The organism is Mycobacterium sp. P7213 (assembly GCF_900604305.1).
Classification (GTDB): Bacteria; Actinomycetota; Actinomycetes; order Mycobacteriales; family Mycobacteriaceae; genus Mycobacterium.
Window position 1 is genome coordinate 168,622 of record NZ_UWOA01000001.1, and the last position, 57,671, is coordinate 226,292.

Consider the following 57,671-nt stretch of genomic DNA (forward strand, 5'->3'; position numbering starts at 1 on the left):
GTTGGTGACTGGCCCCCGCATTCCGGCCTGGCGGTCGGCATCGCCATGGCCGCCGATCCACTCTCGGCGGGACTGGCGGTGCTGGCCGGCTCCCTGAGCGTGTGCGCGGCGCTCTACAGTCGCCGCGGCCTCGACGAGGCCGACACGCGCTTCGGCGCGCTGCTGTTGATCTTCCTGGCGGCGATGAACGGCTTCGTGCTGGCATCCGACCTGTTCAACCTGTTCGTGTTCCTCGAGTTGATGGGTGCGGTCGGCTACGCCCTGACCGGCATCAAGATCGAGGATCGCTCGGCGATCCAGGGGGCACTCAACTTCGGGATCATTCAGTCGCTGAGCGCGTGTGTGACCCTGATCGGCATCACCTTGCTCTACGCCCGTGGCGGTCAGTTGGGGATGGCCCAGCTGGGTGCGGCACTGCGCTCGACGTCCGCGGGAGGCCCGCCCGACGCCCTGGTGGTGGCCGCCTTCGTACTGGTGTCGGCGGCACTGCTGGTCAAGGCCGCCATCGTGCCGCTGCACTTCTGGCTGGCCGACGCGCACGCGGTCGCCCCGGCCGGCGTGTGCGTGTTGTTCTCCGGGGTCATGGTCGAGCTGGGCCTCTACGGGCTGTGGCGGGTGTATTGGGAGGTGTTCGCCGGTGTGTTGCCGCCTTCGGTGATCAGCCGGGTCTTCGTGGTGGCGGGTGCGCTGACCGCAGCCGTCGGCGCGGTGATGTGCCTGCTGCAGCGCCACCTCAAGCGGCTGCTGGCCTATTCCACCATCGGCCACATGGGGTTGTCGCTGGTGGCCACCGCGACCTTGAGCGCCCACGGGGTGGCCGGTGCGGCGGTCTACCTGGTCGGCCACGCCGGGGCTAAGTCGGCGCTGTTCCTGATCGTGGGGGTGTTGCTGGACCGTCACCACAGCGTCGACGAATGGGAGTTGGCGGGACGCGGCCGGGGCCAGCCGCTGCTGGCGGCCTGCTTCGGCACCGCGGCCGTCGCCCTGGCGGGCCTGCCTCCGTTCGGCACGGCACTCGGCAAGACCTTCTGCGAGGAGGCCGTCGGCAGCGGGTGGGGATCGGCACTGTTCCTGGGGGTTTCGGCACTGACGGGCGGCGCCGTGCTGCGGGCCGGCATCCGTTGTTTCACCGGTATCGGCGGACGAACCGAGCCGTCCGACGACGTGGCCTCCGGGCGCCGCACCCGCGGCGATGAGGAACCCGACACCTGGCTGCGGCGAACACCGCTGAGCATGTATGTGGCGATCGGTTTGCTGCTGGCCGGCTGCCTGGCTGCCGGCCTGCTGCCCGGGGTCGCGCGCGGAGCGCAGAGCGCCGCGGCACGTTTCGTCGAAGCGGGCGCGGTGGCCGCCGCGTCGGGTCCGGGCTGGTCGGTGGCCGGGGCCGGTATGAGCGCCCTTGGCGCGCTCGCGGCGGCGGGAGTGGCGGCCGCCGGGCTGTACCGCTGGACTCCAGCGGTGCGTCGGGCTGCCACCGCTGTTGCCGCACCAGCGCTCAGTGCGTTGCGCGCCGCACACTCCGGGCACGTCGGGGACTACGTCGCGTGGATGTTCGCCGCGCTGGCAGCGCTGGCCGCCGCTATCGGATTGCCGCTGACCTGATACACGCTGTAAGGCGCGCGGAGCAGTGGCCGGGCCACATTGCGTACCGCGACGCCACCGGCGGTGCGGCCCTTCTCGGTTCCGGCGTGGGCGTGACCGTGCACCGCCAGGTCGGCTCCGGATTCGTCGATGGCCTCGGCCAGCAGACACGAGCCCAGAAAGGGATAGATCTCCGGTGGCTCGCCGTGCAGCGTGTCGGCGACGGGAGAGTAGTGCAGCAGTGCGATCCGATAGTCCGTGCGCAGTGCGCGCAGACCATCACGCAGCTGATCGGAAGCGGTCTGCGTGGCGCCGACGAACGCCTTCATCTCGGGCTCCCCGAAGGCTGTCGCGCATCTGCCGGCGAAGCCGCCACCGAACCCTTTCACTCCGGACACGCCGACCCGCTGCCGTTGCACCTCGATGGTGTGGGTCTGGCCTTCCAGGACGGCGATCCCGGCGTCGCGCAGTGCCGCGGTGATCTCGTTCTGCTGATTCTGGTGGTAGTCGTGGTTGCCGAGCACGCACACCACCGGTACCGGGCAGCCCCGCAGTTCGTCGGCGACCACCTGGCCCTCGGCGGCGGTCCCGTGGCGGGTCAGGTCGCCGGCGACCAGCAGCATGTCGGCACGGGCGTCGATGTCGTGCCAGTGCATGGTGCCGCGCGAGTCCTCACCCAGATGAATGTCACCCACGGCTGCTACCCGAATCACCCGGTCACCTGCTCTGCGGGTTCGAACAGCTGCACCACTTCGATCTCGTTCACCACATTTCGCGCACCCACGATGCGCCGAACAGCCGATTCGATCGTCGCTCGGCGTTGCGGCCCGTTGACCGATCCGGTCAGGCGCACCGAGTCGTCGTTGATCTCGATGCCGATCCCCAGCTCGCCGATCGCGGGGTCTTCGGCGAGCCTCCGCCGTACGACGGCGACCAGATGGGCGGGTGGCTGCGGCCGCTCGATGTGGTCGTCGTCAACGATGGACAGCCCACGCAGCAGGTGGCAGAAGGCCTCGGCGAACGGGGAATTCCGCAGCCGCCGGCGCACTTGCGGCCAATCCACCTGTTCACGCAGGACTCGCGCGACGATGAGAAGCTCGGCGAAATCGCAACGGTGACAGTCCAGCACCGCGAGCTTCTGCACCATCAGTTCGGTGGCGGTGATGACCCGGACGATCACCGACCCGACCTGAATCGGCGGGGCGTTGGAGAGGGTGTCGGCGCTGATCGGGGTCTCGCCGAGGTGATGGATCAGGTCCACCAGCACCTCGCCGTCGAAGACCTTGAGCAGCCAGTCTTCCGGCGGCTGAACCCGTGACATACCGGCCTCGGCGAGCACTATCGCCGCGCGCTCGGCTTCGGACGGTTCGACCAGCAGGTCGATGTCGTGGTGGGAGTGCGGACCGCCACGGGCGTATACCGCCGCGCCGCCGGCCAGGGCGAACGGTACATCGGCGCGATGCAGCGCTCCGACTGCTCGGGTCAGGGTGGCCAGGAACGTGGATTCATCCATGCGCGTCTCGCCCCTCGGCCAAGCCGGCGATCGGCGACTGATCGAGGTGCTCCAGCAGATCCGCGGCGTTGTCGAAAACCGCGGCCGCGCCGGCCGTTTCCAGTTCGTCGCGGGAGACGCCGCCACTGAGCAGACCGATGCTGGGCACTCCCGCGCGCATGCATGCGTGGGCATCCCAAACCGCGTCGCCCACAAAGACGGCGCGCTCCGCCGCTGCACCGACCCGGTCCAGTGCAATCTCGATGATGTCCGGATTCGGTTTCGCGATGTCGACATCGGCCGACGAGGTGACCGCTGCGACAAGGTCGTCGCAGCCAAGCGCTTTGCGCAGCACCGCCAACTCGTCCTCGGGCGCCGAGGTAGCCAGCACCACCGGAAGATCAAGGGCCGCTATGTGTTCCAGCAGCTTCCGGGCGCCCGGTAGCGGCGACAGCAGCGCCGATGACTGTAGGTAGAACTGCGAGTGCAGGTCTTTGAGCCGGCTTCGGAGGTTCTCGGGCGCGTCGTCGGAGAGCAGGCGCACCAGCGCGGACCCGTCCATTCCGATGGCCCGGTGAATGCGCCACGACTCCACCTCGAGGTGTAGCTCGTCGAACGCACGCCGCCAGGCGTGTACGTGCAGATAGTTGGAGTCGACCAGGGTGCCGTCAACGTCGAACAACACAGCCGATTGGGCGCTCACGCTCGTCTCCTCTCGCTCGGGGGTGGTCCTGGCCGTTTGCGGATGACCCGGCTGGGATACCCACCCAGGGACTTCCCGAATACTGACGAGAGGAAAAGCGGTGGCTAACGAGGACCGTGACGGCAAGCAGCGACAACTCGACGATTACCGGGTCGACCGGCAGTCCGGATACCTCACGACCCAGCAGGGGGTGCGCGTCGACCACACCGACGACGCGCTGACTGTCGGTGAGCGCGGGCCGACTCTGCTGGAGGACTTTCACGCCCGGGAGAAGATCACCCACTTCGACCATGAGCGGATTCCCGAGCGGGTGGTGCACGCCCGGGGGTCGGGCGCCTACGGCTACTTCGAGCCCTATGACGACTCGCTCGCGCAGTACACCGCGGCGCGGTTTCTGACCACGCCGGGCATCAAGACGCCGGTGTTCGTGCGGTTCTCCACGGTGGCAGGCTCCCGCGGTTCGGCCGACACCGTGCGCGACGTCCGCGGATTCGCCACCAAGTTCTACACCGAGGCGGGCAACTACGATCTGGTGGGCAACAACTTTCCGGTGTTCTTCATCCAGGACGGCATCAAGTTCCCGGATTTCGTGCATGCGGTGAAACCCGAGCCGGACAACGAGATTCCGCAGGCCCAGTCCGCGCACGACACGCTGTGGGACTTTGTCTCATTGCAGCCCGAGACGCTGCACGCCATTATGTGGCTGATGTCGGACCGCGCCCTGCCGCGCAGCTACCGGATGATGCAGGGCTTCGGCGTGCACACCTTCCGTTTTGTGAATTCAAGCGGCGAGGGCACGTTCGTGAAGTTCCACTGGAAGCCAAAGCTGGGTGTGCATTCGCTGATCTGGGACGAATGCCAGAAGATCGCCGGCAAGGATCCCGACTTCAACCGTCGCGATCTGTGGGACGCCATCGAGGCCGGTCAGTACCCGGAATGGGAACTCGGTGTCCAGTTGGTTGCAGAAGACGACGAGTTCAAGTTCGACTTCGACCTGTTGGACGCCACCAAAATCATTCCCGAAGAACAGGTTCCGGTACGCCCGGTGGGTAGGATGGTGCTCAATCGCAACCCGGAGAACTTCTTCGCCGAAACCGAGCAGGTGGCCTTCTGCACGGCCAACCTGGTACCGGGAATCGACTTCACCAATGACCCGTTGCTGCAGTTCCGCAACTTCTCCTACCTGGACACGCAGCTGATCCGGCTCGGCGGACCGAACTTCGCCCAGCTGCCGGTCAACCGGCCGGTGGCCCCGGTGCACAACAACCAGCACGACGGCTACAGCCAACACGCGATTCCGCGGGGGAAGTCCAGTTACTACAAGAACTCGGTGGGCGGTGGCTGCCCAGCTTTGGCTGACGAGGGCGTGTTCCGGCATTACACCGAGAAGGTGGACGGGGCCAAGATCCGCAAGCGCGCCGCGAGCTTCGAGAACCACTACAGCCAGGCGCGGATGTTCTACCGCAGCATGTCCGCGCCCGAGGCGAAGCACATCGTCGCGGCCTACGCCTTTGAACTGGGGAAATGCGAAAGCGTTGAGATCCGGCAGCGCACCGTCGAACAGCTCAACCTGGTCGACCACGACCTGGCGCGGCAGGTGGCCGCGAAACTGGGCCTGGCCGCACCCGAAGAGCAGCCCGTCGACGAGGTGGTGCTCTCACCGGCGCTCTCGCAGCTGACGGATGCCGGCACCCCCGCAGCCCAGGAGGCGCCCGGCATCGACAGCCGCAAGATCGCGGTACTGGCCGCTGACGGCGTGGACGTGGTGGGCGTCGAACGGTTCGTCGCCGCGATGCGGGAACGCGGCGCGATCGCCGAAGTGCTGGCGCCCATCGCCGGTGGCGAATTGACCGGCGGCTCCGGTGGCCGGTTGAGTGTCGACCGAGCCTTCACCACGATGGCGTCGGTGCTCTACGACGCGGTGGTCGTGCCGTGCGGACCCGACGCGGTGCAAACGCTCTCCGGCGACGGGTATGCGGTGCATTTCGTCACGGAGGCTTACAAGCACCTCAAGGTGATCGGGGCGTTCGGGGCGGGAGTGGACTTGTTGCCCAAGGCGGGCGTGTACGAGCGACCGGCCGAGGACACCGCGGTCGTCGTCGCCTCCGGCGTGGTGACGACGACGGCCGCGGCTGATGACCTCAATGACGAGTTCTTCGACGCGTTCGCCGCTGCACTCGCCGAGCACCGGGTCTGGAACCGCACTGCGGACGCGGTTCCTGCTTAGCTCCCTAGATCACGGCACCAGGTGCAGCGGTCGACCGGACCGCTGCACCTCAGTCAAGGCGTCCGTCAGCGAGTCCACCAGCGGAAGCCGCGAGTGTGGATCGCAGATCCGCAGCAAGGTGGTCAATGCGGGGCTGGGGACCACCTTCAGTTTGGTCTGCGTGCTGGAACACTGCGCGCTGATCGACTGAAGAGCTGAAAACCCGCTGGTTCCAATGAAAGTCAGTTCGGACAGGTCCACCACCAGCCATTCGCAGCACTCGGCGCAGTGCTTGGCATAGTCGGCGAATGGGATGGCATTGGCCGCGTCGATCTCACCGTTCACGGCGACGACGGCTCCGGCGCGGCCCCAATGCACAGTGAATTTGGCGGTGTGATTATGCCAAACCTGGGTGGCTTCCGTTGCGGGAGTGGCGAAAGCGTTCTGAGTAACCTTGCTGATCATCATGTTGTGGCTCCATCAGTCGACGAATCGTGCTGTTGGATCACGTCACTTCCGGGACTGCGTTACGCGGTGACGTTTCACTGCGGCTGTGAGCTCAACCGGAGGAACCAGACATTACCCAGTACCGATTCGATTGGCAAAGAGGTGCTCGACAATTTCTGGAAAATCCCAGTGAAACCTTAATTTTTAGTTCGTCAGTAGCGATGAACGTCCGGCTGACCAGGCCGAGGTCATCACGTCGGCAAGCCGATTTTCCACGGTGTCAAGAGCTCGCATACCGAACACGACATCAGTCTCCAAATGCGGAGTGCGGTCCAACAGGCTGCCGATCACGTCGGTGCGCACCACCTGTTCGTGCACGGCATCGGCCTCGACGTGTTCGGCGTAGAACGCCACGCACGGCTCCGGTGCGCCCATCCGCCGCAGCGCCGCGACCAGGCGGCTCGAGCCGGGAGGGGAGCTGATCTCGGTGGCGGCGAAGTGGCCGGCGGCCGCACCCCGCCAGCGGCGATGCAGCCCGAACAGCGACATCAAGTTCACCACCGCCAGCGACTCGGCGGGGACCACGTCGAGGTAAGCCAGGTAGCCGGCATCCAGCCCGGCAGCGGTGAGCAGATCGGCGAAGAGCTGCTGGTGCACCCGCGCCCCCTGTCCCGCGCCGTACTCGTCGAATTCGACCGCGACGAATGACGCCTTGGCCTGGCCGGTCAGGCGCGGGATGATCCAGGCGTGCGGATCGCCCTCCTTGAGGTGGTAAAGCGATCGGTGGATGAAGTATTCGCGGGCCTGCTCCCAGGTTCCGTGATCGCGCAGATACCACGACGGGCCGGTCCCGCGCACGGGCTCGGTTGCCGCGGCGTCCATTTCGGCAGCGGCCGTCGCTTCCGGCGGAATCACTCCGACCTCGTGACGCACCCGGTCGAGGAACACCTGTTCGAGTTGTCGGCGTAATCCCAACAGGGTGACGTCCCACTCCCAGTCCGGGTCCACGCCGGCGAACCCGCGGTAGTGCAACTCGTAGCAGACGTAGAGCGCCAGTTGCAGGTCGCGGCCATACGGATCGGCTTCGCGGGCCGGGGGGAGGAAACCGTGGGCCGTGTCAGGGGGCTGCCGTAACAGGTCGCACACCGCCTCGGACAACGGCCCGCACGCGGCGGGCAGACGAGGTTCGGTGTGGATTATTGCCGTGGTCACGCTTGCGGGTACCCGCCAGCCCGGCTGCGCCAAACGGCACCGTGCCGTTTCGGTGCTCAGCCGTTGGGTATTCCGGCAGCATGACACGCTTCGGCTACACCCTGATGACCGAGCAGAGCGGGCCCGCAGAGTTGGTCGGCTACGCCGTTGCCGCCGAAGAACGCGGTTTCGACTTCGCCGTGTGCAGCGATCACTTCTCACCGTGGCTGGCGTCGCAGGGCCACGCCCCCAACGCCTGGGCGCTGCTGGGCGCGGTTGCGCACGCCACTCAAGAGATAGGTCTGTACAGCTACGTCACCTGTCCGACTATGCGGTATCACCCGGCGATCGTGGCCCAGCAGGCGGCGACGGTGCAGATCCTGGCTGAAGGCCGGTTCACCCTGGGGCTGGGCAGCGGGGAGAACCTCAACGAGCACATCGTGACCGGAGCCGGTTGGCCGAACGTAGCGCGCAGACAGGCCATGCTCGGAGAAGCCATCAAGATCATCCGTGAGCTGCTGATGGGGGAGACGGTCGACCACCACGGCGAATACTTCCAAGTCGACCAGGCGCGGCTGTGGGACCTACCCGACATCCCGGTCGCCTTAGCCGTCGCGATGTCGGGACCCAAGGGCGTCGACCGATTCGCTGCGGCCGCCGATCACCTGATCGCGGTGCAGCCCGACCGCGACCTGGTCCAGTCCTGGCACGCCGCACGGCAGGCCGCCGGACTGGCCGGCGGGCGAGTCGTCGGGCAGCTACCGGTGTGCTGGGATCCCGACCGGGATAAGGCAATACAGCGCGCTCACCGGCAGTTCCGTTGGTTCGGCGGCGGCTGGTCGGTCAATTCCGAGCTGCCGACACCCGCTGCGTTCGCGGCCGCCACCCGCTATGTTCAGCCGCGTGACGTGGCCGGGGCCATTGCCTGCGGGCCGGAACTGGACGCAATCGTCGACGCCGTCGGTGCCTACCGAGAAGCCGGCTTCACCGACATCGCGCTGATCCAGATCGGTGGGGAGACCCAGGAGGCTTTCCTCAAGGAGGCGGCAGAGCCGCTGCTGGCGGCGCTGCGCGACGCACCATGACGGCGACTGCGAGCGCGCCGGAGCCGGGTGATGCAGGTCGCCGCCATCGGCGCAGCGGCGACTGCGAGCGCGGCGGAGCCGGATGATGCAGGTCGCCGCCATCAGCGCAGCGGCGTCTGCGAGCGCGGCGGGTTTCGGGTTGAAACGCCGAGGGTACAAGGGCTTCATGAGCGAGATCAGCGACACCGACGAGGGAATCGATCAGAGGCGTACGACCCAGCCGCGGGCCGGGTTGGTGTTCAAGGACCGCCGTGAGTTGCCGGGCTTGGGCATGCTGCTGATGGCAGCACTGGCATTGGTGGGTTTCATGAGCGCTGCCGCGCAGCGCGACGCCGGGTGGACACTGGGCTTCGGGATCGCGGTTCTAGCGCTGGCGGTCGGCGGTTTGACCTGGATTTTCGTCGGGCGCAACCGGACCACCCAGGCCGGTCATCACCGGCGTCAGACCTAACGCGCCGGCAGCGAAACGGGACACCGCCTGCGTCCCGGTCGCTGCGGCCTGGCTGTGACCTGGCCGGTGCCGACTGGCGATCTCGCCGGAGGCGGGATCCAGCGTCGCCTCGGCCAACAGTTCGCCCGTCGTCGGCTCGCAGACCGCCCAGAGATAGCGCGAGTCGTCTGCCCAGCCGGAGGCGGCCTTCGCGACGTAGTCCGGGTCGGTCTCGCCGAGATCGGCCAGGTTCGGACGGTCGTCGACGCGGTCATCAGCCCGTGGCATCCGCAGATACCACGGGCCGGCGTTGATCTCGACGGGTTCTATGGGACTGTTACTTGATCTCGCAGAGCACGGTGCCCTGGGTGATCGCAGAGCCGGCCTCAGCAGACAGCCCGGTGATGACACCGTCCTTGTGCGCGGTGACCGGGTTCTCCATCTTCATGGCTTCGAGGACCACGACCAGGTCACCGGCGGCGACCTCCTGGCCTTCCTCGACGGCAACCTTCACCACGGTGCCCTGCATGGGCGCGGTCACGGCGTCGCCGGATGCCGCCGCACCGCCGTGCGCGCCACGCTTGCGGGCCTTGGGCTTCTTGCGGATCGCGCCGCCGGCACCGCCGGCACCGCCGCCGCCCAGGGCCAGATCGCCCGGCAGGGACACCTCCAGCCGGCGACCGCCGACCTCGACGACCACCTTCTGGCGCGGCTGCACGTCGTCCTCGTCGAGAGGCTCACCGCCGGTGAAGGGTTCGATGTTGTTCTCGAACTCGGTCTCAATCCAGCGGGTATGGACGGTGAAGCCGTTCTCGTCGCCGACGAACGCCGGGTCGCGCACCACCACACGGTCGAACGGGATGACCGTGGCCAGCCCCTCCACGTGGAACTCGTCCAGGGCGCGCCGGGCGCGCTCCAAGGCCTCGGTCCGGGTCGCGCCGGTGACGATCAGCTTGGCCAGCATCGAGTCGAACTGACCGCCGATCACCGAACCGGTCTCCACGCCGGAGTCCATCCGGATGCCGGGGCCGGTCGGCGGGTCGAAGCGGGTCACCGGTCCGGGCGCGGGCAGGAAGCCGCGGCCGGCGTCCTCGCCGTTGATGCGGAACTCGATGGAGTGACCGCGCGGCGCCGGGTCTTCGGTGATGTCCAGGGCTTCACCGTTGGCGATCCGGAACTGCTCACGGACCAGGTCGATACCCGAGGTCTCCTCGGTGACCGGGTGTTCCACCTGCAGTCGGGTGTTGACCTCCAGGAAGCTGATCAGACCGTCCTGGCCGACCAGGTACTCCACGGTGCCTGCGCCGTAATAGCCGGCCTCCTTGCAGATCCGCTTGGCGGACTCGTGGATCTCCTTGCGCTGCGCGTCGGTCAGGAACGGCGCCGGGGCCTCCTCGACCAGCTTCTGGAAGCGGCGCTGCAGCGAGCAGTCGCGGGTGCCCGCGACGACGACGTTGCCGTGCTGGTCGGCAATGACCTGGGCCTCGACGTGGCGCGGCTTGTCCAGGTAACGCTCCACGAAGCACTCGCCGCGACCGAAGGCCGCAATCGCCTCACGGGTGGCCGACTCGAACAGTTCGGGAATCTCTTCGAGCGTGCGCGCCACCTTCATGCCGCGACCGCCACCGCCGAACGCGGCCTTGATGGCCACCGGAACACCGTGCTCCTTGGCGAAGGCCACCACCTCGTCGGCGTCCTTGACCGGGTCCGGGGTGCCGGGCACCAGGGGAGCCTTGGCGCGGGCGGCGATGTGGCGCGCGGTGACCTTGTCGCCGAGGTCGCGGATCGACTGCGGGCTCGGCCCGATCCAGATCAGCCCGGCGTCGATCACGGCCTGGGCGAAGTCGGCGTTCTCGGAGAGGAAGCCGTACCCGGGGTGAATCGCGTTGGCGCCCGACTGGGCTGCGGCGTCGAGAATCTTCTCGAACACCAAGTACGACTCGGCCGAGGTCTGCCCACCCAGGGCGAAAGCCTCGTCGGCGAGCCGGACGTGCGGTGCGTCGGCGTCGGGTTCGGCGTACACGGCCACGCTGGCCAATCCGGCATCGCGCGCGGCGCGGATCACCCGGACTGCGATCTCCCCGCGGTTGGCGACGAGCACCTTGGAGATCTTCGAGCTGGCATGGTTCGCCACTGGCCCTCCTGATGGCATGTTTAAGAAATGTCTTTAAGAATCTAGCTTCAGGCAGTGTAAAGCGCGACCGCTGAACCTGTTCCAGTGCCCCTTATGCGGCGCGTAAATGCCGCTTGATGCGGGTCAACATGGCGGACATACCTCGCAGGCGCAACGGGCTGATCAGTGCGGCCAATCCGAGCCGAGACGCGAAATCTTCCGGCACGCCCAAAATGACGTCGGCCGGTTCGCCGTCGAGGCCGGCGGCCCAGATCGATGCGAAGCCGCGCGTCGTCGGCGCCTCGCGGGGCGCGCTGAAATACAGCCGTACCCGCTGCGGGTCGGCGGCATCGACATGCAGGAACAACGGTGACTGGCACTCCGGTACCGGTTCCATGGCTGACTCGGTCAGGTCGTCGGGCAGCTCGGGCAGTTCATCGGCGAATTCGATCAACAGCTTGAGCTTGTCCTGGCCTTCGACGTCGGCGAAGTCGGACACCACCTGCGCCAATCTTTCCGGCAGGCTCATCAGCCGGCTCAGCCCGCCCCGGCCCCTGGGACCGGACCTGGTTCGGGGCCGTCGACGATAGGCACCCGCACGGTGTTGCCCCACTCGGTCCAGGAGCCGTCGTAGTTGCGGACGTCGTCGAGGCCGAGCAGGTGGGTCAGAACGAACCAGGTGTGGCTGGAGCGTTCTCCGATGCGGCAGTAAGCGATCGGCTGGTCCCCGGGCTTCAGAAAGGCGTAGAGCCGTTCCAATTCCTCGCGCTTGCGGAACCGGCCGGCGTCGTCGGCCGCCTTGCTCCATGGCACTGAGACGGCAGTGGGGATGTGACCCCCGCGCAGCACACCCTCCTCCGGGTACTCCGGCATGTGGGTGCGCTCGCCGGTGTACTCCTGCGGCGAGCGCACGTCGATCAGCGGCACGTGGCCGATGCTGGCCAGCACATCGTCCTTGTAGGCCCGGATAGGAGCGTCGTTGCGCTGGACGACGGGGTAGCCGGTGGTGGTCTTCGACGGCACGTCCAGCGTGGTTTCGCGGCCCGAGGACACCCACAGGTCGCGCCCGCCGTCGAGCAGTCGCACGTCTTCGTGACCGAACAGGGTGAACACCCACAGCGCGTAGGCGGCCCACCAGTTGGACTTGTCGCCGTAGATCACCACGGTGTCGTCGCGGGAGATGCCCTTGCGGTTCATCAGGTCGGCGAACTGCTCGCCGGTGATGTAGTCGCGGACCGGGGAATCGTTGAGATCGGTGACCCAGTCGATCTTGACCGCGGTGGGGATGTGGCCGATGTCGTAGAGCAAGACATCCTCGTCGGACTCCACCACGACGAGGCCGGGTGTGCCCAGGTTGCCCGCGAGCCAGTCGGCTGTCACCAACCGTTCCGGGTGAGCGTAGGACTGCAGGGCGGGCGTGGGGTCGGCAGGAACTGGCACGAGGCCGAGCCTACCGGTCGGTAACCGTGGTGCCACTCCTGTGGCCGGAAATCCTCCGGTGTCAGGTGTTCGTGACCTGGCTCAGGTGACCGGGTTGGCCGCCCACAGCGCCGCGACCGAGAGTCCGGCTGTGCGCAGCAGCCGGCGCAGCATGGGCAGGCTGATACCGATGACGCTGGAGGGGTCGCCGTCGACGCCGTCGACGAACCAGCCCCCCAAGCCGTCCAGGGTGAAGCCGCCGGCGACCCGCAGTGGCTCGCCGCTGGCCAGGTAGGCCTCCAGGTCGTCGTCATCCGGTCGGCCGAAGCGCACTGTAGTCACGGCGGTTTCGGTGATCTGATGAGTGATCTCGTTGTCGCGCAACCGGATCAGACTGTGGCCGGTGTGCAGCTGCCCGGAACTTCCGGCCATCTCGCGCCAGCGGATCCGGGCCGCATCGAGCGTCGGGGGCTTGCCGCACAGCTTGCCGTCGATGTAGAGCATCGAATCGCAGCCGATCACAACGCAATCGGCGCTCACCGGAGGCTGCAGCAGCGAGGCGACATGCTCCGCTTTGGCGGCGGCCAGGGCGCCGGTCACGGCATCCGGGGACGCGGTGGCGGGAAGAGCGGCCATGACGGCGTCCTCGTCGACGCCGGAGACCACCACCAACGGGTCGATCCCGGCGCCGCGCAGGACGGCCAACCGGCCCGTGGAGGCCGAGCCGAGAACCAGTCGCGTCACCGACGGTGCTTTCGGCGCCGGATCTTCGCCGCCGTACGGGGGCTCGGCCTCGTCACCGGCTGGTCACCGGCGCATGTGGGTGCGTTCCAGCAACGTGATCCGCTGCCAGCTGAACAGCGGCAGCCGTAGCTTGTCGACCGGGTGGCCCCACATATTGCGGTCCCGCGGACCGGCTTCGGCACTCGCGCCGCCTGCCGTACCGAGCACCGCGACCAGCGCCGCGATCTCGGCGTCGGTGGGGTTGCCCCGCAACACCTTGATGAGCGGCTCGGCCGCCACCGGAGTCTCCTCGACCGCGGTGGTCGCTTCGTTCTCTTCGCTCACAGCCTCGCTCCGCTCTCTTGGCTCAACGGAGCTGTACTGCTCGCGTCACTCGTGTCATTCGCTGCGCTCACTCCACTCGTTCCGCTCACGGTGCCTTCGCTGCTCGCGTCACTCGTGTCATTCGCTGCGCTCACTCCACTCGTTCCGCTCACAGGGGAATGTTTCCGTGCTTCTTGGGCAGCGGCTGAACGATCTTGCGTTCCAGCAGCCGCAGCGACGTCGCGATGTAGCCGCGGGTGTGCGACGGCGGGATCACCGCATCGACGTAGCCCCGCTCGGCGGCGACGTAGGGGTTCACCAGCGTGTCCTCGTACTCCTGCTGAAGCTGCAGGCGCAGCGCGTCGACATCGTCGCCGCTCTTGGCGGCCTCGTTGAGCTGCTGGCGGTAGACGAACCCGACCGCACCAGAGGCGCCCATCACCGCGATCTGGGCCGTCGGCCAGGCCACGTTGACGTCAGCGCCCATCTCCTTGGACCCCATCACGCAGTACGCGCCGCCGTAGGCCTTGCGGGTGATGACGGTGATCTTGGCGACGGTGGCCTCACCGTAGGCGTAGAGCAGCTTGGCGCCGCGCCGGATGATGCCGTTGTACTCCTGCTCGGTACCGGGCAAAAAGCCGGGCACGTCGACCAGCAGCACGATCGGGATGTTGAAGCAGTCGCAGGTCCGGATGAACCGGGCGGCCTTCTCCGAGGCGTTGATGTCCAGGCAGCCGGCGAACTGGGTCGGCTGGTTGGCCACGATGCCGACGGTGCGGCCCTCGACCCGGCCGAAGCCGACGATGATGTTCTGCGCGTAACCGGCCTGGACCTCCAGGAACTCGTCGTCGTCGAGGATCCGGGTGATGACCTCGTGCATGTCGTAGGGCTGGTTCGGCGAGTCCGGGATCAGCGTGTCCAGCTCGAGGTCCTCGGCGGTCAAGTTGTCCTCGATAGCGCCCTCGGCTGCCGGCACCGGGAAGTGCGGCGGGTCGGCGTAGTTGTTCGGGGGCAGGTAGCTCAACAGGTCGCGGACGTAGTCGAAGGCGTCCTGCTCGCCGGAGGCGACGTAGTGCGCGGTGCCGGACTTGCCCATGTGGGTGTGGGCGCCGCCCAGCTCCTCTTGGGTGACGTCTTCGCCGGTGACGGTCTTGATCACGTCAGGGCCGGTGATGAACATCTGGCTGGTCTGGTCGACCATCACGATGAAGTCGGTCAGCGCGGGGGAGTACACGTGACCGCCGGCCGCCGCGCCCATGATCAGCGAGATCTGTGGGATCACGCCCGAGGCCAGGATGTTGTTGTGGAAGATCTTGCTGTACAGGCCCAGCGAGACCACACCCTCTTGGATGCGGGCGCCGGCGCCGTCGTTGATTCCGATCAGCGGCCGGCCGGTCTTCATGGCCAGCTCCTGGACCTTGACGATCTTCTCGCCGTAGACCTCGCCGAGGCTGCCGCCGAACACGGTGGCGTCCTGGCTGAAGATGCAGACCTCGCGGCCATCGATGGTGCCGTAGCCGGTCACCACGCCGTCGCCGAGCGGGCGCTTGTCGGCCAGGCCGAAGTTGGTGCTGCGGTGCTTGGCCAGCGCGTCGAGCTCGACGAAAGAACCCTCGTCAAGCAGGGCGTAGACCCGTTCGCGAGCGGTCAGCTTGCCTTTGGCATGCACCTTGTCGACCGCGGCCTCACCGACCGGGTGCAGGGTTTCCTCGGTCCGACGCTTGAGGTCGGCGAGCTTGCCCGCTGTGGTGTGGATGTCGACGACATGCTCGGCTTGCGCCTCTACGTGGGCCTCACCGGAGTGCTCAGTAACACTGGTCATAAGAAATGATCTTAAAGTGTGGGCCATCGGATCGCCCGACCGGACCGGTTAGGGAACGTCACCGCCGTCTGAACCGTCGCGAAGCACATTCTCGGGGTGGTGGTAGTTGGTTGGTGCGGGGCTGTCCCCGGGTCAGGCGGCTGCGGTACCGGGCTCAGGTGGGGCGGTGACTTCCTTGACGAACTCGCCGAGGTAGCGGATCGCCCGCCGTCCCTCGGGCAGCACGTCGGCCGCCAACGGGAAGTCGTGAACCTGGCCCTCCCACAGATGCAGATCGCAGCGCACGCCGGCCGCATCCAGTCGCTGCGCCATCGCTTCGGCGTCGGGCAGCAGCAGTTCGTCGGTGCTTGCGTGATGGCAACCGGTGGCAGCACCGACAGGTCGGCATCCATCGGCGACGCCGCGCGGGCACGCAGCAGGTATCGGGTGAACGCCATCAGTGCCTCGCACGGGAACATCGCGCAACGCCGAGCGTTGCGGTGCTGAAGCTTTGCGGTGGGGTCCGCGTCGGTGAAGGGTGAAACCGCGGCAATTCCAGCGGGTTTCATCAGATTCGACTGCGCGGCGGCCAGCGCGGTCATAAAGGCCAGATATCCGCCCGCGGAATCGCCGGCGATCACGATCTGCTCCGGGTCGTAGCCTCGCCGAAGCAGCCAGCGCAGCCCGCTCAGGCCGTCCTCGACGGCGTCAGCGATCCGGTGTGCGGGCAACATTCGGTAGTCGATGTTGAGAACGCTGGCGTCGGCCGCTCGGGACAGCCGGGTTACCAGTGAACGGTGGGTGTTGAGTCCACACGTCAGAAAAGCGCCGCCGTGCAGATAGAGGATGGCCCGTTCTGTCGAGACGCCGGTAGCCTGAACCCGTTCGGCGACACAGTAACCCAGGCGGAAGCGCTGGACGCGCGCTGTTTGCCGGTGCGGTACCAAGCCGGCCAGTCGGTCGACTGAAGTCAGCGGCCACGCCAAGTCCGGCCGGACTGCCCACGCGCGCACCAGGTTCTTCACGACGAACCGGCTGGCGAGTGACACCGCGACTGATTGCGCGCTGTGGCGGCGGTGAACGTGCCTCGTCAATCCCCTGGTGACCATGTCGATCACCTCCTCCGCCTGTCCGAATACCCGTGCGCCGGGCGTTTCAACCGAGTTGGCCGCAGTGCCGGTGAGTAAGCTGGCGAAATGAGTCTTGTGCCACGGCCGCCGCTGGACGTAGCCGCTCTGCGAGCCGGGCTGACCGGGCCGGACGGGCCGTGGCGCGTCGTAGATGTCGTCGACGACACCGGTTCCACCAATGCGGATCTGTTGGCCCGTGCCGCAGCGGGCGAAGATATCGACGGAGCCGTGCTGCTGGCCGAACATCAGATGGCCGGCCGTGGTCGTCACGGCCGACACTGGAGTGCCCCGGCGTACAGCCAGCTCGCGCTGTCGGTGGGTGTGGCCGCGGACACCGTGCCGACATCGGGTTGGGGTTGGCTGACTCTGGCCACCGGGGTCGCGGTCGCCGATGCGATCGCCGAAGTGTCGGGCCTGCAGGTCGGCCTGAAGTGGCCCAATGACGTCATCGCGGGCGACGGCAAGCTGGCCGGCATTCTGGCAGAGGTGGCCGCGCCGAAGCAGCTGATCGTGGTGGGCCTCGGGCTCAACGTGTCCATGACCGCGGAGGAGGCCCCGGATCCCGCGGCGGTCTCGCTGGCGATGCTCGGCGCTGCGGTGGTGGACCGAAACCTCTGGGCCGACAAGGTTCTTCGTCACCTCGCGATTCGGATCGCGGCCTGGCGTGCGGCGGGCGGCGCCGACGATGCACTGGTGTCGGACTATCGGCGGCACAGCTGCACGTTGGGGGCCCAGGTGCGCGCCGACATACCCGGCGACCAACGCGTGGAGGGAGTCGCCGAAGCCATCGATGACACCGGACGCCTGGTGATCAACACCGGAGATGGCACCGTCACGGTGTCGGCCGGCGATGTCACCCGACTTCGGCCCACCGGCTAGGGCCTGGCCGTGGGTTACCCGGAGAGCGTGCTGGCCGACGATGAGCACGTGGTGTTGCACCGGCACCCGCACGTCAAACGACTGATACTGCCGGTGCTGGCGTTATTGCTGGTCACCGCGTGCGCCGCGTTCGCCGCTGGGTTCGTCAACTCACGGCCCTGGGATCCGACTGCCAAGAACGTCGTCTTCGGGGTGATCTGGGCGATCTGGCTGGTGGTATTCGGCTGGCTGACGCTCTGGCCGTTCTTGAGCTGGCTGACCACGCATTTTGTGGTCACTGACCGGCGCGTGATGTTTCGGCACGGGTTGTTGACCCGCAGCGGAATCGACATCGGACTGGCGCGGATCAACAGCGTGGAGTTCGTACATGGCTTCATCGACCGGCTGTTGCGAACCGGCACGCTGATCATCGAGTCGGCGTCGCAGGAACCCCTGGAGTTCTACGACATTCCGCGCGTGGAGCAGGTCCACACGCTGCTGTATCACGAAGTTTTCGACAGACCGTCCGCCGGCGGTTGATGACGGGCCGGACGCCGGAACAGTGTCACCACGCCGGTGTCCGGGCCGCTCTCCAAGGCATCTTCGATCGCCTCGGCGAGCGCGCCGGTCTCGATCGTCGCGTCGAGTGCGGCGTCGGTGCTGCGAGCGAACTCGTCGGGGAAGACCCAGCGGCGGAACGCCCAGAACCGGAATGCCATCTGCAGCAGGTTGCCGATGATGTAGGCCGAGACGAAGTCCGAGAGGTTCTCGATGGTCAACGACACCATGGGTGCTCGCAGCCCGAGCACATAGCTGGAGAACCACAACGGGGCCATGGACAACACCACGCCGACGCCGCTGACCCCGAAGAACAGCAGGGCCTCGTGGTGCCGTTCTCGGCCGCCCCGGTCTTTGAAGCTCCACTCGCGGTTGAGGATGTAGGACGCGATTACCGCGACGATCCCCGAGATGACCTTGGCCGTGACGGGCTTGGGCGACAGAATCGTGAGCTTGAGCGTGTAGAACAGCGCCGAGTCGATGAGAAATGTGGTCGCGCCGACGATGGCGAACTTGATCAGCTCATGATGGCGTTCGGCCAGCGGACGGATCACCCGCGGCAGGCGGGCAATCGTGGCGTCGGTAAAAGACACAAGTCGCCAGTGTACGGACTCGGCCCCAGCCGTGCCTAACGACTGCATAACGACTCAGGGAGCTCATGGCGGCTGCGCCGCACTTGCGATCGCCGCGCGCCGACGTGTCACGATATTGGCCGTGCCGAACCCCCCAACCACAACGCCGCCCGCCGGCGGAGGTAGCCCATCCCCCCCAAACGGGCGGTACCCGCAGGTCGCCATGGTGGGCGGCGGTCAGCTGGCGCGGATGACCCATCAGGCCGCAATCGCACTGGGGCAGCGGCTGCGGGTGCTGGCCGCGGCGGCCGACGAGCCGGCTGCCCAGGTCACCCCGGACGTGGTGATCGGCTCGCACACCGACCTCGATGACCTGCGCCGGGCGGCTGCTGGAGCCACCGTGCTCACCTTCGACCACGAGCACGTCCCGGGCGAGCTGTTAGAGCAACTGATCGCTGAGGGCATCAACGTCGCGCCGCCCCCGGCGGCGCTGTTGCACGCCCAGGACAAACTGGTGATGCGCCGCAAGCTCTCGGCGCTGGGGGCGCCGGTGCCGCGGTTCGCCGCGATCGAGGCCCTTGAGGATCTCGATGCCTTCGCGGCCCTGACCGGTGGCCCGATGGTGGTCAAGGCGGCCCGGGGCGGCTACGACGGGCGCGGGGTGTCCCTCGTTGACGATGTGGCCCAGGCTCGGGCGGTCGTCACCGACTATCTGGCCGCAGGTGTGCCGGTACTGGCCGAGGAGCGGGTCGCGATGCGCCGGGAACTCTCGGCGCTGGTGGCCCGGTCCCCGTATGGGCAGGGCGCGGCGTGGCCGGTGGTCGAGACCGTGCAGGAAGACGGAATCTGCGTGACAGTGATCGCGCCCGCCCCCGACCTGTCGGACGAATCCGCTGCTGCTGCACAACAATTGGCGCTGCGGTTGGCTGATGAGCTGGGCGTGGTCGGGGTGCTGGCTGTCGAGCTCTTCGAAACCACCGGCGGTCAGGTTCTGGTCAACGAGCTGGCGATGCGACCGCACAACTCGGGGCACTGGACCATGGACGGTGCGGCCACCAGCCAGTTCGAACAGCATCTACGTGCGGTGTTGGACTATCCGCTCGGTGCCACCACACCGATTGCGGCGGTGACTGTGATGGCCAATGTCCTGGGCGCCGCGCAGACACCGGCGATGACGATGGACGAGCGGCTACATCACCTGTTCGCGCGCTATCCCGACGCGCGAGTCCACCTCTACGGCAAGGACGAGCGGCCGGGCCGCAAGATCGGCCACATCAACCTCCTCGGTGCGGACGCGAACGACTTGGCGAACCTGCGCGAGCGGGCCGAAAGCGCGGCACACTGGTTGTCGCACGGGGAATGGAGCGATGGATGGGATCCGCATGAGTGAGCACAAGCCCGGTCCCCGGGTCGGCGTCATCATGGGCAGCGACAGCGACTGGTCGGTGATGGAAGACGCGGCCATGGCGCTGGCCGAGTTCGAGATCCCGTTCGAGGTCGGAGTGGTCTCGGCGCACCGCACCCCCCAGCGGATGTTCGACTACGCCCGCGACGCCGCCGGCCGCGGCATCGAGGTGATCATCGCCGGGGCGGGCGGCGCCGCGCACCTGCCCGGGATGGTGGCTTCGGCCACACCGCTGCCGGTGATCGGGGTGCCGGTGCCGCTGGCCCGCCTCGACGGCATGGATTCTTTGCTGTCCATCGTGCAGATGCCGGCTGGCGTGCCCGTGGCCACTGTTTCTATCGGCGGCGCACGCAATGCAGGTTTGCTCGCAGTGCGTATTCTGGGCTCAGCCGATGCCGCGTTGCGGGCTCGTATGGAGGCTTTTCAAGACCAGTTGGCCCAGAGCGTGCTTGCGAAGGACGCGACGCTTCAAGGTAAAGTTACCGGCGAGTAGCTTAGGAGGCTGTGATGGCTGGGTGGGCCGGGAATCCCTCGTTTGATCTGTTCAAGTTGCCCGAGGAGCATGATGAGTTGCGGGCGGCGATTCGGGCGTTGGCGGAGAAGGAGATCGCTCCCCACGCCAAGGACGTCGATGAGCAGGCCCGGTTCCCCGAAGAGGCCTTGGCCGCGCTGAACGCCTCCGGATTCAACGCCGTGCACGTCCCCGAGGCGTACGGCGGGCAGGGTGCCGACTCGGTGGCGGCCTGCATCGTGATCGAAGAGGTAGCCCGGGTCTGCGCCTCGTCGTCGCTGATCCCGGCGGTGAACAAGCTCGGCACCATGGGGCTGATCCTGGCGGGCTCGGAGGAACTCAAGGCCCAGGTGCTTCCTGGCCTGGCCGCCGGCGAGGTGATGGCCTCCTACGCGCTTTCCGAGCGCGAGGCCGGCAGCGACGCCGCGGCGATGCGCACCCGCGCCAAGGCCGACGGCGACGACTGGATCCTCAACGGCTCCAAATGCTGGATCACCAACGGCGGCAAGTCCAGCTGGTACACCGTGATGGCCGTGACCGACCCGGACCTGGACGCCAACGGCATCTCGGCGTTCATGGTCCACATCGACGACGAGGGATTCACCATCGGTCCCAAGGAGCACAAGCTCGGGATCAAGGGCTCGCCGACCACCGAGCTGTACTTCGAGAATTGCCGGATTCCCGGTGACCGGATCATCGGCGAGCCGGGGACCGGGTTCAAGACCGCGTTGCGCACGCTGGACCACACTCGTCCCACGATCGGCGCTCAGGCCGTGGGTATCGCTCAGGGCGCGCTGGACGCGGCCATCGAATACACCAAGGATCGCAAGCAGTTCGGTAAGAACATCAGCACGTTTCAGGGTGTGCAGTTCATGCTGGCCGACATGGCGATGAAGCTGGAGGCCGCGCGGCTGATGGTGTACTCGGCGGCGGCTCGCGCCGAGCGGGGTGAGACGGGCCTGGGCTTCATCTCCGCGGCGTCGAAGTGCTTCGCCTCCGATGTGGCGATGGAGGTCACCACTGATGCCGTGCAGTTGTTCGGTGGGGCGGGCTATACCACCGACTTCCCGGTGGAGCGGATGATGCGCGACGCCAAGATCACCCAGATCTATGAGGGCACCAACCAGATCCAGCGCGTCGTCATGAGCCGACACCTCCTGCGCTGACGTCGCGGTGATGACAAACCGGATCGACATCGTCCGCGCGGCGCGGCATGCGTTCGTCGACACGGTCGACGGGCTCACGGACGCTGAATTCGACCACGGCACCACGCTGTGCGCGCAATGGTCGCCGCGTGACGTGCTGGCTCATCTGATCGGCACCTCCGAGATCGGCAGATACCTGCGTGCCCCGTGGCGGTTGCACAAGATCAACGCCGAAGTCGTCGCGGCGGGACGCGGCCGCGACCGGGCCGATTTGATCGCCGCCGCCCGGCGCTGGGCACAGGTACCCGACCGCGCCGTGGCCCGGCTGCTGCTGGGCGACTTGGCGATGCATCACCAGGATGTGCTGCGCGGGCTAGGGCGCAGCCGCGAGATCCCGCCGGTCGAAGAGGCCGCGATCCTGACCGAGGGAGTGAGCCTGACCGTGCAGAAGCTGCAGCCGACCCTGCTGCGGTATCGGATCGAACCCACCAACGGGATCGGCCGGCCCCGCGGCCGCGGCACCGTAGTCCGCGGCACGGCGGAAGCGCTGGGCCTGTGGCTCGGCGGCCGCACCATATCCGATGTCGAGATCGGCTGAAGCCGTTCGTCCGCATCGGTGAACGCACGAATGGGACAGCCCTAAGATTGGCAATCGGCGCTGTCCGCCCCACCTAGGAGAGGCTTCATGCCAGGACTTCGACGCGATGTCGATCCCGACGGATTGCTGGAGTACTCCGTCGTCTACACCGACCGGGCACTCAACCACATGTCCGCGCGCTTCCAAGACGTCATGAACGACGTCTCGGCGATGCTGCGCGAGGTCTACCACGCCGACGCGGCAGTCGTGGTGCCCGGCAACGGAACCTGTGGCATGGAGGCGGTCGCACGACAGTTCGCCAACGACGCCGACGTACTCGTCATCCGGAACGGGTTCTTCAGCTACCGGTGGAGTCAGATCCTTGCGACCGGCCGCATCACCGACCGCGTCACCGTCCTCAAGGCCCGTCCGACCGGCGACGGCGACCAGGCGCCGTTCGCTCCCGCGCCCATCGACGAGGTCGAGGAGGCGATCGCGCGGATCCGGCCGGCGGTGGTGTGCGTTCCGCACGTGGAAACCGCGAGTGGAATCCTGCTGCCCGACGACTACCTGGCGCGCATCGGCACGGCGACGTCCGCGGTGGGCGGCCTGTTCGTCCTGGACTGCATCGCCGCCGGGGTGGTCTGGGCTGACATGGCGGCGCTCGGGGTCGACGTCTTGGTGACGGCGCCGCAGAAGGACTGGAGCGCCGAGCCGGGCTGTGCCATGGTCTGCCTGTCCAACCGGGCGCTGGAGGCCATGGAGCGCACCCAGAGCACCAGCTTCGCGCTGGACCTCAAGAAGTGGCGAGAGATCATGGTGGCCTACGAGAACGGCGGCCACGCGTATCACTCGACCATGCCGACCGGCGTGATCAGCGGCCTTCGCGACGCCATGGCCGAGACCCGCGACCGCGGCTTCGATGCGGTGCGCGAGCAGCAGTTCGCGCTGGGTCGCAAGGTACGTGCGCTGTTGGCCGAACGTGGCTTCCCCAGCGTGGCCGCACCGGGATTCGAAGCGCCCGGCGTGGTGGTCAGCTACACCACTGACCCGGAGATCCGCACCGGCAGAAAGTTTCTGGCCCAAGGCCTGCAGACCGCAGCCGGAGTGCCGCTGCAATGCGATGAGCCGGCGACGTTCAGCACCTTCCGAATTGGGCTGTTCGGGCTGGACAAACTGGCCGACATCGAGGGAACGGTGGCGCGACTGAGCTCCGCGATCGACCGGATCGCCTTGGCCTGATCCGATGTCTGAAGGTAACGCCGGTACGTCGAGCATCTACCTCGCCGCCGTGGAGGGCGGCACCGGCAAGTCCGTCCTCGCGCTCGGCCTGCTGCACCTTCTGGCCGCCTCATCGACGCGGGTCGGTGTTTTCCGTCCGGTCGTGCGATCGCTGGACGAGCCCGACGGGCAACTCGAACTGCTGCTCGCCCATGCCACCGCCACCATCGACGACCACAGCGCCTGCCGTGGTGTGACCTACCAGCAGGTCTTCGCCGACCGGGAGGCGGCGCTGGGCGAGATCGTGGCGCGGTTCCACGAAGTCGCCCGGCACTGCGACACCGTACTGGTAGTCGGCAGCGACTACACCGACGTCGTCAACCCGAGCGAGTTGACCTTCAACGCTCGTATCGCGGTGAACCTGGGGGCGCCACTTGTGCTGGCGGTCAACGGACACAACCGCGACGCGCAGGCCATCGCTGAGATCACCGAGCGGTGCCTGGCCGAAGTGGCCGCGGTACACACCCGCCCGGCAGCGGTGATCGCCAACCGCTGCGATCCGGACCAGCTGGCCGATGTCACCCAAGCGATCTCAGTCCGCCTGGCCGGTGCCGATGTTCCGGCGTTCGCGGTCCCGGAGGTGGCGCTGCTGTCGGCACCGACCATGGCCGAACTCTGCACCGCACTGGAGGGCACCGTCTACAGCGGCGACCCGGAGTTACTGCGCCGCGAAGCGCTCAGCGTCATGGTCGGCGGTATGACCGCTGAGAACATTCTCGATCGACTGTCCGAGGGGCAGGTCGTGATCGTCCCGGCCGACCGCTCGGACGTACTGCTGGCGTTGGTGAACGCCCATGAGGCACAAGGCTTCCCCTCCCTGGCCGGGATCATCCTCAACGGGGGTCTGTTGCCGCACCCGGCCATCGACAAATTGGTGAAGGGACTGCGGCCCACCCTGCCGTTGATCGCCACCAGTCACCGCACCTACGACACCGCCGAAAAGGTGTCGCATACCGGCTCGAGAATCACCGTCGGTGCATTGCGCAAGATTGACACCGCACTTGCCGTGGTCGCCGCGCACATCGACGGCGCCGAACTGGCCGAGCGGATCCGGGTGCCGGCGTCGACCGTGATCACCCCGCAGATGTTCGAATACCGGCTGCTGGAACGGGCCCGCGCCGACCGTCGCCACATTGTGCTGCCGGAAGCGAGCGATGACCGGATCCTGTTGGCGGCCGGGCGGTTACTGTCGCGCGGGATCGTCGATCTGACCCTGCTCGGCATGGAAGGCGCGGTGCGTCAGCGCGGTGCCGAGCTGGGTGTGGACCTGGACGCCGCGCGGGTGATCGATCCCGAGACCAGTGAGCTGCGTGACACCTTCGGCGCCGAGTACGCCCGGCTGCGCGCACACAAAGGCGTGACCGAGGACCGCGCCCGCGAGATCATGCGCGACATCTCCTATTTCGGCACCATGATGGTGCACCGGGGGATCGCCGACGGAATGGTGTCGGGTGCGGCACACACCACCGCCCACACGATCAGGCCGGCATTCGAGATCATCCGCACCGCGCCCGGGGTGTCCACGGTCTCCAGCGTGTTCCTGATGTGCCTGTCCGATCGGGTGTTGGCCTACGGCGACTGCGCGGTGGTGCCCGATCCGACCGTCGAGCAACTCGCCGACATCGCCATCTCCTCGGCGGCCACCGCGGCCGCGTTCGGCATCGAACCCCGAGTCGCGCTGCTGTCCTACTCGACCGGCGAATCCGGCTCCGGCGCCGGCGTGGACAAGGTGCGTGCCGCAACACAACTGGTGCACGAGCGTCGCCCCGATCTGCTTGCCGACGGCCCGATCCAGTACGACGCCGCGGTCGATGCGGGAGTGGCCGCGGCCAAGATGCCGGACTCGCCGGTAGCGGGGCAGGCCACCGTGCTGGTGTTCCCCGACCTCAACACCGGCAACAACACCTACAAGGCGGTGCAGCGCAGTGCCGGCGCGATCGCGATCGGCCCGGTGCTGCAGGGACTGGCCAAGCCCGTCAACGACCTGTCCCGGGGAGCTTTGGTCGACGACATCGTCTACACCGTGGCCATCACCGCGATCCAGGCGCAGGGAGTGACTCAGTGACTTCAACCGCACCCGGCTTGGTGCTGGTGCTCAACTCGGGTTCGTCGTCGATCAAGTTCCAACTGGTCGATCCGGTGGCCGGCACCGCGCTGCTGTCCGGGCTGGTGGAGCAGATCGGCGAGCCGGACAGTCCGGTCGCCGACCACGCCGCCGGCCTGCAGCTGATCCACCGGCAGCTCGTCGACTCCGGCATCGACCTGGCCGCCGTCCGCGCTGTCGGGCACCGGGTGGTGCACGGCGGCAAACTGTTTTACGCGCCGACACTGATCACCGACGAGGTGGTGGCCGAGGTGGCGGGGCTGTCGGAGTTGGCGCCATTGCACAATCCCGCCAACGTGATCGGGATCGAAGTAGCCCGCAACGACTTTCCCGAGGTCCCGCACGTGGCGGTGTTCGACACCAGTTTCTTCCACTCCCTGCCGGCGGCCGCAGCCAGCTATGCCATCGACCGTGACGTCGCGGCCCGATACGGCATTCACCGCTACGGCTTCCACGGCACCTCGCATGAATACGTCTCCGGTGAGACCGCCGCCGTACTGGGCCGCGACCCGGCCGAGCTGAACATCATCGTGCTGCACCTGGGCAACGGGGCCTCGGCTTCGGCGGTGCAAGGCGGGGTGGCCGTCGAGACCTCGATGGGGCTGACCCCGCTGGAGGGTTTGGTGATGGGAACCCGCAGCGGTGACATCGACCCGGGCGTACTGTTCCACCTCAACCGCACCGCCGGAATGCGCGTCGATGCGCTCGATGAGTTGCTGAACCGCCGCTCCGGACTCAAAGGGCTGTCCGGGGTCAACGACTTCCGGGAACTGCTCGAGCAGCGGGCGGCCGGCGGCGCGCTGGGCGAGGCCGCCGGACTGGCCTACGACGTCTACGTTCACCGACTGCGCAAATACGTCGGCGCCTACCTGGCCGTGCTGGGCCACGTCGACGCCATCGCCTTCACCGCCGGAGTGGGGGAGAACGCACCCAGCGTGCGCGAGGACGCGCTGGCCGGACTGGACGGGCTGGGCATCATCGTGGACCCCGAGCGCAACCGCACCGGCAAAGGCGCCCGGATCATCTCCGCCGAGGGATCGCGCACCACCGTCTTGGTGGTTCCCACCAATGAGGAGCTGGCGATCGCGCGGGCCGCCTGGCAGTTCGTGTGAGCGTCGCCCGCGACCTGGAGCGGTAACCCCGCCGTGGACGGCGTGCGGGGCCGGTCGCGGCGCATCCAGCCGTACCAGGCCCGCCCGCGGCGGGTCGCGGTACAGTGTCGTCCTGTGAAATTCGGCCGTTCGACCGTGCTGCCGGCCCTGCTGGCTGTTGGCGCACTGACGGTTTCGGCCTGTGGCGGCGGCTCCGCTCAATTGGTGTCCGCCGAGGACCCGGCCGTAGGCGTGGACTGCGGGGGCAAGCAGGAATTGCAGGCCGGCGGCTCGGCCGCCCAGGCCAACGCGATCGAGCAGTTCGCCTACGCCTTTTCCCGGGCCTGCCCCGGGCAAGTGCTGGTTTACACCGCCAATGGCTCCGCCGCCGGAGTCGATGACTTCCTCGCCAACGAGAGCGACCTGGCCGGCTCCGAGGTGGCTATGGACCCCGCCAAGACGCAGCCGGAACGGGCCGCGGAGCGATGCGGCTCGCCGGCCTGGGACCTGCCGCTGGTGTTCAGTCCGATCGCCGTCACCTACCGCATCACCGGGGTGACCAGCCTCAGCCTGGACGGGCCAACCCTGGCAAAAATCTTCAACGGCAGCATCGGCAGCTGGGACAACCCCGCGATCAAGGCGCTCAACGCCGGCGTCCCGCTGCCCGCGCTGCCCATCCATGTGGTCTATCGCAGCGACCGGTCGCCCAGCACCGCCAATTTCCAGAAGTACCTCGAGGTCGCCTCTGACGGCGGCTGGTATTCCAGCGGCGACACGTTCAACGGCGGCGTCGGCGAAGCCGCCACCGGCAACAACGGTGCCGCTGCGGCGCTGCAGGCCACCGACGGATCCATCACCTATAACGAATGGTCGTTCGCGGTCGGCAAACAGCTGCCCATGGCTCAGATCGTCACCGCGGCCGGATCGGCACCGGTGGCGATCTCCGCCGAATCGGTCTCCAAGACGATCGCCGGGGCGAAGTTCGTGTCCGACGCCAACCCGAACAATGACCTGGTGCTGGAGATGGCATCCCTCTACCGGCCCGCCGAACACGGCGCCTACCCGATCGTGTCGGCGACCTACCAGATGGTCTGCTCGAAATACCCCGATGCGGCCACCGGCACGGCGGTCAAGGCGTTCCTGCAGGCTGCGATCGGTCCAGGCCAGGACGGGCTGGACCAGTACGGCTTCATTCCACTGCCGCCGTCCTTCAAATCCAGGGTCCAGACGGCGGTCAACGCGATCTCGTGACCATTCGCGGCGTCGGCGCCGGTTAGTCTGGTAGCTACTCTTTCGCCGCAGTGCGCGGCACCGTGGTCGAAGGGAGCGTCGTCGGTGAACAATCCCGAGCCGGTTTCGCGGACCGGATCGCGATTCGGCCCCTATCAATTGGGGCGGCTGCTCGGCCACGGCGTCGTGGGTGATGTCTACCGGGCCGAGGACACCCGCAACGACGAGGCCGTGGCACTCAAGCTGATCTCGGAGTCGTTCTCCACCGACGAGGCGTTCCGCAGCCGGCTCGAGGACGAGGCCGAAGCCGCCGGACAGTTGACGGAGCCCCATGTGGTGCCGATCCGCGCCTACGGCGAGATCGACGACGTGCTCTACCTGGAGACCGGCCTGATCGACGGTACCGACCTGGCCACCGCGTTGGCCGACGGAGGTCCGTTGAGCCCGCCGCGGGCGGTGGCCATCGTGCGGCAGGTCGCCGCGGCCCTGGACGCGGCCCATAACGCCTTTGTCGTCCACCGCGACGTCAAGCCCGACAACATCCTGCTCACCGCTGATGACGCGGCGTATCTGATGGACTTCGGGGTGGCCGCGGCCATCGCCGAACCGGGCGCAGCGGCCAAGCCGGCGGTCGGCACCCTGGCCTACATGGCGCCCGAGCGTCTGACCGGCGAACAGGTCACGCATCTCGCCGACATCTACTCACTGGCCGCTGTGCTGGCCGAGGCGCTCAGCGGGGTGTGCCCGTTCTCCGCCGAGACCGTCGCCGAGGCGATCGAAGAACGCCGCACGGCCGAGCCCCCGCAACCGAGCAAGCTGTTCCCGGGGCGCGTTCCGGTGGCCATCGACGCGGTGCTCGCCCGCGGGCTGGCCCGCAAACCCGAGGAGCGCTACAGCAGCGCCGGTGAGCTCGCCGCCGCCGCCTACCAGGCGCTGACCGAGCCCGAACGCCACCAGGTATCCCGGATCCTGCTGCGTGGCGAGCCGGCGCTGCACCTGCCCGGCGGCCTGGAACCCGAGCCCCGATCTGAGGGCCGAGGTGGCGGCGCGGCGCCGGCCGGCGTGAGCCGAGCCGGATGGGCGCCGACCGACATCGGATTCGGTGCTGCTTTGGGCGCCGGTCTGGGCGGCCCGCCCCCGGCGCCCTTCCCGATGTCACCCCTGCTGCGCAACGACCTGCAGACGCCGGCCACGGTCATGCCCACCCCGTCGCGGCGCCGGCGGCTGCCCCGCAAGCCGGTGCTGGTGGCGGCCGCGGCGGTTGCCGCGGTCACCGTGGTCGCCGGCATCGGGCACGTGGTGTCGGAGCCCTCGTCGGCGACGCCGGTGGCGGCACCCCCACAGGAGGTGCTGCCGTTCACCGACCTGGACTTCCGGCTCTCACCGGGCGGGGTGGCGTTGGACGGCGACGGCAACGTCTACGTCAGCAGCGAAGGCATCCAGGGGCGGGTGGTGCGCCTGGCCGCCGACACGACCGCCTCGACGGTGGTGGCCTTCAGCGACCAGTACCAGCCCCGCGGTGTGGCGGTCGACAGCATCGGCAACGTGTACTTCTCCGATGTCAACGATCGGGTGGTCAAGGTCAGCGCGGACTCCGAGACTCACACGGTGCTGCCGTTCGCCGGCCTGGATGACCCGGACGGGGTGGCGGTGGACTCCGACGGCGGCAACGTCTATGTCGCCGACCGCGGCAACGACGTGGTACTGCGCCTGGACACCGTCACCAACATCCAGACCACGGTGCCGTTCGTCGGCCTCAACAAGCCCGACGGGGTGGCAGTCGACACCGCCGGCAATGTCTACGTCACCGACACCGGCAACAACCGGGTGCTCAAGCTGGTGGCCGCCACAGGCGAGCAGGTGGTGCTCTCGTTCGCCGGGATCGTCGCTCCGCGGGGTATCGCGGTGGACGAGGCCGGTGACGTCTATGTCACCGAGCACAACCGCAACAAGGTGGTGAAGCTGGCCGCCGGAGCCGCAATCCCGGTGGTGCTGCCGTTCACCGGACTCAACTCCCCATTGGACGTCGCCGTCGACAAACGCGGCGATATCTATGTCGCCGACCGCGGCAACGACCGGGTCGTCAAGGTGGAGGCCAACAGCTGAGTGCCGCCTGAGGCACCGGCGCTGTGACGGCTGCCGCACCGAAACGCCAGGTAGCATTTTTCGCGTGGACAGTAGCGTCGTGGGCCCGGCCGCGGGTATCGCCGATCCGGTGGCCGACGCCCCGGTCACGACCGTCGGGCGCCACGACCACGACCACGACCACGCGGGGCACGCCCACGGCTTTCTCGTCGTTCACGATGCGGGTTGGCGCCGCGCAGCGACCTGGGCCCGGCGGCTTGCCTGGATAAGCCTGGTCCTGGTGGGGATCGAAGGCGTGGTGGGCCTGTGGCAGGGCCTGGCCGCCGGTTCGATCGCCCTGACCGGTTGGGCGCTGGGCGCCATTCCCGAGGCGATGGCCGGGGCGGTGGTGATCTGGCGGTTCACCGGTGCCCGCACACTGTCGGAGACAGCGGAGCGGCGCGCTCAGATCGGCGTGGCGATCTCGTTCTGGATCAACGCCCCCTATATCGCCGCGGAGTCGATACGCCACTTCATCGGCGACCACCGCAGCGAAGGCAGCGCGATCGGCATCGCGGTCACCGCTGCGGCCGTGCTGGTGATGCCGATGCTGGGCCGGGCCCAGCGGCGGCTCGGCAAGCGGCTCGGCTCGGCGGCGACAGTCGGTGAGGGCGTGCAGAACTATCTGTGTGCGATTCAGGCCGCCGCGGTGCTGGTCGGGCTGACCCTGACCACCCAATGGTCCGGCGGCTGGTGGCTGGACCCGCTGATCGGTCTGGGGGTGGCCGCCGTTTCGGTGTGGCAGGGCTTCCGCTCGTGGCGCGGCGAGGGCTGTGGCTGTTAAAGGCTGCTAAACGCTGTTGCGCCCACCGACGCTAAGTCCCGACTGCCCTGGAGCTGGTGGTGGTGCTCGACAGGAACAGTCGGGACGACGACAGATTACGGCACGGACGGCACGGACGCCATCGGCGTCGCCGCCTCGACACCCAGCCGGTAGCGAATCAACCGCGAACTGTTGGCGACGACGGCCACCGATGACGCGTTATGCAGGATCGCGGCGAGCACCGGTGACAACGCACCACCGGCGCCGATCAACAGTCCGACGGCGTTGACCGCGATCGACATGCCGTAGTTCTGCCGGATCACCTCGACGGCACGTCCGCCCAGGTCCCTGACGTCGAGCAGGCGGCGCAGGTCGTCATTGGCCAGGGCGACATCGGCGGTTTCCACCGCGACGTCGGTACCGGCCAGCCCCATCGCGATCCCGATGTCCGCGGCGGCCAATGCCGGTGCGTCGTTCACGCCGTCACCGACCATGCCCACCACGTAGCCCTCGTCCTGCAGCTCACGGACCACCTGCAGCTTGTCCTCCGGCAGCACCTCAGCTCGCCATTCCTCGATGCCGAGTTCGGTCGCCACCGCTGCCGCGGTCTCCGGGTGATCACCGGTGAGCATGACGATGCGGCGAACGCCTTTGGCGCGCAATGCTTCCAGCACCTCACGCGACTCGGGTCGTACTTCGTCGCGCAGACTGATCAGCCCGACCAAGGTGCCATCGACCGCCAGCAGCAGCGGAGTCTCGGCTTGGGCGCGCAGTTTGTTGACCCAGTCCGCCGCCTTCTTGGAGATGCGGACCTTCTCCGAGCGCAGCAGGTTCGGGCTGCCCAGCAGCAGGGTGCGGCCGTCGGCCCAGGTGCGAATGCCCAGCCCCACCAGAACCTCGCACTCCTCGTGCGGCGGGATGCTGATGTGGCGTTCCTCGGTGGACCGGATGACGGCTTCGGCCAACGGATGTCGCGAATGCAACTCCGAGCTGGCGGCATAGGCGAGCACCTGTTCGGGCTGCCAATCCTTGTGGATGGCAACGATATTGGTCACCACGGGACGGCCCACCGTCAACGTGCCGGTCTTGTCGAACACGATCGCGTCCACCCGGCCGGCCTGCTCCAGATGCGAGCCGCCCTTGATCAGGATGCCGCGCCGGGCGCCGTTGCCGATCGCCGCGCTGATCGCGGTCGGCGTGGCCAGCCCCACCGCGCASGGGCAGGCGATCAACAGCATCGTCATCGCGCGGCGGACATCGCCGGTGAGCACCAAGGTGATCGCCGAGAGGATGAACGAGGCCGGTACGAAGCGGCGGGAGAAGTTCTCGCCGACGGTCTGGATCGGTGCGCGGTCATGCTGCGCCTCCTCGACGCGGCTGATGATGCGGCCGATCACGGTCTGGCTTCCCACCGCGGTGGCCCGGACCACCAGTCGGCCGCGCACCACCACCGAACCGGCATGCACGCGCGCCCCGGCGATCACGCTGACCGGCAGCGTCTCGCCGGTGATGGCGGATTGGTCCACGATGGCTTCCCCGTCGACGATCTCGCCGTCGACCGGGATCGCCACGTGGTCGTGGACGATCACCTCGTCGCCGATCTTCACCGTGTCGATCGGAACCTGAACCTCGGTACCGTCGGCCAACCTGACCCAGGCGGTGTCCTGGTTGCCGCGCAACAGATCCGAGATGGCGCGGCGGGTGCGGCGCAGCGTCAGATCCTGCAGGTACTCACCGATATTGAGCAACCACAGCACGGTCAGCGCCACCACGTTCTCGCGAAGCACCAGGCTGGCCACGGTCGCGGCGGTCACCAGAGCGTCGGTGCCGGCCCGGCCGGACCGGATGGAGCGCAGCGCGCCCCGCAGGAAGGGGTATCCCATGAAGACAGTGGCACCGGTTGCGACGAGCTGGCCGCTGGGTCCCAGCAGCGGCGGCCGGGCGAAGACGTAGCGGCGCATCCCCAGCAGCGCCAGCGCCGCACCGCCGATCACCATGCGCAGCACGTCGGTGTTGCTGACGTCGGCCGAGCGCGGCGTGCGGGCGGGGATCAGCTCGGCGGCCACGGTGGCCGCTGAGGCGATCGCCGCGAGGATCTCCGCAGTGTCACTGCGTTTGGGGGAGTACCAGACCACGACCGATCCGGTTCGCGGATAGGCGTGCACGGTACGGACACCGTGGACCCGGCCGGCGGACTCCTCGGCGGCCACCGCGCGGCGTGAGTCGCCGCGCACCCACGCCACCTGCACCCGCATCCGGCCCGCCGCGTCGGAAATGACGGTCAGCTCGTCGTTGTCGGCGGGCACGGTCGCTATGGCGCCGCTGCTGTTCATCGCTGCGCTCCCCCTCGTCGGCGCGGGGCGGTCAGTGCTCGTGGTCGTGCTCGACGGCGGCCGCCGGCGGGGTGGCCTCCTCGCCGATCCGCTCGCGAGCCTCGGCCACCACGTCGGCCACCTTCAGTCGTGCCGACTCGGCGACCTCTTCGGCTCGCCGGGTTCCGCGCAGACTCCACTCGGTAGCCGTCACCGCTGCCTCGTGCAGCGGAGCTTTCGCCAGCGCCCGGCGGGCCACCTCGTAGGCGCTGACGCCGACCAATCCGGTGAACACCGTCGACGCCGCTTTAGCCAGCAATCCCTGCACTGCCATGGGTCATCTCCTCTTACGTACGGCGGGTTCTTGCGGGCAAGAGTATCAGCATATAAGCATTTATGCATGTGTTGGTGGTCCCGGCGTGACGCCTGCTTCCCCCCGATGGGGGACGGAAATGGCTGTCGGGCGGTTCAGCCCAGATCGCGGGTGACCTTTTCGCTGGCCCGGCGACGCTCCTGCAGTTCGGGATCGGCATTGGCGACCTGGACCAGCGACCCACCCACGGCGAACACCGCCAGCATGTTCTCGATCAGCTCGGTCGGGTTGGTCCAGTCCCCGGTCGACCACACCCGATCCGACGACGTCAAACCCAATGCTGCCGCGCACTTCTCACACGAGGCCAGCACGTCATCCGGCGACGCCCCGGCCAGGGCTGGGCCGGGGGCGCGTTCGGCGTCGATCTGGTCGCCGTGCACCCGCACTGCGGTCGCGTAGTCGGTGACGCCGATCGGCAGGTCGGGGGCCGGCCGGCCGAACGGGTCCAGCGACAACACGACCACTTCGCCGCCGGTGGCAGCCACCGCCGCGTCGGCCTCATCGAGCCGGTCGGCAGTGCACAGCGCGACATCGGAGTCGTCTCCTGGATCGCCGAGCAGCACCTCGGCCCCGATCCACCAGGCACCGAACAGCACCGCCGCGGTCTGCCAGTGCGACGGCAACAACACCGCGATACGACTGCCGGCTCCGGCGCCGAGCTCGTCGCGTAGCAGGTTGCCGGTCTTGGCCGCCCAGTTTGCCAGCGTCGCCGCGGACAGCTCGATGCGCTCGCCGGAGGCGTCGTCGTAATAGGTGATCCGTGGCCCGACGGGGTCGGCGCGCATGATCGGATCAAGGATCGCCGAGCTGAGGTTGATCACCTCAGCGACGTTAGTTCACGCATTGTGGGTCGTTGGAACCCGCGGTCAGAATCGGTGACGCAACGGGGATTTGGGGCGCCTCGTCGTCGTCGTAGCTAAAGATGCCGGCCGCCTGCGCACTGGCGCCCCCGGAGCCCAGGCCCGATCCGGGCCCGGTGTAGTCGTTGGCCAGCACCACGCGCACCGAGCCGGTCGGGACTGACTCGTTGGACACCACCGGCAAGCCGCCCAGGTCCCTGGCCACCGCCAGCGCGCCGGGGTCGTCAGCCGACGCTGCCTGCACCTGGCTGGTGGGCACGTGCCCGGACTCGTTGTTGCCGACCGACCCGGTGCCGAACCCCTTGGCGTTGAGCACCCCGGAAACCGCGGCGGCCAGGCCGTTGATGTCGGTGTCGTTGAGCACGCTGGCGGTGGTCTGTTCCGGGTTGTAGGCCAGTTGCTCGGTCTTGCCCTCGTCCTGATCGTGCAGCAGCCCGGCCACCCAGTCAGCTACCTGGTCGGGATCGACACGGACCACGCTCTGCATACCGTCGTCGCTCCAGCCGGCCTCCTCGAGCACCGGGATCGTGGCGAACGCCACCTTGCCCGCGGCCAGGTCCTGGGCCTTGGTGACGAAGTCGATCACGTCCCAGCCCTCCGACAGCACCACCGACCGCTGTACCGCGGCCTGCAGCCGCGACAAGGTGCCCGGACTGGACAGGGTCTTGCCGGAGATGACCTGATGGGCCAGGGACGCCATCACCGTCTGCTGACGCCGGACCCGGTCCAGGTCGCCGTGCGGGAGTTCGTGGCGCTGTCGGACGAAGCTCAGTGCCTGGGCGCCGCCCAGCCGCTGCCAGCCGGCCGGGAAGTCCGCGCCGGAGAGCTCTTCATACACCGGCTCCTTGAGACAGACGTCGACGCCGCCGAGGGCATCGGTGATCAACGCGAACCCGAGCAGTCCGATCTCGGCGTAGTGGTCGACGGTGACGCCGGTCAGATCGGCCACCGTCTTGATCAGGGCCTCGCGGCCCGCCTCGGTGCCGCGCGCCTGCGCCTGGATCGGATCCATCCCGGATTCGACGAGCGCGTCGGCGGTCTCCAGCCGAGTGGCCCCGTACACGCCGTTGATCTTGGTCTTGTCCAGCCCAGGTGCCGCCACGTAGGAGTCGCGGGGGATCGAGATCGCGGTGGCCGACTTCCCGCTGTTGGGGATCCGGACCAGGATGATGGTGTCGGTGTTGGTGGCCTCGTCGTCGCCGACGCGCAGCGCGGCCAGCTCTTCCGGCGTCAGCGGATTGCCGTGGGCGTCGGTGCGGCTGTCCATCCCGACCAGCAGGATGTCGACCGCGCCGTCGGATCCGCCGTTGCCCAGCGCCAGCGACGAGACGTGGAAGATGCCGTCCTCGAACGACCGGACTTGGCTCCAGGCCACCCCGGTCCCCAGGACGATGGCGACGGCTGCCACCGTGGCAATCACACGAACCACACGTTGCGCAGGCATCACTTCAGATTACTTGCGTAACTGCCGTATCGGCGGTAGCCGGGCGCGGCGTGGCAGCCCGCAAGCGAAGCTGGAGCCGCCGCTTAAGCTCGACGCTCATGCGGATTGTGATCACCGGCGCAGGCGGCCAAGTCGGCACTTTCCTGGCGAAACGCGCCGCCGAGACCGGTCATGACGTGCTGGCCCTGACATCGGCGCAATGCGACATCACCGACGGCGCCGCCGTGGACGCCGTGGACCTGCGGCCCGACGACGTGCTGATCAACTGTGCGGCCTACACCCAAGTCGACGCCGCCGAGACCGATGCCGAGCGGGCCCACGCCGTCAACGCGACCGGACCGGGCCACCTTGCGACCGCCTGTACTCGGGCCGGCGCGCGGCTGATCCACATCTCCACCGACTACGTCTTCGACGGCGACTTCGGCGATAACCCGCCGCGCCCGTACGAACCGGCAGACGCCACCCGGCCACTGTCGGTCTACGGCAGCACCAAACTGGCCGGTGAGAACGCGGTACTGGCCGCTTCACCGGACGCCCTGGTGGTGCGCACCGCCTGGGTCTACACCGGTGCCGCCGGTGGTTCGGACTTCGTCGCGGTGATGCGCGAGCGGGCTGCGGGCGGCGCGGACGTGGAGGTGGTCGACGACCAGATCGGATCCCCGACCTATGTCGGCGATCTCGTCGACGCACTGCTGGCGCTGACGTCCTCGCCGCCGGGCGCTCGGGTGTTGCATGCCGCCAACGCCGGTGCCGCGAGCCGCTACGAACAGGCCCGCGCGGTGTTCGCCGCGGTCGGCGCCGATCCGGACCGGGTGCACCCGGTCAGCAGTGCCGTACATCCGCGCCCGGCGGCCCGTCCCGCTTACTCCGCGTTGTCGGGCGACGAGTCGGCGCGGGCCGGCCTGGCACCGCTGCGCCGGTGGAGCGATGCACTGTCCGCCGCCGTGGCCAGATAACCTCTAGGCCGTGAGTGAGGCCCTACCGGTGGTGACGGTGACCTATTCGCCGGGATGGCATCTGGACCGATTCCTGGCGTCGCTGGCGCTGGCGACCGACCGTCCGGTGCGGGTGGTGATGGCCGACAACGGATCCACCGACGGCTCGCCGGAGGAGGCCGAGCAGCGCTATCCCAACGTGCAGTTGCTGCATACCGGGGCCAACCTGGGCTACGGCGGAGCGGTCAACGCCGGGGTGGCTCTGCTGGACGCCGAGGGCGGCGAGCGCAGCGAATTTCTGATCGTGGCCAACCCCGATGTGCAGTGGGGTCCGGGCAGCATCGAGGCCCTGCTGGATGCGGCGGCCCGGTGGCCGCAGGCGGCGACGCTGGGACCGTTGATCCGGGAGCCGGACGGTTCGGTGTATCCCTCGGCGCGCCACCTGCCCAGCCTGATCCGCGGCGGCATGCACGCGGTGGTCGGTCCGGTGTGGCCCAACAATCCGTGGACCCGCGCCTATCGGCAGGAACGGCTGGAGCCCAGCGAACGGCCGGTCGGGTGGCTCTCGGGCGCCTGCCTGCTGGTGCGCCGGGCCGCGTTCGACGCGGTCGGCGGCTTCGACGAGCGCTACTTCCTCTATATGGAGGACGTCGACTTGGGCGACCGGCTGGCCAAGGCCGGTTGGCTCAACGTCTACGTGCCCACGGCCGAGGTGTTGCACCAGAAGGGTCACGCCACCGGCAAGGACCCCGCACGCAACCTGGCCGCGCACCATCGCAGCACCTACACCTACCTCGCCGACCGGCACACCGGCTGGTGGCGGGCCCCGTTGCGCTGGAGCATTCGCGGCGCGCTGGCGGTGCGCTCACACCTGGCGGTGCGCAACGCCCGCCGCAAATTGACGAAGGGACACCCGTGACACTGAGCCAACTCGATGCGGTGGTCCTCGTCGGCGGCAAGGGCACCCGGCTGCGGCCGCTGACGCTGTCGGCCCCCAAGCCGATGCTGCCGACCGCGGGTCTGCCCTTCCTGACGCACCTGCTGTCACGGATCGCTGCCGCCGGCATCGAGCACGTCATCCTCAGCACGTCGTATAAGCCAGAGGTGTTCGCCGAGGAATTCGGCGACGGCTCGGCGCTGGGCCTGCAGATCGACTACGTGACCGAGGATGAGCCGCTGGGCACCGGCGGCGGTATCGCCAACGTCGCGCCCAAGCTGCGCCATGACACCGCGATGGTGTTCAACGGTGATGTGCTGTCCGGGGCTGATCTGACCGAACTGCACGACTACCACCGGGAGCAGGGCGCCGAGGCCACCCTGCACCTGGTGCGTGTCGGCGACCCGCGGGCCTTCGGTTGCGTGCCCACCGACGACGGGCGGGTCACCGCATTCCTGGAGAAGACCGAAGACCCGCCGACCGACCAGATCAACGCCGGTTGCTACGTGCTCTCCCGCGGCGTCATCGACCGCATCCCGCGCGGCCGCCCGGTTTCGGTGGAGCGCGAGGTGTTTCCCGCGCTGCTGGCCGACGCCGTGTTGGTCTGCGGCTACGTCGACACCAGCTATTGGCGCGACATGGGCACACCGGAGGATTTCGTACGCGGTTCGGCGGACCTGGTGCGGGGCATCGCGCCGTCACCGGCGCTGGGTGGCAAGCGCGGTGAGGCACTGGTGCACGACGGTGCCTCGGTGGCGCCCGGTGCGGTGCTGATCGGCGGGACCGTCGTGGGCCGGGGTGCTGAGATCGGCCCGGGCGCCCGCCTCGATGGCGCGGTGATCTTCGACGGGGTGAAAGTCGAGGCCGGGTGCGTGATCGAACGATCGATCATCGGCTTCGGCGCTCGCATCGGGCCGCGGGCGTTGATCCGCGACGGGGTGATCGGCGACGGCGCCGACATCGGGGCGCGCTGCGAATTGCTGCGTGGGGCCCGGGTGTGGCCCGGGGTGTCGATCCCGGACTGCGGGATTCGCTACTCCAGCGACGTCTGAGCCGGTTTCGCGCTGACTCTGCGCCAAAGGCGCACCCATCTCGCGCTTTTCGCCATGGACGCCGAGTCAACGGTGGATAGTCATAACCATGTTCACCAGAGCCTTCGTCGGGTGCCTGGCCGCAGTCGCCATGGCGGCGCCGGCCGCTGCAGACCCGCTGGACCCGATTCCCGGTAACGGGGTCTTTCAGGTCGGAACCGACATCGCACCGGGCCTCTATCACACCGGTGGGTCGGGTTCGGCTTTCGGCGTGTGGATCAACAACGTGCCGACCCAGGAATCGATGTGTTCCTGGTTCACCTACAGCACACCCGACGCCGCCAAGGACCATGTGGTCCAGACGAACACGTCAATCGGCCCGATGTACGCGAGCATTCCCGTCACGGTCAAGGCCTTCGAGTCACAGAACTGCCAACCCTGGACGCGGGTAAACGACTCCCAGTGAGCCCGGGGGCCTATCCGACGGCCCGCGCCACCAGATGCGCCAGGGCGTCGTCGGCGTCCGGCGGTAGGCCGTCGACCGGCCACCAGCGCAGCGCAAGCGACTCGTCGCTGATCCCGATCTGTGCGTTCGTGGGCGCGTGCGCCACGAATTGCAGGTCCAGGTGCCGGGTCGGCACACCCAGTGAGCAGGTCACCGGATGCACGTGCACGGCCGCCAGCGCCGGATCCAGTCGCAGGCCGGTGATGCCGGATTCCTCGGTGGCCTCGCGCAGCGCGGCTGCGCGGATGTCGGCGTCGGTGTCCTCGCAATGACCTCCGAGCTGCAGCCAGCGGCCCACCCGCGGGTGCAGCGTGAGTAACGCGTGCTCACCGGTGTGGTCGAGCACCAGGGTGGAAGCGGTGATGTGGCCGGGAACGCATTCGCGCCGGCACGCGTCGGGGCGGGCCGCCAGAAACGCCAGCACCGCATGCCGGAGCGAATCTTGCGCGGAATCTGGTGCGGTCCAACCACTCAGTGCCGCTACAGCGGACTCGTGCAGACTCATCGCCGCACCAGCAGGTCGCCGATGTCGGCCGGTTCGCGGGGTTCGGGCGGCTCGGTGGGGTAGCCGATCGCGATGGCGCCCAGGGGTTCCCAGTCGGGCGGCAGATCCAGTTCGGTGCGGACCAACTCGGGGGTGAAGATGGTCGAACCGATCCAGCAGCTGCCTACGCCACGGACCGCCAGCGCCACCAACAGGCCTTGGACGGCAGCACCGACGGCGACCGTGAACATGGTGTGCTCGGCGGCGGTGCGGGCGGCGTCCGGATAGTGGTGGGCGCCGTCGGGCACCATCATCGGGATGACGACTTCGGGTGCGTCATAAAGGATCTGGCCACGCGAGACCCGGGCGTCAATGGACTCAGGCGATCTGCCGTCGCCGGCCAAGTCGGATCGCCACTGCTGTGCCATGGCATCGAGCAGCCGAGTGCGCACGCTCGGAGTCTGCAGCCACACGAACCGGACCGGGCGGGTGTGATGCGGTGCCGGGGCGGTCAGGGCCTCGGCCATGGCATCAGTGATCAGTTGCGCCGGAACGGGTTCCCCGGCGAACCGGCGCACGGAGCGGCGCAGCAGCTGAGCCTGCCCGCGTCCCGCCTCGATGGCCTCGGCGGTCCCGAGCCAGAACAGGTCCTCGGAGCCGGAACGCACCAGTGCTGCTGCGGTGGAACCGTTGTCGGGGCTGCTGACGCCACGCACCACCGCCACCGGAATATCGGTGAGCTTGCCCTTCACCAGGTCGGCAGCCGCGGCGAGTTCGTCAGCGACGGCGACTTCGGTGACCACCAATTCGTTGCCGTGTCGGTCGACTGACCCGGCGTAGCCGTTGAGCACCGACAAGCCCGACGCGCCGATCGCGACGTCGATCTGGCCGTTGCGCCAGGCCCGGCCCATGGTGTCGGTGATCAGCACCGCCACGCTGACGCCCAGACGCTCGGCCAGTCCGGCGCGCAACGCGGCGGCGCTGCCGTCGGGATCGACCGGCAACAGCGCGAGTTCGTCGGAGCCGACGTTGGAGCCGTCCACACCGGCGGCCGCCTGCACCAGTCCCAGGCGGTTCTCGGTGATCCAGGTGCGGCCCTTGCGGGCCAGTACGCGTACCGCCTCGGCCTCGACCAGTTGGCGGCGCAGCGCATCACGCGCCTCGGCGTCGTGCGGCGCCGGCACGATGCGGCCCTCGCACTTGGACACCACCTTGCTGGTGACGACCACGATGTCGCCGTCGGCCAGCCACGGTGCGGCCTGGGCCAGCATGGAAGCGAGATCGTCGCCGGGCCGGAACTCGCCCAATCCGGTCACCGGCAGGATCTCGACCTTGGCGGCGCTGCCGTGCTCGCCCTGCCCCTTTATGGTGACACCCCCGCTAGCTCCAGTCCGGTGCGGACCATTTGGGCCGTGGCCGCCGGATCGGTCATCAACAGCGGGGCGGCGCGAACGGTGACGCCGGCGATGTCGGGTGTGTCGGGGGACTCGCCCTCGTGCACCAGCCAGTAGTCCAAGATCCCGGTGCCGCTGCGGGCGCCGTAGTGCTCGCCGACGGCTCGGGAGGTGGAGTCCAAGCCGATCACGCTCAGGCAGACATCGGCCATACCGCGCAACGGCTTTCCGGCGATGATCGGGGAGTAGCCGACGACCGGTGCCGCCGTGGAGCGCAGGGCCGCGCGGACACCCGGAACGGCCAGGATGGCGCCGATGCTGACCACCGGATTCGAGGGGGCCAGCAGCACGATGTCGGCGCCGGCGATGGCGTCGACGACTTCGGTTGTGGCGGTGGCCTTCTCTGCGCCCACGAAGCCGAACCCGTGGGTGGGAACTTGGGCACGGTAGCGCACCCACCACTCCTGGAAGTGGATCGCGCGCTGGGTGTTGTCGGCCGGATCGGTGATGACGACGTGGGTTTCGCAACTGTCGTTGGTGACCGGCAGCAGTCGCGCGCCGGGCTGCCAGCGCTCGCACAGCGCCGAAGTCACCTCGGTCAGCGGGTAACCGGCGCGCAGCGACTGGGTGCGGACCAGGTGGGTGGCCAGGTCGCGGTCGCCGAGACCGAACCAGTCGGGCTGCATTCCGTAGCGGCCCAACTCCTCCATGGCATGCCAGGTTTCGTCGCGATGCCCCCAGCCGCGTTCGGCATCCACGCCGCCGCCCAGGGTGTACATGCAGGTGTCCAGATCGGGGCAGATGCGCACACCGTGCATCCAGGCATCGTCGCCGACGTTGACGATCGCGGTCAGCTCGTGCGCCTCGGCCCCGTTGTCAGCCGGGGATTCGGCGAATTGGCCCAGACCCAGTAGTTTCTGGACGCCGAGCAGGAATCGGGCGCCGCCGACCCCTCCGACGAGAACGGTGACCTTCACAGCGCACGACAGTACCTTTGGCGCCGCTGCCGCCGGTGTGGCGGACCGCCGTCGTCGCTGCATCGGGGGCACGGTAAGACACGCCGAGACGCGGGTGTGGGGTAGATGACAGGGACTCGCCGGTCTCGGACACGTTGGAAATCGATCACGAGATGGTAAGGAATTTGGCCAATCAGCTTGACCGGGCTGATCAACCCGTGTCTAATCACACTAGTGTCATTTCCCGGTTGGCCAGCCGATTTCGGTGCCGCAGACCGAGATTCGATCACATGTTCGAATCGAGATGGTCCAAATCTTGGATTCGGCCGACATATCAGGATCGCGCTACAGGTGAGGAGGCGGAGCATGTCCTATGAGCACCTTTGGGGCGTGATGGGAGGAGCATCGCACGCCGGTGCCGAAATGGCTGAAATGGCTGGGCCGAGCGGGCTGGAGGCGATGCCCAGTCGACCACATCTGAGTCTGGTTCCCGAGCCGGAGGACTACGACGAGTTCGACCCGTTCGACCCCGCGACGGCCACCAATGAGCAGTGGCAGGACCGCGCCCTGTGCTCGCAGACCGACCCCGAGGCGTTCTTTCCGGAGAAGGGCGGTTCGACTCGCGAGGCCAAGAAGATCTGCCAGCGATGCTCGGTTCGCAGCGAGTGCCTGGAGTACGCCTTGGCGCACGACGAGCGTTTCGGTATCTGGGGCGGGCTTTCCGAGCGTGAGCGCCGCCGCCTCAAGCGCGGCATCATCTGATTCCCGCTCTGCGACGCGTGTGACCGATCGGTCCTAGTCGTCGATCGTCGGGTCGATGACGGTGGGCTCGACATCCAAATAGGTGGCGACTTGGGCCACCAAGATCTCGTGCAATAAATCACCGAGCTCTGTGCTGTCGTTTGCGCGTTGCTCGATCGGCTTGCGGAACAGCAAGATTCGGGCGCGTGTCGGATTTCCCCGCACATCCACCCCGGCGGGAATCAAACGGGCCAGCGGAATTGGCCCGTCCGCGACCACTTCTGGGGGCCACTGCACACTGTCGGGGTCCTTGGCGGCGATCCGCGGGATCTCATCGACCGCGACATCGAGCGCCGTCAGCCGTTGCTTCCACCGTTGCTCGATGGGCTCGTAGGCCTCCAGCACCGCCATGTCGAACCGTTCGGCGCGGGTGCGCCAGCCTGGAACGGTGGGCGGCAACAGCGGCCCGCGGGTTTCGCGGCCGCGCCAGCGGCGACGCGTGGCGATCACGCAGAAGATGGTAACGGTTGTGCATAGGGTGCCGGCGCCTTGCGCGTGTCCGGCGCCGCGGGGGCGCGCGGCCACGATAGCCTCACGGGCGTGAACGTTCCCCGCCGTTGCTGCCGGCCAGGGTGTCCGCACTATGCGGTGGCGACGCTGACGTTCGTCTACTCGGACTCCACCGCCGTGGTCGGCCCGCTGGCGACTGCCGCTGAACCGCATTCCTGGGACTTGTGCTTCAGTCACGCAGGCCGGATCACCGCCCCGCGCGGTTGGGAACTGGTCCGCCACCCCGGCCCGTGGGTATCGCCTGAAGAGGATGATCTGATCGCGCTTGCCGAGGCGGTTCGCGAGCGCGAATCCGGGCGGGCGGCCCCGGCAAACGGGTGGTACCCCCAGGCCAATCCGATCGACTCCCCGACCCGCGGAGCGCCCACCGCCGGACCTGGTGGTGGTGTGCTGGCACCGCCCGGTGCGCCGGGCAAGACCAATGGCCGGCGCCGTGGCCACCTGCGTGTGTTGCCAGACCCTTCGGACTGATCGCGGGTTCCGGGCTAGGCTTGAGCGTCAAGAGTCCACTGCGTCAGGAGCCCTGTCCATGTCTCGGCCCGCTGCGGCTGTCCACCGTGTGATCAAGGCGTACGACGTACGCGGCCTGGTCGGTTCGGAGATCGATGAATCCCTCGTCACTGAGGTCGGGTCCTCGTTTGCCCGGCTGATGGCCGAGGAAGGCGCCCGCCAGGTGGTGATCGGCCACGACATGCGGGACAGTTCGCCACTGCTGTCTGCGGCGTTCGCCGAAGGCGTGATCGCCCGCGGCCTGGATGTGGTCCGGATCGGGCTGGCGTCGACCGACCAGCTCTATTTCGCCTCCGGGGCGCTGGACTGCCCGGGTGCGATGTTCACCGCCAGCCACAACCCGGCGGCCTACAACGGCATCAAGCTCTGCCGGGCCGGTGCCAAGCCGGTGGGCGCTGACAGCGGCCTGGGCCGGATCCGCGATGAGCTGATCGCCGGCGTCGATTCGGCTGGCGACGGCCAAGAATCGCGCGGCAGCATCACCGACCGTGACGTGCTCGCCGACTATGCGGCATTCCTGCACTCGCTGGTCGACATCTCCGGCCTGCGGCCGCTGCGTGTGGCCGTCGACGCCGGCAACGGGATGGCCGGCCACACCGCCCCGGCGGTGTTCGGCTCGGTCGGGGGTATCACACTGCTGCCGCTGTACTTCGAGTTGGACGGCAACTTTCCCAACCACGAGGCCAACCCGCTGGATCCGGCCAACCTCGTTGATCTGCAGACGTTCGTGCGCGAGAGCGGCGCCGACATCGGACTGGCCTTCGACGGCGACGCCGACCGGTGCTTCGTGGTCGACGAGCGCGGCGAGCCGGTGTCGCCGTCGGCGGTGACCGGCCTGGTCGCGGCCCGTGAATTGGCCCGCGAGCCCGGTGCGACGGTGATCCACAACCTGATCACCTCGCATGCCGTGCCCGAACTGGTCAGCGAGCGCGGCGGCACCCCGCTGCGGTCGCGGGTCGGACACTCCTACATCAAGGCGCTGATGGCCGAGACCGGGGCCATCTTCGGCGGGGAGCACTCGGCGCACTACTACTTCCGGGAATTCTGGGGCGCCGACTCGGGCATGCTGGCGGCCCTGCACGTACTGGCCGCGCTCGGCGAACAGCAGCGGCCGTTGTCGGAGCTGACCGCCGACTACCAGCGCTACGCGGCGTCCGGCGAGATCAACTTCACCGTCTCCGATGCGCAGGACTGCGTGGACGCGGTGGTCGGGTCGTTCGGTGACCAGGTGTCGTCGGTGGACCACCTCGACGGCGTGACCGTCGAGCTGGGTTCGGGCAGCTGGTTCAACCTGCGCAGCTCCAACACCGAGCCGCTGCTGCGGCTCAACGTCGAGGCGCCCGACGCCGCCGCGGTGGACGCGGTGGTGGCCCAAGTCTCCGAACAGATCACCGCTGCGGAGAAGTCGCGTCCGTGACCGCGTTCTCCGGCTCCTTCTCCACCGTCGACCTCGATGACACCGAGGCTCTGCTGGCGGCTGACCGTGACGGCGCACTGTGGGCCGCATCGATGGCCGGCGCACAGGTGCGCGCTACCGCCGCGACGGTCGATGAGGGTGCCCTGGATGCCGTGCGCAGCGAGAGCCGTGACTACCCGCCGCGGACGATCATCTGGCTGTCCACCCGCGGCACCGCGGCCACGGCAGGGAGCCTGCTGGCCGCTACCCGCGGCGAGTCGGCGCGGGCACCGCTGGTGCTGGCCGCCGAGGCCCCGTCCTGGATCGGATCGCTGGACGTCCTGATCGTTGCCGGCGACGATCCGGGCGATCCCGCGCTGGTCGCCGCGGCCGCGGCCGGGGTACGTCGCGGCGCGCGAGTCGTGGTGGTCGCGCCCTACGAAGGGCCGCTGCGCGACGCCACCGCCGGCCGGGTCGCCGTGCTGGAACCGCGGATCGCCGTCTCGGCGGAGTTCGGTCTGCCGCGCTACCTGGCCGCCGGGCTGGCCATCATGGATGCCCTGGAGGGTGCGGCCGCACCGACCGACTTGGCCGTGCTGGCCGACGAGCTCGACGCCGAGGCGCTGCGCAACAGTGCCGCGCGTGAGCTGTTCACCAACCCGGCGAAGATGCTGGCGGACCGCATCGTGGGCCGCGAGGTCGCGTTGGCCGGCGACTGCGCGGCGACCCTGGCGCTGGCTCGGCACGGCAGCGCGGCGATGCTGCGGATCGGTCGGACCACGGTAGCGGCGGCCGGGCTGGCCGACGCGGTGAGCGTGCTGCGGGCGCAGGCCGCCGGTGGCCGCGACGTCTCCGACATCTTTCACGACGAGCAGATCGACGGACCGGCCGCCGGACGGCTGCGAGTACTGGCCCTGACGTTGGCCGCCGAACGCACCGTGGTGGCGGCCCGAATCAACGGCCTGCACGACGTCGATCTGATCGCAGCCGGGGATGTGCCGGTGGCACCGGGTGCCTCGGCGGAAGCCGCGAGCCTGACTGTGCCGGCGGGGGAGCTGTCGCCGAGCGGTCCGGGCCGGGCCGAACAGCAGCTTGCGGTGCTGGCCGTGCGGTTGGAGATGGCCGCCGCCTACGTGAGACTTTTGCGGGGTTGACGGGAACAGTGGAACAGCTACGCGGTGCGATACGGACCTACGCCTGGGGCTCGAGGACTGCTATCGCCGAGTTCACCGGTCGGCCCGTTCCGGCGGCGCATCCCGAAGCCGAGCTTTGGCTGGGGGCACACCCGGGGGACCCGGCCTGCCTGGAGACCGACACCGGCGAGGTGTCGTTGCTCAACGTCCTGACTCACGACCCGGAGGGCCAGCTGGGCCCGGTGGCTCAGGCGCGCTTCGGTGACCGGCTGCCGTTTCTGGTCAAGGTGCTGGCCGCCGACGAGCCGCTGTCGCTGCAGGCCCACCCCAGTGCCATGCAGGCGATCGAGGGCTACGAGCGTGAGGAGCGGCTCGGGGTCCCGGTGTCCTCGCCGATCCGCAACTACCGCGACACCAGTCACAAACCCGAACTTCTGGTGGCGCTGCAGCCGTTCGAGGCGCTGGCAGGATTCCGGCCGGTGGCGCGCACCATCGAGCTGCTGAGGGCGCTGGCGGTATCCGACCTGGACCCGTTCATCGACCTGCTCGGCGGCCAGACCGACAACGGTCAATCCGATGTGCAGTCCGACGCCGACGGACTGCGGGCGCTGTTCACCACGTGGATCACCGCGCCCCAACCTGATCTGGACGTGTTGGTGCCCGCGGTGCTGGAAGGGGCCATCCAGTACCTCAGTTCTGAGGCCGGCGAGTTCTCTGCCGAGGCCAAGACGGTGCTCGAACTGGGGGAGCGGTATCCCGGGGATGCCGGTGTCCTGGCTTCGCTGCTGCTCAACCGGATCAGCCTGGCGCCGGGAGAGGCCATCTTCGTCTCGGCCGGAAACCTGCACACCTACCTGCATGGCGTGGGTCTGGAGGTGATGGCCAACTCCGACAACGTGCTGCGTGGCGGACTGACCCCCAAACACGTCGACGTCCCCGAGCTGCTGCGGGTGCTGGATTTCACCCCCACCACGGAGGAGGCGCTGCGACCGGCCACCCATACCGAGGGACTCGAGCTGGTCTACCGCACACCCGCCGAGGAATTCGCGGTGTCGCGACTGACGCTCGACGGCAGCCACCTCGGTCACGAGGTGGACGCGCCCGCGCGCCACGACGGTCCGCAGATTCTGCTGTGCACCGAGGGCGTGATCACCGTGCACGCCAAGTCCAAGACGCTGACGTTGCACCGCGGCGAGTCGGCCTGGGTGCCCTGCGACGACGGGCCGATCCGGTTGCTCGCCCAAAAACCGGCCGCCCTGTTCCGGGCGACGATAGGCCTCTAGAGTGTCGTCCTCGGGCAGCACCAAGGCCATCATCGCGGCCTTGACGGCCAACGGCGGCATCGCGGTGGCGAAGTTCGCCGGTTACCTGATCACCGGTAGCGCCGCCATGCTCGCCGAGGCAGTGCACTCGGTGGTCGACACCTCCAACCAGGCGCTGCTGCTGTTCGGGCAGCGCGCCGCCGCCAAGGCACCCGACGCGCTGCATCCCTTCGGGCACGGACGCAGCCGCTACTTCTGGTCGTTCGTCGTGGCACTGGTGCTGTTCAGCCTGGGCTCGATGTTCGCGCTCTACGAGGGCTACGAGAAGGTGCGTCACCCGGTCGAGCTGAGCTCGCCGGTGGTGGCGATCGCAATCCTGCTGGTGGCTATCGGCTTGGAGACCTACAGTTTTCGCACCGCGCTGCGCGAGTCGCGCCCGCTCAAAGGTGAGGCTAGCTGGTGGCGCTTCTTGCGTACCTCCCGCAACCCGGAGCTTCCGGTGGTCCTGCTCGAGGACACCGCGGCGCTGATCGGTCTGGCACTGGCGCTGATCGGCGTCGGACTGAGCACGGTCACCGGAAATCCGGTGTGGGACGGTGTCGCAACGCTGGGCATCAGTGCGCTGCTGGGGGTGGTCGCCGTATTCCTGATGGTGGAGATGCACAGCCTGCTGATCGGCGAGGGCGCCACCGCCGCCGAGGATCAGGCCATTCGCGCGGCGCTGGAGGGCACCGAGAACGTCACCCGGCTGATCCACATCCGCACCCAGTACCTGGGCCCGGAAGAGATGCTGGTGGGGGCCAAGATCGCAGTGGTTCGCAGCCTCGATTTGGCCGGCGTCGCGGCCACCATCGACGCCGCCGAAGCCAATATCCGTGCGGCTGTACCCGCGGCGCTGGTCATCTATCTCGAGCCGGACCTGGACCGCACGCCTGTGCCACACTCGGTGGACCAGAAAGGTTGATCGCTTTGTCCAAACTTTCCTTTCCACAGCTGGTGGCCGCCTGCCAGGCCGGCGGCGGCAGCACGCTGACGGTGTCCACCGAGCTGGCGCCGGCCGGGGGACCACACGCCGCGATCAGCCCGGCGCCCCGTGCCGGGCGCTCAGCGTCGGCGGTCGAGACCCGACTGATCGACGGGGAACCGACGGCCACTGTGCTCATCGATGACAACCAGAGCCAGGTCCAGCGCGTCGAAGCCGCGATCCTGCAAGGCATCCACGCCCAGCATCCGCTGCTGAGCCGGGTGCCGCGAATGGAGGTCTCCTACGAGGGCGGCCGGGTGGTCTACACCGATCTCGAACTGCCGCAACGCATTTTCGACGGGCACTTTCTCACCGGCTCCATCGACGGCAAGCCCGCGATCGCCCACCCCGCCTACCGCGTGGCCCGCGAGAGCACACCGGACAACGCTCGCGCGCTGCTGGAACTGAGCCCCGGCAGTCTGATCTTCGGTGCGATCGACGCCGCTTTGGGCACCGGTCAAAGCCGTTTCCGCGGAGTGCTGTCCGGTGAGATCATCGGCGTGCTCGTCGAAGGTGTATCGGCGGATTCCCGTGCGGTGCCCGACAGCGGAGTGTGCTGCAGTCGGATTATTCGCACCCAGGTGCTCAGCTTCGCCGCGCTGCGTCAGCTGCGTTTCGACTGCGGTCCGGCCGGCGACGAGGCGGGCCGTGTCCTGCTGGCCGCCTACGCGCTGGCCGGGTTGGCGCGTTCGAACGCCGAACTGAGCATCCGGGCCAACTGTGACCTGGTGGAAACCGGCCCCACCACGCTCAAACTCGATGCCCGCGATGGGGACTTCGTGGAGTTGGCCGCGCTGTCGATCGCCGAGGCCGACGAACTGCTGGAGCGGGCTCTGGTGGAGGCCTACCGGGAGGCCGACATCAGCTGGCGGGGCCAGGTGCTGCGTGTCACCGGTAACTCCGCGGCCTACACCGCCGCCCAGAACGGCGGAGCGTCGCAGGACACGCCGGTCGTGCATGCGCCTCGGCGGTTTCGGTTGCCGCACTTCCTCGGAAGCCGGCTGACCACGCCGAACTGAGTCACCGCGATTCGGCGACCGATTCCCAGAAGGATGTGAGCGCGGCCGCGCCACGCACCGGATCGTCGGTCATCCACCAGTGGCCAAGCCCGTCGAGCACTTCGGTGCGGGCACCCGCCTGGTGCGCTGCGCGTCGCCGGATCTCCTCGGATCCCACGTAGGGGTCGTCGGTGGCCAGCAGGGACAGGCCCGGCCGGGCACGCGCGCGCTCCAGCCCTCCGCCGGTTTGCGCCATCGCGCCGGGGCCTTCCACCGAGCGATACAGCAGTAGGGTTGCCCGGCCCATCTCCGGACCCTGTGCCTGCGCCATGGATCTGGCGATGTCTGGCGGCAGCGTGGCCGACCACAGCGCGGTCCGGTCTTCCACTGTCCCGCCGAGCATGTTCGCGACCAGCCGCTCACCCTTTCCCGGGGTCCGCCAGATCTGGGCGGTCTCGGGCCAGGCATAGTCCGGATCGAACACACCGATGATGTCGGTGGTCCAACTACGCACCAGGTCGGGGCGGTGCATGGCCAGATTGACGACGTGGACGCCACCCCAGTCGTGTCCGACGAGGTCGATCGGCTCGCCGGGACCGCCGAGGGCTTCGAGCTCACGTTCGAGCCAGTCGCGGTAGGCGACGTAGGTTGCGGAGAAGTGTTGCGGCAGTGGGGCGCCGAAGCCCGGTGGTGACAACCGCACGACATCTCGACGGCCCAGGGCATCGACCAGTGGGTCCCAGATCGCATCCGATTCCGGGTTGCCGTGCACCAGCACTACCGACATGAGCGCGTTCAGCCAGGTAGCTCGATGGCGGCGAAATTCACCGTCGCGGTGGCGGCCAGCTGATCATCGTCGCCTCGGTAGATGTCGACTTGGGCCACCACCGAACGCCGGCCGGTACGCAGGATGGACGCGACGGCCCGCGCCGGTCCGGCCTTGATCGGCCGCAGGTAGCGGATGAACAGGTCCGTCGTGGCGATGCCGTTGCCGAACTGGGTGCTGCGCGCCGCGAGCTGTCCGGCCGCCACGTCGGCCATGGTGGCGATCAATCCGCCCTGCAGCCCGCCGGCGGTGTTGACCACACGCTCGTCGACCGGCATCTGCAGCGTCAGGGTGCCGTCGGCCGACGGCACCTCCCGCAGACCGAGTTGGTCGAACAACTCCCGGATCGATTGCGGCGCGGTCACAGGGTCGGCTCGCGCGCCTCGTCCCAGGCCTGGAGCAGCGTGCACAGAATCTCTTCGGCGCGGCCCAGTCCGGCCAGATGGCTTTCCCCGGGAATCGGGTAGAGCCGGGCGTCGGGAAGCAGCGCCACCGCATGTTTGCCGTGGGAGAACGGGACGATGTGGTCGGCGTCGCCGTGCCACCAGTGCACCGGCACCTTGATGTCGGCGAGCCGGAAGCCCCAGGGCCGGGCGAACAGGATCGCGTCCGCGATCGGCGCGGCGAGCTGCTTGCGGGAGCCGTTGAGCAGGTCGTCGAGGAACATGGCCTTGAACTCCGGGCGAGACAGCATCTCGCGGTCGCCCTCCGGGGAGATCCGCGCGTAGAGTTCCAGCGCCGGCGAGGCCACCGGCCGGACCATCCGAATCAGGCCGGCGGCCAGCAAGCTGATCGGTCGCCCGGCGTGGTCCAGCACCGGCTCGGCGAGCCGGGCCAGCCGCATCAGGTTGCTGTCGATGGCTTCGGGGCCCACCGCTGGGGCGACACCGCCCAGCACGCCGGCCGCGACCACCCGCTTGGGCATGGCCGCGGCGCACGCCAGCGTGTAGGGACCGCCGCCGGACAGCCCGATGACCGCCATCTTGTCGATCCCGAGCGTGTCGGCGACGGTGCGCAGGTCGTCGGCGAACTGGGAAACCGTCTCGTACTGGAATGGGGTCGAGGAACCGATGCCGGGCCGGTCCACCCCGATCAGGCGGATGTTGGCTTCGGCGGCATACAGCCGGGCTTCGACCGGAATCTGCCGGCGGGCGCCGGGTGTGCCATGCAACCAGAACATCGCCCGGCCCTGCGGGGCACCGAATTCGGCGAAGCCGAGCTGACGGTCCTCGCCGACGGCGATGTTCCCCTCGATCTGAGGACGGGCGATGTCATAAGCCATGCTCGGAGTCTGGCATGTGCCCAGCAGCCGCGTCACCCCCGGTCGCAGGCTCGGTGATCGGCATCGACATTTCGGTGGGCTGTGCGCGGCCGCGCAAGGTCGCCGATCCGTAGCGCGCCCAGCGCGCCCGCTCGTCGTGGTCGGCGCGTTCCAGCGCGGTCGCCGAACACAACACCCGGGCCGTGACGGCCTTGGCGCGGTCGGCCAGCCGCGCGGCCTCGTTGACGGCGTCGCCGACCACCGTGTACTCGTAGCGGTTTTCGCTGCCGATGTTGCCGGCGAACACCGGGCCAGCCGAGACCCCAATCCCGAAGTCCACCAATGGCAGCCGGCGAAGTCGGGCGATCAGGCTGCGAGCGGTGGCCAACGCCGCCGCAGCAGCGTCCTGGGAAGGGACGGGAGCGCCGAACACCGCCAGCGCCGCATCGCCTTGAAATTTGTTGATCGAACCGCGCTGCGCGTCGACCGCGTCCACCACGATGCGGAAGAAGTCGTTGAGCACCCCGGCGACCTCGTCGGGCGGATGGGTGGCCGCCAGTTCGGTGGAGCCCACCAGATCGATGAACAGGATCGCCGCCTCTTGAACCGAGCCGGCGAGCGCGAGGTCCTGTTCGACGGCCAGTCGGGCGACATCGGAGCCGACGTGGCGGCCGAACAGGTCCTGGAGCCGGTCGCGTTCGGCCAGACCGGCCACCATGCGATTGAACCCGGTTTGCAGCCGCCCGATCTCGGACTGTTCGTAGACCCCGACGGATGTGGTCATCTCGCCGCGCTCGATCCGGGCCATCGCGTTGACGACTTCGCCGACCGGGTCGGAGATCGACCGGGACACCAGGATCATGGCGCGCACCCCGAGCAGCACCGCCACCACGCACAGCACCAGGACCGGGATCTCCACCGACGAGTCCGGGTCGATGATCCAGCCCATCTGCCGGCAGACGATGAGCGCGATGATGGCAGCCGACGGCATCGCGCAGGTGATGAACCACATGGTCACCAGCCGGGCCAAGACGCCGGGGGCGGTGGCACGGACGTCGGACCCCTGCCAGGCCGCGGCCACGATCGGCCGGAAGGTGCGTTGGGTGAACAGCATGCTGGTGCTCAGCGACGCGGTGCCCCCGAACACGATGATGGTGCTGAGCAACACGATCAGTCCCATGTTGTGGGATTGGATCGCGGCCATGCCGATCGCCCCGCCGACCAGCCAGGTTCCGAGCACGATCACCGACTGCCGGCGCAGGATGTTGACGGCCGCGCGGCGTTGCCCCGGGTCGGGTGGCGCTCCGGTGGTGTACCAGCGCACGGACGGCGCGATGCTGGCGCTGCCCGCGGCGACGACGGACAGCGTGCCCAGCGTGACCAGTACCGCCACCAGCACCAGGTTTCGCGCCGACAGCAGGGTGGAGTCGGTCAGGGGCGTTTCGCCGTTGAGTGACACCACCACCGCGATCGCCTCGGCACTGGTCAACAGGTGGGCGAAGGCCAGCCCGGTCGCGTAGTCGCGGACCCGGACGGCGGTACGCGGCCGCGCGCCTGCGCCCGAACCTGCAGTCGTCATCGCGGTCGTGCCCATCCCTGAGTGCGTTGTGCACCCAAGTTATACGGATTCCGCGGCCACGGCGCGGCATGCTATTTGTACAAATCGGTATCAAATGTCTAGACGGATGACTTATGTCCATGTAATGTCCAGTCGGACAGTGGCCGAACTCACAAGGAGAGCGTGGATGGGCACCCAGACCGCAGCGGTGTGGCGGGACAAAAAGCGATACCTGTGGTTGATGGGCCTGATCGCCCCCACGGTGATGTTCACGATGCTGCCGTTGGTCTGGGCGATGAACCGGGTCGGCTGGCACCTGGCCGCGCAGTTGCCGTTCTGGATCGGGCCCATCCTGGTTTACGTTCTGCTGCCGGCGCTGGACCTGCGGTTCGGCGCCGACGGGCAGAACCCGCCCGACGAAGTGATGGAGCAGTTGGAGAATGACCGGTACTACCGCTACTGCACCTACGCCTACATTCCGTGCCAGTACGCCAGCCTTGTCCTGGGCGCCTACCTGTTCACCGCCACCGATCTGAACTGGCTGGGAGTCGAGGGGTCTCTCAGCTGGTTCGCCAAGATCGGGCTGGCACTGTCGGTTGGCACCCTGGGCGGGGTCGGCATCAACACCGCGCATGAGCTCGGGCACAAGAAGGACCGGCTCGAACGCTGGCTTTCCAAGATCACCTTGGCCCAAGTCTGTTACGGGCACTTCTACATCGAGCACAACCGCGGCCACCACGTCCGGGTTGCCACCCCCGAGGACCCGGCGTCGGGCCGGTTCGGCGAGACCTTCTGGGAGTTCCTGCCGCGCACCGTCTTCGGCGGTCTTCGCTCGGCCTGGCAGCTGGAGGCCGCCCGGTTACGCCGGTTGGGCACGGGACCGTGGCGGTTGTCCAACGACGTGCTCAATGCCTGGCTGATGTCGGTGGTGCTCTGGGGAGTGTTGATCGCGGTGTTCGGCCCGGCGCTTATCCCGTTCGTCGTCATTCAGGCCGTCTACGGCTTCTCGCTGCTGGAGTCGGTGAACTACATCGAGCACTACGGTCTGCTGCGGCAGACCCGCGCGAACGGCCGCTACGAGCGGTGCACTCCCGAGCACAGTTGGAACTCCGACCATCTGGTGACCAACCTGTTCCTCTACCACCTGCAGCGGCACAGCGACCACCACGCCAATCCCACCCGGCGCTACCAGACGCTGCGCAGCATGGCCGGGGCGCCGAACCTGCCCAGCGGCTACGCGTCGCTGATCGGGCTCACCTACTTCCCCCCGCTGTGGCGCAGGCTGATGGACCACCGGGTGCTGGCGCATTACGGCGGCGACATCACCCGGGTCAACATCTCGCCGCGCCGGCGGGCGAAGATCCTGGCCCGGTATGGGGCGGCCGAAGCGGCGGCGGCGGCATGAGCGCCTACGAACTGTTCGCTGCCCACCGGGCGGTTTCGCATGCGGCATCCGCCGCGCCGGAGCAGAACGCAGAGATGAGGAGTGGCGGTGTGGCACACGCTAACGTCGCGTTGGTGAAGCGCATCCCCTACGCCGAGGCATCCCGGGCGCTGCTACGTGACTCGGTGCTCGATGCGATGCGCGAACTGCTGACCCGCCGGGACTGGTCATCGATCACGCTGGCCGCGGTGGCCGCGGCGGCGGGCGTCAGCCGGCAGACCATCTACAACGAGTTCGGTTCGCGCCAGGGATTGGCGCAGGGCTATGCGATCAGGCTGGCCGACCGCCTGGTCGACGCCGTGGAACGAGCGATGTCCGACAACGTCGGCGATATCCACGCCGCGCTGTTGGAGGGGTTCCGGTCCTTCTTCTCCGAGTCGGCCGCCGACCCGCTGGTGATCTCGCTGCTGACCGGCGCCGCCAAGCCGGATCTGCTGCAGATCATCACCATCGACAGCGGCCCCATCATCACCCGCTGCTCGGCGCGGCTGACCACGTCGTTCATGCACAGCTGGGTCAAGGTCAGCGAGGACGACGCCGGAATCCTGGCTCGGGCCGTCGTGCGGCTGGCCATCAGCTATGTCTCGATGCCCCCGGAAGCCGATCACGATGTGGCCGCCGACCTGGCCCGACTATTCACACCCGCGGTCGAGACCTACGGTGTGACCGAGACCGATTGACCCGGCCGAGCAGACTTCGGCCTGCGCCGGTAGCTTGTAGCGGAGCCAATTCACCGAACCTAACGGGGGCGTACTGATGAGTTTGACCGCGGACAGCCGCAACGGCATCGACTACAAGGTCGCTGACCTGTCGCTGGCCGAGTTCGGCCGCAAGGAGATCCGGCTGGCCGAGCACGAGATGCCGGGCCTGATGGCATTGCGTCACGAGTACCACGGGGTCAACCCGCTCAAGGGTGCCCGCATCACCGGTTCGCTGCACATGACGATCCAGACCGCGGTGCTCATCGAGACCCTGGTCGACCTCGGTGCCGAAGTTCGCTGGGCGTCCTGCAACATCTTCTCCACCCAGGACCACGCTGCCGCCGCGGTCGTCGTCGGGCCGCACGGCACCGTCGAGGAGCCCAAGGGCACCCCGGTCTTCGCCTGGAAGGGCGAGACCCTCGAGGAGTACTGGTGGTGCGCTGAGCAGGCCCTGACCTGGGACGGCGAGCCGGCCAACATGATCCTCGACGACGGCGGCGACGCCACCATGATGGTGCTGCGCGGCGCCCAGTACGAGAAGGCCGGCGTGGTTCCGCCTGCCGAGGACGGCGACTCGCACGAGTGGAAGGTCTTCCTGGCCACGCTGCGCGACCGCTTCGAGACCGACAAGACCAAATGGACCAAGATCGCCGAGTCGGTCAAGGGTGTCACCGAGGAGACCACCACCGGTGTGCTGCGGCTCTACCAGCTGGCCGCCGCTGGTGAGCTGGTGTTCCCGGCGATCAACGTCAACGACTCGGTCACCAAGTCCAAGTTCGACAACAAGTACGGCTGCCGGCACTCCCTGATCGACGGCATCAACCGTGGCACCGACGCCCTGATCGGCGGCAAGAAGGCGCTGGTCTGCGGCTACGGCGACGTCGGCAAGGGCAGCGCGGAGTCCCTCAAGGGCCAGGGCGCACGGGTGACCGTCACCGAGATCGACCCGATCAACGCGCTGCAGGCGCTGATGGAGGGCTACGACGTCCAGACCGTCGAGCAGGCCATCGGCGACGCCGACATCGTGATCACCACGACCGGCAACAAGGACATCATCACCCTGGAGCACATGAAGGCGATGAAGAACCAGGCCATCCTGGGCAACATCGGCCACTTCGACAACGAGATCGACATGGCCGCCCTGGAGACCTCCGGCGCGGTGCGCGACAACGTCAAGCCGCAGGTCGACGTCTGGACCTTCCCCGACACCGGCAAGTCGATCATCGTGCTGTCCGAGGGCCGGCTGCTCAACCTGGGCAACGCCACCGGCCACCCGTCGTTCGTGATGAGCAACAGCTTCTCCAACCAGGTGATCGCTCAGATCGAGCTGTGGACCAAGGGCGATGAGTACGACAACGAGGTCTACCGGCTACCCAAGCACCTGGACGAGAAGGTGGCCCGCATCCACGTCGAGGCTCTGGGCGGCACGCTGACCAAGCTGACCAAGGACCAGGCCGAGTACATCGGCGTCGATGTGGAAGGCCCGTACAAGCCGGACCACTACCGGTACTGATTTTCTCCGCGAACCGACGCAAGAGCCCCCATTCCGGCCTGGAATTGGGGGCTTTTGCGTCTGCTCGGCAGGGGGCTGACTAGGCTTCCCGCCGTGCTGATCGCGATCGAAGGCGTTGACGGCGCCGGCAAGAACACGCTGGCCCAAGGGTTGCGCACCGCCTTCGAGGGCGCCGGCCAGTCGGTGGCCACGTTGGCGTTCCCGCGCTACGGCGTCTCGGTGACCGCCGATGTGGCCGCCGAGGCATTGCACGGGCAGCACGGCGATCTAGCCGACTCGGTGTATGCGATGGCGATGTTGTTCGCGCTGGACCGCGCCGGCGCCAAAGGCGAGATCGACGCGCTGTGCCGGGGAAACGACGTGGTGATCTTGGACCGGTACGTCGCCTCCAGCGCGGCCTACAGCGCCGCCCGGCTGCATCAGGGCGCCGACGGCGAGATGGTGGACTGGGTGCGCCGGCTGGAATTCGAGCGGCTCGCGCTGCCCGCGCCGGACTGGCAGGTACTGCTCGACGTGCCCACCGAACTCGCCGCGCAGCGGGCCCGGCACCGTGAGGAGCACGACGCCGCACGCACCCGCGACAGCTACGAGCGCGACGACGGTCTGCAGCGCCGCACCGGCGCGGTGTATCGCGGGTTG

56 protein-coding genes and 1 pseudogene (2 of these 57 only partly in view) are annotated in these 57,671 nt (G+C 68.2%); 31 read left to right on the plus strand and 26 right to left on the minus strand.

The features are described 5' to 3' along the window. A protein-coding gene (locus tag EJK91_RS00820; RefSeq protein ID WP_206430373.1) for a complex I subunit 5 family protein crosses the window boundary here: on the plus strand, positions 1–1,602 show its 3' portion. It extends 195 nt beyond the left edge of the window; 1,602 of the gene's 1,797 nt are visible here — the last part of the coding sequence; its start codon lies beyond the left edge, outside the window; the stop codon is at positions 1,600–1,602. Here EJK91_RS00820 and EJK91_RS00825 read toward each other — a convergent pair. Genes EJK91_RS00825 through EJK91_RS00835 form a run of 3 tightly spaced genes read right to left on the minus strand, consistent with a single transcriptional unit; the run spans position 1,536 to position 3,776 of the window. Beyond that, positions 1,536–2,294 (minus strand): metallophosphoesterase family protein, encoded by a 759-nt coding sequence (locus EJK91_RS00825; RefSeq protein ID WP_125078004.1) that lies wholly within the window; start codon positions 2,292–2,294, stop codon positions 1,536–1,538. The genes EJK91_RS00820 and EJK91_RS00825 overlap by 67 nt on opposite strands. After that, positions 2,291–3,094: a nucleotidyltransferase family protein gene (locus tag EJK91_RS00830; RefSeq protein ID WP_046300701.1), complete on the minus strand. Its 804-nt coding sequence runs from the start codon at positions 3,092–3,094 to the stop codon at positions 2,291–2,293. Before EJK91_RS00830 ends, EJK91_RS00825 begins: the two co-directional genes overlap by 4 nt. Further along, positions 3,087–3,776 (minus strand): HAD family hydrolase, encoded by a 690-nt coding sequence (locus EJK91_RS00835; protein WP_125078005.1) that lies wholly within the window; start codon positions 3,774–3,776, stop codon positions 3,087–3,089. The genes EJK91_RS00830 and EJK91_RS00835 overlap by 8 nt, the downstream gene beginning before the upstream one ends. A gap of 100 nt (positions 3,777–3,876) precedes the next feature. On the opposite strand from EJK91_RS00835, the gene EJK91_RS00840 reads away from it, so the two are divergent. After that, positions 3,877–6,003 (plus strand): catalase, encoded by a 2,127-nt coding sequence (locus EJK91_RS00840; RefSeq protein ID WP_125078006.1) that lies wholly within the window; start codon positions 3,877–3,879, stop codon positions 6,001–6,003. A 9-nt stretch (positions 6,004–6,012) separates the two neighbouring features. On the opposite strand, the gene EJK91_RS00845 is transcribed toward EJK91_RS00840, so the two are convergent. Further along, positions 6,013–6,450, minus strand: coding sequence for an STAS domain-containing protein (locus tag EJK91_RS00845; protein WP_024441488.1), 438 nt, complete (start codon positions 6,448–6,450; stop codon positions 6,013–6,015). A 183-nt stretch (positions 6,451–6,633) separates the two neighbouring features. Further along, positions 6,634–7,641: an iron-containing redox enzyme family protein gene (locus tag EJK91_RS00850; RefSeq protein ID WP_125078007.1), complete on the minus strand. Its 1,008-nt coding sequence runs from the start codon at positions 7,639–7,641 to the stop codon at positions 6,634–6,636. An 80-nt stretch (positions 7,642–7,721) separates the two neighbouring features. On the opposite strand from EJK91_RS00850, the gene EJK91_RS00855 reads away from it, so the two are divergent. Both EJK91_RS00855 and EJK91_RS00860 read left to right on the plus strand, forming a co-directional pair. Continuing rightward, positions 7,722–8,705, plus strand: coding sequence for a TIGR03557 family F420-dependent LLM class oxidoreductase (locus EJK91_RS00855; RefSeq protein ID WP_024441486.1), 984 nt, complete (start codon positions 7,722–7,724; stop codon positions 8,703–8,705). 166 nt (positions 8,706–8,871) lie between these two features. Then, complete coding sequence (locus EJK91_RS00860; protein ID WP_125078008.1) at positions 8,872–9,156, plus strand: UsfY protein; 285 nt, start codon at positions 8,872–8,874, stop codon at positions 9,154–9,156. Here the strand turns inward: EJK91_RS00860 and EJK91_RS22235 are convergent. The 8 genes and pseudogenes from EJK91_RS22235 to EJK91_RS00900 form a co-directional block, all read right to left on the minus strand. Then, positions 9,070–9,465, minus strand: a complete 396-nt coding sequence (locus EJK91_RS22235; protein WP_081654499.1) for a hypothetical protein — start codon at positions 9,463–9,465, stop codon at positions 9,070–9,072. The two genes, EJK91_RS00860 and EJK91_RS22235, sit on opposite strands and share 87 nt — an antisense overlap. Before the next feature lie 7 nt (positions 9,466–9,472). After that, complete coding sequence (locus EJK91_RS00870; RefSeq protein ID WP_024441484.1) at positions 9,473–11,269, minus strand: acetyl/propionyl/methylcrotonyl-CoA carboxylase subunit alpha; 1,797 nt, start codon at positions 11,267–11,269, stop codon at positions 9,473–9,475. A 91-nt stretch (positions 11,270–11,360) separates the two neighbouring features. After that, a complete protein-coding gene (locus EJK91_RS00875; RefSeq protein ID WP_444850779.1) occupies positions 11,361–11,777 on the minus strand; it encodes a SufE family protein in 417 nt (138 codons plus the stop codon). 8 nt (positions 11,778–11,785) lie between these two features. Further along, on the minus strand, positions 11,786–12,688 hold the full coding sequence (locus EJK91_RS00880; protein ID WP_046300708.1) for a sulfurtransferase: 903 nt from the start codon (positions 12,686–12,688) through the stop codon (positions 11,786–11,788). An 81-nt stretch (positions 12,689–12,769) separates the two neighbouring features. Next, positions 12,770–13,411: a Maf family protein gene (locus EJK91_RS00885; RefSeq protein ID WP_024441481.1), complete on the minus strand. Its 642-nt coding sequence runs from the start codon at positions 13,409–13,411 to the stop codon at positions 12,770–12,772. Positions 13,412–13,474: 63 nt separating this feature from the next. Then, positions 13,475–13,735, minus strand: coding sequence for an acyl-CoA carboxylase subunit epsilon (locus EJK91_RS00890; protein WP_046300710.1), 261 nt, complete (start codon positions 13,733–13,735; stop codon positions 13,475–13,477). A 148-nt stretch (positions 13,736–13,883) separates the two neighbouring features. Next, positions 13,884–15,536, minus strand: a complete 1,653-nt coding sequence (locus tag EJK91_RS00895; protein ID WP_046300632.1) for an acyl-CoA carboxylase subunit beta — start codon at positions 15,534–15,536, stop codon at positions 13,884–13,886. A 132-nt stretch (positions 15,537–15,668) separates the two neighbouring features. Continuing rightward, positions 15,669–16,624 (minus strand): annotated as a pseudogene (locus EJK91_RS00900) (alpha/beta hydrolase). Between the two features lie 87 nt (positions 16,625–16,711). On the opposite strand from EJK91_RS00900, the gene EJK91_RS00905 reads away from it, so the two are divergent. Further along, positions 16,712–17,524, plus strand: a complete 813-nt coding sequence (locus EJK91_RS00905; RefSeq protein WP_046300631.1) for a biotin--[acetyl-CoA-carboxylase] ligase — start codon at positions 16,712–16,714, stop codon at positions 17,522–17,524. A 9-nt stretch (positions 17,525–17,533) separates the two neighbouring features. After that, the gene (locus EJK91_RS00910; protein WP_046300630.1) at positions 17,534–18,043 is read left to right on the plus strand and encodes a PH domain-containing protein; all 510 of its coding nucleotides are present in this window, start codon (positions 17,534–17,536) and stop codon (positions 18,041–18,043) included. Here the strand turns inward: EJK91_RS00910 and EJK91_RS00915 are convergent. Continuing rightward, the gene (locus EJK91_RS00915) at positions 18,007–18,654 is read right to left on the minus strand and encodes a GtrA family protein (protein ID WP_046300629.1); all 648 of its coding nucleotides are present in this window, start codon (positions 18,652–18,654) and stop codon (positions 18,007–18,009) included. The two genes, EJK91_RS00910 and EJK91_RS00915, sit on opposite strands and share 37 nt — an antisense overlap. 121 nt (positions 18,655–18,775) lie before the next feature. On the opposite strand from EJK91_RS00915, the gene EJK91_RS00920 reads away from it, so the two are divergent. The 10 genes from EJK91_RS00920 to EJK91_RS00965 all read left to right on the plus strand — a co-directional run bounded on the left by EJK91_RS00920 (position 18,776) and on the right by EJK91_RS00965 (position 30,885). After that, positions 18,776–20,023 (plus strand): 5-(carboxyamino)imidazole ribonucleotide synthase, encoded by a 1,248-nt coding sequence (locus tag EJK91_RS00920; protein WP_444850780.1) that lies wholly within the window; start codon positions 18,776–18,778, stop codon positions 20,021–20,023. After that, positions 20,016–20,531 (plus strand): 5-(carboxyamino)imidazole ribonucleotide mutase, encoded by a 516-nt coding sequence (gene purE / locus EJK91_RS00925; RefSeq protein ID WP_024441473.1) that lies wholly within the window; start codon positions 20,016–20,018, stop codon positions 20,529–20,531. The genes EJK91_RS00920 and purE overlap by 8 nt, the downstream gene beginning before the upstream one ends. A 14-nt stretch (positions 20,532–20,545) precedes the next feature. Then, positions 20,546–21,715: an acyl-CoA dehydrogenase gene (locus EJK91_RS00930; protein ID WP_125078009.1), complete on the plus strand. Its 1,170-nt coding sequence runs from the start codon at positions 20,546–20,548 to the stop codon at positions 21,713–21,715. Between the two features lie 10 nt (positions 21,716–21,725). After that, entirely contained in the window at positions 21,726–22,292 is a 567-nt protein-coding gene (locus EJK91_RS00935) for a maleylpyruvate isomerase N-terminal domain-containing protein (protein ID WP_046300626.1), read from the plus strand. An 87-nt stretch (positions 22,293–22,379) separates the two neighbouring features. Continuing rightward, positions 22,380–23,513, plus strand: coding sequence for an aminotransferase class V-fold PLP-dependent enzyme (locus EJK91_RS00940; protein WP_024441470.1), 1,134 nt, complete (start codon positions 22,380–22,382; stop codon positions 23,511–23,513). 4 nt (positions 23,514–23,517) lie between these two features. After that, positions 23,518–25,617 carry a phosphate acetyltransferase gene (pta, locus tag EJK91_RS00945; protein ID WP_125078010.1) on the plus strand — a complete coding sequence of 700 codons (2,100 nt, stop codon included), beginning with the start codon at positions 23,518–23,520 and terminating at the stop codon, positions 25,615–25,617. After that, complete coding sequence (locus tag EJK91_RS00950; protein WP_024441468.1) at positions 25,614–26,768, plus strand: acetate kinase; 1,155 nt, start codon at positions 25,614–25,616, stop codon at positions 26,766–26,768. Before pta ends, EJK91_RS00950 begins: the two co-directional genes overlap by 4 nt. A 114-nt stretch (positions 26,769–26,882) precedes the next feature. Continuing rightward, on the plus strand, positions 26,883–27,998 hold the full coding sequence (gene pstS / locus EJK91_RS00955; protein WP_125078011.1) for a phosphate ABC transporter substrate-binding protein PstS: 1,116 nt from the start codon (positions 26,883–26,885) through the stop codon (positions 27,996–27,998). 84 nt (positions 27,999–28,082) lie between these two features. After that, on the plus strand, positions 28,083–30,083 hold the full coding sequence (locus EJK91_RS00960) for a serine/threonine-protein kinase PknD (protein ID WP_125078012.1): 2,001 nt from the start codon (positions 28,083–28,085) through the stop codon (positions 30,081–30,083). Positions 30,084–30,327: 244 nt separating this feature from the next. Continuing rightward, positions 30,328–30,885, plus strand: a complete 558-nt coding sequence (locus EJK91_RS00965) for a cation transporter (protein WP_036457523.1) — start codon at positions 30,328–30,330, stop codon at positions 30,883–30,885. 95 nt (positions 30,886–30,980) lie between these two features. On the opposite strand, the gene ctpC is transcribed toward EJK91_RS00965, so the two are convergent. From ctpC to EJK91_RS00985, 4 genes are all read right to left on the minus strand, one after another. Beyond that, positions 30,981–33,197 (minus strand): manganese-exporting P-type ATPase CtpC, encoded by a 2,217-nt coding sequence (ctpC, locus tag EJK91_RS00970; RefSeq protein ID WP_125078013.1) that lies wholly within the window; start codon positions 33,195–33,197, stop codon positions 30,981–30,983. A 31-nt stretch (positions 33,198–33,228) separates the two neighbouring features. After that, a complete protein-coding gene (locus EJK91_RS00975; protein WP_024441463.1) occupies positions 33,229–33,510 on the minus strand; it encodes a DUF1490 family protein in 282 nt (93 codons plus the stop codon). Positions 33,511–33,644: 134 nt separating this feature from the next. Next, positions 33,645–34,370: a TIGR03089 family protein gene (locus EJK91_RS00980; protein ID WP_024441462.1), complete on the minus strand. Its 726-nt coding sequence runs from the start codon at positions 34,368–34,370 to the stop codon at positions 33,645–33,647. A gap of 10 nt (positions 34,371–34,380) precedes the next feature. Then, on the minus strand, positions 34,381–35,856 hold the full coding sequence (locus EJK91_RS00985) for an LCP family protein (protein ID WP_024441461.1): 1,476 nt from the start codon (positions 35,854–35,856) through the stop codon (positions 34,381–34,383). A 95-nt stretch (positions 35,857–35,951) separates the two neighbouring features. Here EJK91_RS00985 and rfbD point away from each other — a divergent pair, with 95 nt between their 5' ends. The 4 genes from rfbD (at position 35,952) to EJK91_RS01005 (ending at position 39,222) form a co-directional block, all read left to right on the plus strand. After that, the gene (gene rfbD, locus EJK91_RS00990) at positions 35,952–36,809 is read left to right on the plus strand and encodes a dTDP-4-dehydrorhamnose reductase (protein ID WP_125078014.1); all 858 of its coding nucleotides are present in this window, start codon (positions 35,952–35,954) and stop codon (positions 36,807–36,809) included. Positions 36,810–36,837: 28 nt separating this feature from the next. After that, positions 36,838–37,707, plus strand: a complete 870-nt coding sequence (locus tag EJK91_RS00995) for a glycosyltransferase family 2 protein (protein ID WP_164517847.1) — start codon at positions 36,838–36,840, stop codon at positions 37,705–37,707. Continuing rightward, complete coding sequence (locus EJK91_RS01000; protein ID WP_125078016.1) at positions 37,704–38,777, plus strand: sugar phosphate nucleotidyltransferase; 1,074 nt, start codon at positions 37,704–37,706, stop codon at positions 38,775–38,777. The genes EJK91_RS00995 and EJK91_RS01000 overlap by 4 nt, the downstream gene beginning before the upstream one ends. Before the next feature lie 88 nt (positions 38,778–38,865). After that, positions 38,866–39,222 carry a hypothetical protein gene (locus EJK91_RS01005; protein WP_046300616.1) on the plus strand — a complete coding sequence of 119 codons (357 nt, stop codon included), beginning with the start codon at positions 38,866–38,868 and terminating at the stop codon, positions 39,220–39,222. Between the two features lie 10 nt (positions 39,223–39,232). Here the strand turns inward: EJK91_RS01005 and EJK91_RS01010 are convergent, their stop codons facing one another. The 3 genes from EJK91_RS01010 to cofD are packed head-to-tail and all read right to left on the minus strand — an operon-like array spanning position 39,233 to position 42,116. Then, a complete protein-coding gene (locus tag EJK91_RS01010) occupies positions 39,233–39,766 on the minus strand; it encodes an NUDIX hydrolase (RefSeq protein WP_046300615.1) in 534 nt (177 codons plus the stop codon). Continuing rightward, positions 39,763–41,112, minus strand: coding sequence for a coenzyme F420-0:L-glutamate ligase (locus tag EJK91_RS01015; RefSeq protein WP_125078044.1), 1,350 nt, complete (start codon positions 41,110–41,112; stop codon positions 39,763–39,765). The genes EJK91_RS01010 and EJK91_RS01015 overlap by 4 nt, the downstream gene beginning before the upstream one ends. Beyond that, the gene (gene cofD, locus EJK91_RS01020) at positions 41,109–42,116 is read right to left on the minus strand and encodes a 2-phospho-L-lactate transferase (protein ID WP_046300614.1); all 1,008 of its coding nucleotides are present in this window, start codon (positions 42,114–42,116) and stop codon (positions 41,109–41,111) included. Before cofD ends, EJK91_RS01015 begins: the two co-directional genes overlap by 4 nt. Before the next feature lie 345 nt (positions 42,117–42,461). On the opposite strand from cofD, the gene EJK91_RS01030 reads away from it, so the two are divergent. Next, positions 42,462–42,857, plus strand: a complete 396-nt coding sequence (locus EJK91_RS01030) for a WhiB family transcriptional regulator (protein WP_024441454.1) — start codon at positions 42,462–42,464, stop codon at positions 42,855–42,857. A gap of 33 nt (positions 42,858–42,890) precedes the next feature. Here EJK91_RS01030 and EJK91_RS01035 read toward each other — a convergent pair whose 3' ends face one another. Beyond that, complete coding sequence (locus EJK91_RS01035; RefSeq protein ID WP_046285013.1) at positions 42,891–43,343, minus strand: metallopeptidase family protein; 453 nt, start codon at positions 43,341–43,343, stop codon at positions 42,891–42,893. A 93-nt stretch (positions 43,344–43,436) separates the two neighbouring features. Here EJK91_RS01035 and EJK91_RS01040 point away from each other — a divergent pair, with 93 nt between their 5' ends. Genes EJK91_RS01040 through EJK91_RS01065 form a run of 6 tightly spaced genes read left to right on the plus strand, consistent with a single transcriptional unit; the run spans position 43,437 to position 49,750 of the window. Beyond that, complete coding sequence (locus tag EJK91_RS01040; RefSeq protein WP_081654487.1) at positions 43,437–43,877, plus strand: DUF3499 domain-containing protein; 441 nt, start codon at positions 43,437–43,439, stop codon at positions 43,875–43,877. 58 nt (positions 43,878–43,935) lie between these two features. Further along, complete coding sequence (locus EJK91_RS01045; RefSeq protein ID WP_046300613.1) at positions 43,936–45,333, plus strand: phosphomannomutase/phosphoglucomutase; 1,398 nt, start codon at positions 43,936–43,938, stop codon at positions 45,331–45,333. Beyond that, positions 45,330–46,466 carry a TobH protein gene (locus tag EJK91_RS01050; RefSeq protein ID WP_125078018.1) on the plus strand — a complete coding sequence of 379 codons (1,137 nt, stop codon included), beginning with the start codon at positions 45,330–45,332 and terminating at the stop codon, positions 46,464–46,466. Before EJK91_RS01045 ends, EJK91_RS01050 begins: the two co-directional genes overlap by 4 nt. An 8-nt stretch (positions 46,467–46,474) precedes the next feature. Then, positions 46,475–47,728, plus strand: a complete 1,254-nt coding sequence (gene manA / locus EJK91_RS01055; RefSeq protein WP_125078045.1) for a mannose-6-phosphate isomerase, class I — start codon at positions 46,475–46,477, stop codon at positions 47,726–47,728. A 1-nt stretch (position 47,729) separates the two neighbouring features. After that, on the plus strand, positions 47,730–48,671 hold the full coding sequence (locus EJK91_RS01060) for a cation diffusion facilitator family transporter (RefSeq protein ID WP_046300611.1): 942 nt from the start codon (positions 47,730–47,732) through the stop codon (positions 48,669–48,671). Between the two features lie 5 nt (positions 48,672–48,676). After that, entirely contained in the window at positions 48,677–49,750 is a 1,074-nt protein-coding gene (locus EJK91_RS01065; RefSeq protein ID WP_024441447.1) for a type I-U CRISPR-associated protein Cas7, read from the plus strand. Between the two features lies 1 nt (position 49,751). Here EJK91_RS01065 and EJK91_RS01070 read toward each other — a convergent pair whose 3' ends face one another. From EJK91_RS01070 to EJK91_RS01085, 4 genes are read right to left on the minus strand one after another with little or no spacing between them, the layout of a single operon-like run. Continuing rightward, entirely contained in the window at positions 49,752–50,516 is a 765-nt protein-coding gene (locus tag EJK91_RS01070; protein WP_125078019.1) for an alpha/beta fold hydrolase, read from the minus strand. 8 nt (positions 50,517–50,524) lie between these two features. Further along, a complete protein-coding gene (locus EJK91_RS01075; RefSeq protein ID WP_046300608.1) occupies positions 50,525–50,920 on the minus strand; it encodes a PaaI family thioesterase in 396 nt (131 codons plus the stop codon). Further along, a complete protein-coding gene (locus EJK91_RS01080) occupies positions 50,917–51,837 on the minus strand; it encodes an alpha/beta fold hydrolase (protein WP_125078020.1) in 921 nt (306 codons plus the stop codon). Before EJK91_RS01080 ends, EJK91_RS01075 begins: the two co-directional genes overlap by 4 nt. Continuing rightward, positions 51,827–53,395 carry an adenylate/guanylate cyclase domain-containing protein gene (locus EJK91_RS01085; RefSeq protein ID WP_081654497.1) on the minus strand — a complete coding sequence of 523 codons (1,569 nt, stop codon included), beginning with the start codon at positions 53,393–53,395 and terminating at the stop codon, positions 51,827–51,829. Before EJK91_RS01085 ends, EJK91_RS01080 begins: the two co-directional genes overlap by 11 nt. 166 nt (positions 53,396–53,561) lie before the next feature. On the opposite strand from EJK91_RS01085, the gene EJK91_RS01090 reads away from it, so the two are divergent. The 4 genes from EJK91_RS01090 to EJK91_RS01105 all read left to right on the plus strand — a co-directional run. After that, positions 53,562–54,779 carry an alkane 1-monooxygenase gene (locus tag EJK91_RS01090; protein WP_125078021.1) on the plus strand — a complete coding sequence of 406 codons (1,218 nt, stop codon included), beginning with the start codon at positions 53,562–53,564 and terminating at the stop codon, positions 54,777–54,779. Positions 54,780–54,853: 74 nt separating this feature from the next. Continuing rightward, positions 54,854–55,498, plus strand: a complete 645-nt coding sequence (gene alkX / locus EJK91_RS01095; protein WP_046301870.1) for a TetR family transcriptional regulator AlkX — start codon at positions 54,854–54,856, stop codon at positions 55,496–55,498. A 76-nt stretch (positions 55,499–55,574) separates the two neighbouring features. Continuing rightward, positions 55,575–57,032 (plus strand): adenosylhomocysteinase, encoded by a 1,458-nt coding sequence (ahcY, locus tag EJK91_RS01100; RefSeq protein WP_036457496.1) that lies wholly within the window; start codon positions 55,575–55,577, stop codon positions 57,030–57,032. A gap of 93 nt (positions 57,033–57,125) precedes the next feature. Then, positions 57,126–57,671: the 5' portion of a dTMP kinase gene (locus tag EJK91_RS01105; protein ID WP_046301868.1), read on the plus strand. Its footprint extends 84 nt past the window's final position; 546 of the gene's 630 nt are visible here — the first part of the coding sequence; the start codon lies at positions 57,126–57,128; the stop codon falls past the right edge of the window.

What these genes read in the sequence shown, in the direction of transcription:
- EJK91_RS00940 (WP_024441470.1), top strand. Translation starts at nt 22,380, where the DNA reads ATGCCAGGACTTCGACGCGATGTCGATCCCGACGGATTGCTGGAGTAC.
- EJK91_RS00935 (WP_046300626.1), top strand. Translation starts at nt 21,726, where the DNA reads ATGACAAACCGGATCGACATCGTCCGCGCGGCGCGGCATGCGTTCGTC.
- purE (WP_024441473.1), top strand. Translation starts at nt 20,016, where the DNA reads ATGAGTGAGCACAAGCCCGGTCCCCGGGTCGGCGTCATCATGGGCAGC.
- alkX (WP_046301870.1), top strand. Translation starts at nt 54,854, where the DNA reads ATGAGGAGTGGCGGTGTGGCACACGCTAACGTCGCGTTGGTGAAGCGC.
- EJK91_RS01070 (WP_125078019.1), bottom strand. Translation starts at nt 50,516, where the DNA reads ATGTCGGTAGTGCTGGTGCACGGCAACCCGGAATCGGATGCGATCTGG.
- EJK91_RS01090 (WP_125078021.1), top strand. Translation starts at nt 53,562, where the DNA reads ATGGGCACCCAGACCGCAGCGGTGTGGCGGGACAAAAAGCGATACCTG.
- EJK91_RS01010 (WP_046300615.1), bottom strand. Translation starts at nt 39,766, where the DNA reads ATGAGTCTGCACGAGTCCGCTGTAGCGGCACTGAGTGGTTGGACCGCA.
- EJK91_RS00830 (WP_046300701.1), bottom strand. Translation starts at nt 3,094, where the DNA reads ATGGATGAATCCACGTTCCTGGCCACCCTGACCCGAGCAGTCGGAGCG.
- pta (WP_125078010.1), top strand. Translation starts at nt 23,518, where the DNA reads ATGTCTGAAGGTAACGCCGGTACGTCGAGCATCTACCTCGCCGCCGTG.
- EJK91_RS00845 (WP_024441488.1), bottom strand. Translation starts at nt 6,450, where the DNA reads ATGATGATCAGCAAGGTTACTCAGAACGCTTTCGCCACTCCCGCAACG.
- EJK91_RS00895 (WP_046300632.1), bottom strand. Translation starts at nt 15,536, where the DNA reads ATGACCAGTGTTACTGAGCACTCCGGTGAGGCCCACGTAGAGGCGCAA.
- EJK91_RS00905 (WP_046300631.1), top strand. Translation starts at nt 16,712, where the DNA reads ATGAGTCTTGTGCCACGGCCGCCGCTGGACGTAGCCGCTCTGCGAGCC.
- EJK91_RS00855 (WP_024441486.1), top strand. Translation starts at nt 7,722, where the DNA reads ATGACACGCTTCGGCTACACCCTGATGACCGAGCAGAGCGGGCCCGCA.
- EJK91_RS00875 (WP_444850779.1), bottom strand. Translation starts at nt 11,777, where the DNA reads ATGAGCCTGCCGGAAAGATTGGCGCAGGTGGTGTCCGACTTCGCCGAC.
- EJK91_RS00975 (WP_024441463.1), bottom strand. Translation starts at nt 33,510, where the DNA reads ATGGCAGTGCAGGGATTGCTGGCTAAAGCGGCGTCGACGGTGTTCACC.
- EJK91_RS01005 (WP_046300616.1), top strand. Translation starts at nt 38,866, where the DNA reads ATGTTCACCAGAGCCTTCGTCGGGTGCCTGGCCGCAGTCGCCATGGCG.
- EJK91_RS00860 (WP_125078008.1), top strand. Translation starts at nt 8,872, where the DNA reads ATGAGCGAGATCAGCGACACCGACGAGGGAATCGATCAGAGGCGTACG.
- EJK91_RS01085 (WP_081654497.1), bottom strand. Translation starts at nt 53,395, where the DNA reads ATGACGACTGCAGGTTCGGGCGCAGGCGCGCGGCCGCGTACCGCCGTC.
- EJK91_RS01030 (WP_024441454.1), top strand. Translation starts at nt 42,462, where the DNA reads ATGTCCTATGAGCACCTTTGGGGCGTGATGGGAGGAGCATCGCACGCC.
- EJK91_RS01080 (WP_125078020.1), bottom strand. Translation starts at nt 51,837, where the DNA reads ATGGCTTATGACATCGCCCGTCCTCAGATCGAGGGGAACATCGCCGTC.
- ahcY (WP_036457496.1), top strand. Translation starts at nt 55,575, where the DNA reads ATGAGTTTGACCGCGGACAGCCGCAACGGCATCGACTACAAGGTCGCT.
- rfbD (WP_125078014.1), top strand. Translation starts at nt 35,952, where the DNA reads ATGCGGATTGTGATCACCGGCGCAGGCGGCCAAGTCGGCACTTTCCTG.
- EJK91_RS00930 (WP_125078009.1), top strand. Translation starts at nt 20,546, where the DNA reads ATGGCTGGGTGGGCCGGGAATCCCTCGTTTGATCTGTTCAAGTTGCCC.
- EJK91_RS01045 (WP_046300613.1), top strand. Translation starts at nt 43,936, where the DNA reads ATGTCTCGGCCCGCTGCGGCTGTCCACCGTGTGATCAAGGCGTACGAC.